Source organism: Mycobacterium sp. NGS56 (genome assembly GCF_059812425.1).
This window is the reverse complement of the sequence record NZ_JCALCQ010000001.1, coordinates 741113-796186: the sequence shown is the minus strand read 5'-3', so window position 1 is coordinate 796186 and position 55074 is coordinate 741113. Positions and strand designations below refer to the sequence as shown.

General features: G+C 66.8%; 58 protein-coding genes, 1 pseudogene and 1 riboswitch (2 of these 60 only partly in view). Of the genes and pseudogenes, 31 read left to right on the top strand and 28 right to left on the bottom strand.

All coding sequences use genetic code 11. The features are described 5' to 3' along the window. Window positions 1–464: the 3' portion of a fatty-acid--CoA ligase gene (locus AC5Y4F_RS03745; protein ID WP_067939896.1), read on the top strand. The gene continues 163 nt to the left of window position 1, outside the view; the window shows 464 of its 627 coding nt (coding positions 164–627); the start codon falls outside the window, past its left edge; its stop codon occupies window positions 462–464. A 10-nt stretch (window positions 465–474) separates the two neighbouring features. Then, window positions 475–660 carry a (2Fe-2S)-binding protein gene (locus AC5Y4F_RS03740; RefSeq protein WP_067939894.1) on the top strand — a complete coding sequence of 62 codons (186 nt, stop codon included), beginning with the start codon at window positions 475–477 and terminating at the stop codon, window positions 658–660. An 8-nt stretch (window positions 661–668) separates the two neighbouring features. On the opposite strand, the gene AC5Y4F_RS03735 is transcribed toward AC5Y4F_RS03740, so the two are convergent. Continuing rightward, entirely contained in the window at window positions 669–2354 is a 1686-nt protein-coding gene (locus AC5Y4F_RS03735; protein ID WP_067939892.1) for an alpha-keto acid decarboxylase family protein, read from the bottom strand. A gap of 65 nt (window positions 2355–2419) precedes the next feature. On the opposite strand from AC5Y4F_RS03735, the gene AC5Y4F_RS03730 reads away from it, so the two are divergent. The 4 genes from AC5Y4F_RS03730 to AC5Y4F_RS03715 all read left to right on the top strand — a co-directional run bounded on the left by AC5Y4F_RS03730 (window position 2420) and on the right by AC5Y4F_RS03715 (window position 5086). Then, window positions 2420–2863 (top strand): SRPBCC family protein, encoded by a 444-nt coding sequence (locus AC5Y4F_RS03730; protein ID WP_067940067.1) that lies wholly within the window; start codon window positions 2420–2422, stop codon window positions 2861–2863. A 5-nt stretch (window positions 2864–2868) separates the two neighbouring features. Next, window positions 2869–4062, top strand: coding sequence for a CaiB/BaiF CoA transferase family protein (locus AC5Y4F_RS03725; protein ID WP_499995192.1), 1194 nt, complete (start codon window positions 2869–2871; stop codon window positions 4060–4062). 58 nt (window positions 4063–4120) lie between these two features. Next, window positions 4121–4573: an SRPBCC family protein gene (locus AC5Y4F_RS03720; RefSeq protein ID WP_082947811.1), complete on the top strand. Its 453-nt coding sequence runs from the start codon at window positions 4121–4123 to the stop codon at window positions 4571–4573. 63 nt (window positions 4574–4636) lie between these two features. Next, a complete protein-coding gene (locus tag AC5Y4F_RS03715; protein WP_499995191.1) occupies window positions 4637–5086 on the top strand; it encodes an SRPBCC family protein in 450 nt (149 codons plus the stop codon). Here AC5Y4F_RS03715 and AC5Y4F_RS03710 read toward each other — a convergent pair. Beyond that, a complete protein-coding gene (locus AC5Y4F_RS03710; protein ID WP_499995189.1) occupies window positions 5079–6260 on the bottom strand; it encodes a pyridoxal phosphate-dependent aminotransferase in 1182 nt (393 codons plus the stop codon). The genes AC5Y4F_RS03715 and AC5Y4F_RS03710 overlap by 8 nt on opposite strands. Before the next feature lie 285 nt (window positions 6261–6545). Here AC5Y4F_RS03710 and AC5Y4F_RS03705 point away from each other — a divergent pair, with 285 nt between their 5' ends. Together AC5Y4F_RS03705 and AC5Y4F_RS03700 are read left to right on the top strand one after the other, a co-directional pair. Continuing rightward, a complete protein-coding gene (locus AC5Y4F_RS03705; protein WP_499995188.1) occupies window positions 6546–7757 on the top strand; it encodes an acetyl-CoA C-acetyltransferase in 1212 nt (403 codons plus the stop codon). A 4-nt stretch (window positions 7758–7761) separates the two neighbouring features. Continuing rightward, window positions 7762–9906: a 3-hydroxyacyl-CoA dehydrogenase NAD-binding domain-containing protein gene (locus tag AC5Y4F_RS03700; protein WP_499995187.1), complete on the top strand. Its 2145-nt coding sequence runs from the start codon at window positions 7762–7764 to the stop codon at window positions 9904–9906. A gap of 76 nt (window positions 9907–9982) precedes the next feature. Here the strand turns inward: AC5Y4F_RS03700 and AC5Y4F_RS03695 are convergent, their stop codons facing one another. The 3 genes from AC5Y4F_RS03695 to AC5Y4F_RS03685 form a co-directional block, all read right to left on the bottom strand. After that, window positions 9983–10588 (bottom strand): class I SAM-dependent methyltransferase, encoded by a 606-nt coding sequence (locus AC5Y4F_RS03695; protein ID WP_067930313.1) that lies wholly within the window; start codon window positions 10586–10588, stop codon window positions 9983–9985. A gap of 32 nt (window positions 10589–10620) precedes the next feature. Continuing rightward, window positions 10621–11481, bottom strand: coding sequence for an LLM class F420-dependent oxidoreductase (locus AC5Y4F_RS03690; protein ID WP_067930311.1), 861 nt, complete (start codon window positions 11479–11481; stop codon window positions 10621–10623). Window positions 11482–11548: 67 nt separating this feature from the next. Further along, window positions 11549–12757, bottom strand: coding sequence for an FAD-dependent monooxygenase (locus AC5Y4F_RS03685; protein WP_499995184.1), 1209 nt, complete (start codon window positions 12755–12757; stop codon window positions 11549–11551). A gap of 80 nt (window positions 12758–12837) precedes the next feature. On the opposite strand from AC5Y4F_RS03685, the gene AC5Y4F_RS03680 reads away from it, so the two are divergent. Together AC5Y4F_RS03680 and AC5Y4F_RS03675 are read left to right on the top strand one after the other, a co-directional pair. Further along, window positions 12838–13374, top strand: a complete 537-nt coding sequence (locus AC5Y4F_RS03680; protein ID WP_067930308.1) for a TetR/AcrR family transcriptional regulator — start codon at window positions 12838–12840, stop codon at window positions 13372–13374. A 23-nt stretch (window positions 13375–13397) separates the two neighbouring features. Beyond that, window positions 13398–14381: an LLM class F420-dependent oxidoreductase gene (locus AC5Y4F_RS03675; RefSeq protein WP_499995182.1), complete on the top strand. Its 984-nt coding sequence runs from the start codon at window positions 13398–13400 to the stop codon at window positions 14379–14381. Between the two features lie 7 nt (window positions 14382–14388). On the opposite strand, the gene AC5Y4F_RS03670 is transcribed toward AC5Y4F_RS03675, so the two are convergent. Then, window positions 14389–14682 (bottom strand): putative quinol monooxygenase, encoded by a 294-nt coding sequence (locus AC5Y4F_RS03670; RefSeq protein ID WP_067930302.1) that lies wholly within the window; start codon window positions 14680–14682, stop codon window positions 14389–14391. A gap of 150 nt (window positions 14683–14832) precedes the next feature. Between AC5Y4F_RS03670 and AC5Y4F_RS03665 the strand changes: the two genes are divergently transcribed. Together AC5Y4F_RS03665 and AC5Y4F_RS03660 are read left to right on the top strand one after the other, a co-directional pair. After that, the gene (locus tag AC5Y4F_RS03665) at window positions 14833–15246 is read left to right on the top strand and encodes a Zn-ribbon domain-containing OB-fold protein (protein WP_499995181.1); all 414 of its coding nucleotides are present in this window, start codon (window positions 14833–14835) and stop codon (window positions 15244–15246) included. Between the two features lie 16 nt (window positions 15247–15262). Then, window positions 15263–16408, top strand: coding sequence for a thiolase family protein (locus AC5Y4F_RS03660; RefSeq protein ID WP_499995178.1), 1146 nt, complete (start codon window positions 15263–15265; stop codon window positions 16406–16408). A 48-nt stretch (window positions 16409–16456) separates the two neighbouring features. Here the strand turns inward: AC5Y4F_RS03660 and AC5Y4F_RS03655 are convergent, their stop codons facing one another. From AC5Y4F_RS03655 to AC5Y4F_RS03645, 3 genes are all read right to left on the bottom strand, one after another. Continuing rightward, window positions 16457–17641, bottom strand: a complete 1185-nt coding sequence (locus AC5Y4F_RS03655; protein WP_067930295.1) for an FAD-binding domain — start codon at window positions 17639–17641, stop codon at window positions 16457–16459. 214 nt (window positions 17642–17855) lie between these two features. Continuing rightward, complete coding sequence (locus AC5Y4F_RS03650; protein ID WP_067930281.1) at window positions 17856–19505, bottom strand: DNA repair helicase XPB; 1650 nt, start codon at window positions 19503–19505, stop codon at window positions 17856–17858. Between the two features lie 52 nt (window positions 19506–19557). Beyond that, a complete protein-coding gene (locus tag AC5Y4F_RS03645) occupies window positions 19558–21816 on the bottom strand; it encodes a helicase-associated domain-containing protein (protein WP_499995176.1) in 2259 nt (752 codons plus the stop codon). A gap of 152 nt (window positions 21817–21968) precedes the next feature. On the opposite strand from AC5Y4F_RS03645, the gene AC5Y4F_RS03640 reads away from it, so the two are divergent. The 4 genes from AC5Y4F_RS03640 to AC5Y4F_RS03625 are packed head-to-tail and all read left to right on the top strand — an operon-like array spanning window position 21969 to window position 23609. After that, window positions 21969–22169, top strand: a complete 201-nt coding sequence (locus AC5Y4F_RS03640; RefSeq protein ID WP_197520447.1) for a hypothetical protein — start codon at window positions 21969–21971, stop codon at window positions 22167–22169. Between the two features lie 8 nt (window positions 22170–22177). Further along, window positions 22178–22708 carry a cyclic pyranopterin monophosphate synthase MoaC gene (gene moaC / locus AC5Y4F_RS03635; protein ID WP_499995174.1) on the top strand — a complete coding sequence of 177 codons (531 nt, stop codon included), beginning with the start codon at window positions 22178–22180 and terminating at the stop codon, window positions 22706–22708. Further along, window positions 22705–23187: a MogA/MoaB family molybdenum cofactor biosynthesis protein gene (locus AC5Y4F_RS03630; protein WP_067930268.1), complete on the top strand. Its 483-nt coding sequence runs from the start codon at window positions 22705–22707 to the stop codon at window positions 23185–23187. Before moaC ends, AC5Y4F_RS03630 begins: the two co-directional genes overlap by 4 nt. Next, window positions 23184–23609, top strand: coding sequence for a molybdenum cofactor biosynthesis protein MoaE (locus tag AC5Y4F_RS03625; RefSeq protein WP_499995171.1), 426 nt, complete (start codon window positions 23184–23186; stop codon window positions 23607–23609). The genes AC5Y4F_RS03630 and AC5Y4F_RS03625 overlap by 4 nt, the downstream gene beginning before the upstream one ends. Window positions 23610–23701: 92 nt before the next feature. Here the strand turns inward: AC5Y4F_RS03625 and AC5Y4F_RS03620 are convergent, their stop codons facing one another. The 4 genes from AC5Y4F_RS03620 to AC5Y4F_RS03605 all read right to left on the bottom strand — a co-directional run bounded on the left by AC5Y4F_RS03620 (window position 23702) and on the right by AC5Y4F_RS03605 (window position 26833). Next, entirely contained in the window at window positions 23702–24628 is a 927-nt protein-coding gene (locus AC5Y4F_RS03620; protein ID WP_499995169.1) for a transglycosylase family protein, read from the bottom strand. Window positions 24629–24641: 13 nt separating this feature from the next. Continuing rightward, window positions 24642–24827, bottom strand: a riboswitch (cyclic di-AMP (ydaO/yuaA leader). Window positions 24828–25063: 236 nt separating this feature from the next. After that, window positions 25064–25342, bottom strand: coding sequence for a MoaD/ThiS family protein (locus AC5Y4F_RS03615; RefSeq protein ID WP_499995761.1), 279 nt, complete (start codon window positions 25340–25342; stop codon window positions 25064–25066). A 4-nt stretch (window positions 25343–25346) separates the two neighbouring features. After that, window positions 25347–26429 (bottom strand): GTP 3',8-cyclase MoaA, encoded by a 1083-nt coding sequence (moaA, locus tag AC5Y4F_RS03610; RefSeq protein ID WP_499995168.1) that lies wholly within the window; start codon window positions 26427–26429, stop codon window positions 25347–25349. Continuing rightward, entirely contained in the window at window positions 26426–26833 is a 408-nt protein-coding gene (locus tag AC5Y4F_RS03605) for a YccF domain-containing protein (RefSeq protein ID WP_067930259.1), read from the bottom strand. Before AC5Y4F_RS03605 ends, moaA begins: the two co-directional genes overlap by 4 nt. Before the next feature lie 165 nt (window positions 26834–26998). Here AC5Y4F_RS03605 and AC5Y4F_RS03600 point away from each other — a divergent pair, with 165 nt between their 5' ends. From AC5Y4F_RS03600 to AC5Y4F_RS03590, 3 genes are all read left to right on the top strand, one after another. Beyond that, complete coding sequence (locus AC5Y4F_RS03600; protein WP_067930257.1) at window positions 26999–27406, top strand: cold-shock protein; 408 nt, start codon at window positions 26999–27001, stop codon at window positions 27404–27406. Between the two features lie 130 nt (window positions 27407–27536). Continuing rightward, window positions 27537–29489 carry an acyl-CoA dehydrogenase family protein gene (locus AC5Y4F_RS03595; protein ID WP_499995166.1) on the top strand — a complete coding sequence of 651 codons (1953 nt, stop codon included), beginning with the start codon at window positions 27537–27539 and terminating at the stop codon, window positions 29487–29489. A gap of 17 nt (window positions 29490–29506) precedes the next feature. After that, window positions 29507–30511, top strand: coding sequence for a glutathione S-transferase family protein (locus tag AC5Y4F_RS03590; RefSeq protein ID WP_067930253.1), 1005 nt, complete (start codon window positions 29507–29509; stop codon window positions 30509–30511). Between the two features lie 74 nt (window positions 30512–30585). On the opposite strand, the gene AC5Y4F_RS03585 is transcribed toward AC5Y4F_RS03590, so the two are convergent. The 3 genes from AC5Y4F_RS03585 to AC5Y4F_RS03575 all read right to left on the bottom strand — a co-directional run bounded on the left by AC5Y4F_RS03585 (window position 30586) and on the right by AC5Y4F_RS03575 (window position 33699). Next, window positions 30586–31452 (bottom strand): PDDEXK-like endonuclease domain-containing protein, encoded by an 867-nt coding sequence (locus tag AC5Y4F_RS03585; protein ID WP_499995164.1) that lies wholly within the window; start codon window positions 31450–31452, stop codon window positions 30586–30588. A gap of 103 nt (window positions 31453–31555) precedes the next feature. Beyond that, entirely contained in the window at window positions 31556–32056 is a 501-nt protein-coding gene (locus AC5Y4F_RS03580) for a DUF2771 domain-containing protein (protein WP_499995163.1), read from the bottom strand. Further along, entirely contained in the window at window positions 32053–33699 is a 1647-nt protein-coding gene (locus tag AC5Y4F_RS03575; protein ID WP_067930242.1) for an MFS transporter, read from the bottom strand. Before AC5Y4F_RS03575 ends, AC5Y4F_RS03580 begins: the two co-directional genes overlap by 4 nt. Window positions 33700–33810: 111 nt before the next feature. On the opposite strand from AC5Y4F_RS03575, the pseudogene AC5Y4F_RS03570 reads away from it, so the two are divergent. Then, window positions 33811–34623 (top strand): annotated as a pseudogene (locus tag AC5Y4F_RS03570) (DUF3027 domain-containing protein); the annotation flags it as partial. 179 nt (window positions 34624–34802) lie between these two features. Here AC5Y4F_RS03570 and AC5Y4F_RS03565 read toward each other — a convergent pair. Together AC5Y4F_RS03565 and AC5Y4F_RS03560 are read right to left on the bottom strand one after the other, a co-directional pair. Then, window positions 34803–35258: an SRPBCC family protein gene (locus AC5Y4F_RS03565; RefSeq protein ID WP_499995161.1), complete on the bottom strand. Its 456-nt coding sequence runs from the start codon at window positions 35256–35258 to the stop codon at window positions 34803–34805. Between the two features lie 20 nt (window positions 35259–35278). Next, on the bottom strand, window positions 35279–35554 hold the full coding sequence (locus AC5Y4F_RS03560; protein ID WP_067930239.1) for a DUF2530 domain-containing protein: 276 nt from the start codon (window positions 35552–35554) through the stop codon (window positions 35279–35281). A 195-nt stretch (window positions 35555–35749) separates the two neighbouring features. Here AC5Y4F_RS03560 and AC5Y4F_RS03555 point away from each other — a divergent pair, with 195 nt between their 5' ends. Genes AC5Y4F_RS03555 through AC5Y4F_RS03545 form a run of 3 tightly spaced genes read left to right on the top strand, consistent with a single transcriptional unit; the run spans window position 35750 to window position 37320 of the window. Beyond that, window positions 35750–36181 (top strand): Rv0880 family HTH-type transcriptional regulator, encoded by a 432-nt coding sequence (locus tag AC5Y4F_RS03555; protein ID WP_067930238.1) that lies wholly within the window; start codon window positions 35750–35752, stop codon window positions 36179–36181. 22 nt (window positions 36182–36203) lie between these two features. Beyond that, window positions 36204–37034: a TrmH family RNA methyltransferase gene (locus tag AC5Y4F_RS03550; RefSeq protein ID WP_067930236.1), complete on the top strand. Its 831-nt coding sequence runs from the start codon at window positions 36204–36206 to the stop codon at window positions 37032–37034. Window positions 37035–37044: 10 nt separating this feature from the next. Further along, the gene (locus AC5Y4F_RS03545; protein ID WP_067930234.1) at window positions 37045–37320 is read left to right on the top strand and encodes a DUF2537 domain-containing protein; all 276 of its coding nucleotides are present in this window, start codon (window positions 37045–37047) and stop codon (window positions 37318–37320) included. On the opposite strand, the gene sepH is transcribed toward AC5Y4F_RS03545, so the two are convergent. Together sepH and serC are read right to left on the bottom strand one after the other, a co-directional pair. Continuing rightward, window positions 37317–38096, bottom strand: a complete 780-nt coding sequence (gene sepH / locus AC5Y4F_RS03540; RefSeq protein ID WP_067930233.1) for a septation protein SepH — start codon at window positions 38094–38096, stop codon at window positions 37317–37319. The genes AC5Y4F_RS03545 and sepH overlap by 4 nt on opposite strands. 122 nt (window positions 38097–38218) lie before the next feature. Then, window positions 38219–39337, bottom strand: coding sequence for a phosphoserine transaminase (gene serC, locus AC5Y4F_RS03535; RefSeq protein ID WP_499995158.1), 1119 nt, complete (start codon window positions 39335–39337; stop codon window positions 38219–38221). Window positions 39338–39583: 246 nt separating this feature from the next. Between serC and AC5Y4F_RS03530 the strand changes: the two genes are divergently transcribed. Both AC5Y4F_RS03530 and AC5Y4F_RS03525 read left to right on the top strand, forming a co-directional pair. Then, on the top strand, window positions 39584–40609 hold the full coding sequence (locus tag AC5Y4F_RS03530; protein ID WP_067930227.1) for an AurF N-oxygenase family protein: 1026 nt from the start codon (window positions 39584–39586) through the stop codon (window positions 40607–40609). Between the two features lie 17 nt (window positions 40610–40626). Next, entirely contained in the window at window positions 40627–42315 is a 1689-nt protein-coding gene (locus AC5Y4F_RS03525; protein ID WP_499995157.1) for a 4Fe-4S binding protein, read from the top strand. On the opposite strand, the gene AC5Y4F_RS03520 is transcribed toward AC5Y4F_RS03525, so the two are convergent. Together AC5Y4F_RS03520 and AC5Y4F_RS03515 are read right to left on the bottom strand one after the other, a co-directional pair. After that, complete coding sequence (locus AC5Y4F_RS03520) at window positions 42316–42774, bottom strand: VOC family protein (protein ID WP_067930217.1); 459 nt, start codon at window positions 42772–42774, stop codon at window positions 42316–42318. A gap of 128 nt (window positions 42775–42902) precedes the next feature. Beyond that, window positions 42903–44024, bottom strand: a complete 1122-nt coding sequence (locus tag AC5Y4F_RS03515; RefSeq protein ID WP_499995156.1) for a citrate synthase 2 — start codon at window positions 44022–44024, stop codon at window positions 42903–42905. Window positions 44025–44096: 72 nt separating this feature from the next. On the opposite strand from AC5Y4F_RS03515, the gene pdxH reads away from it, so the two are divergent. Both pdxH and AC5Y4F_RS03505 read left to right on the top strand, forming a co-directional pair. Next, on the top strand, window positions 44097–44771 hold the full coding sequence (gene pdxH / locus AC5Y4F_RS03510) for a pyridoxamine 5'-phosphate oxidase (RefSeq protein ID WP_499995154.1): 675 nt from the start codon (window positions 44097–44099) through the stop codon (window positions 44769–44771). A gap of 155 nt (window positions 44772–44926) precedes the next feature. Further along, a complete protein-coding gene (locus AC5Y4F_RS03505; protein ID WP_067930202.1) occupies window positions 44927–46222 on the top strand; it encodes a citrate synthase in 1296 nt (431 codons plus the stop codon). A 37-nt stretch (window positions 46223–46259) separates the two neighbouring features. Here AC5Y4F_RS03505 and AC5Y4F_RS03500 read toward each other — a convergent pair whose 3' ends face one another. Beyond that, on the bottom strand, window positions 46260–47834 hold the full coding sequence (locus AC5Y4F_RS03500) for a phytoene desaturase family protein (protein WP_067930353.1): 1575 nt from the start codon (window positions 47832–47834) through the stop codon (window positions 46260–46262). Beyond that, complete coding sequence (locus tag AC5Y4F_RS03495) at window positions 47831–48094, bottom strand: DUF2630 family protein (RefSeq protein ID WP_067930351.1); 264 nt, start codon at window positions 48092–48094, stop codon at window positions 47831–47833. The genes AC5Y4F_RS03500 and AC5Y4F_RS03495 overlap by 4 nt, the downstream gene beginning before the upstream one ends. Here AC5Y4F_RS03495 and AC5Y4F_RS03490 point away from each other — a divergent pair. Next, window positions 48052–48222 carry a sunset domain-containing protein gene (locus AC5Y4F_RS03490; RefSeq protein ID WP_499995759.1) on the top strand — a complete coding sequence of 57 codons (171 nt, stop codon included), beginning with the start codon at window positions 48052–48054 and terminating at the stop codon, window positions 48220–48222. The two genes, AC5Y4F_RS03495 and AC5Y4F_RS03490, sit on opposite strands and share 43 nt — an antisense overlap. A 4-nt stretch (window positions 48223–48226) precedes the next feature. On the opposite strand, the gene AC5Y4F_RS03485 is transcribed toward AC5Y4F_RS03490, so the two are convergent. From AC5Y4F_RS03485 to AC5Y4F_RS03470, 4 genes are all read right to left on the bottom strand, one after another. Further along, window positions 48227–49564, bottom strand: coding sequence for a sensor histidine kinase (locus AC5Y4F_RS03485; protein ID WP_067930201.1), 1338 nt, complete (start codon window positions 49562–49564; stop codon window positions 48227–48229). 15 nt (window positions 49565–49579) lie between these two features. After that, the gene (prrA, locus tag AC5Y4F_RS03480; RefSeq protein ID WP_112632790.1) at window positions 49580–50290 is read right to left on the bottom strand and encodes a two-component system response regulator PrrA; all 711 of its coding nucleotides are present in this window, start codon (window positions 50288–50290) and stop codon (window positions 49580–49582) included. Window positions 50291–50438: 148 nt separating this feature from the next. After that, window positions 50439–51287: an endonuclease domain-containing protein gene (locus AC5Y4F_RS03475; protein WP_499995151.1), complete on the bottom strand. Its 849-nt coding sequence runs from the start codon at window positions 51285–51287 to the stop codon at window positions 50439–50441. Window positions 51288–51369: 82 nt separating this feature from the next. Continuing rightward, complete coding sequence (locus tag AC5Y4F_RS03470) at window positions 51370–52860, bottom strand: carboxyl transferase domain-containing protein (RefSeq protein WP_499995148.1); 1491 nt, start codon at window positions 52858–52860, stop codon at window positions 51370–51372. Between the two features lie 27 nt (window positions 52861–52887). Here AC5Y4F_RS03470 and AC5Y4F_RS03465 point away from each other — a divergent pair, with 27 nt between their 5' ends. The 3 genes in view from AC5Y4F_RS03465 to AC5Y4F_RS03455 are tightly spaced (at most 40 nt apart) and all read left to right on the top strand, a layout consistent with a single transcriptional unit that may run on beyond the window. Continuing rightward, window positions 52888–53619: an enoyl-CoA hydratase gene (locus tag AC5Y4F_RS03465; protein ID WP_067930196.1), complete on the top strand. Its 732-nt coding sequence runs from the start codon at window positions 52888–52890 to the stop codon at window positions 53617–53619. 5 nt (window positions 53620–53624) lie between these two features. Then, complete coding sequence (locus AC5Y4F_RS03460; RefSeq protein ID WP_067930349.1) at window positions 53625–54734, top strand: MBL fold metallo-hydrolase; 1110 nt, start codon at window positions 53625–53627, stop codon at window positions 54732–54734. 40 nt (window positions 54735–54774) lie between these two features. Beyond that, window positions 54775–55074 carry the 5' portion of a serine hydrolase gene (locus AC5Y4F_RS03455; RefSeq protein ID WP_499995147.1) on the top strand. Its footprint extends 1284 nt past the window's final position, so the window shows 300 of its 1584 coding nt (coding positions 1–300); it begins with the start codon at window positions 54775–54777; its stop codon lies off the right edge, out of view.

Below are 55074 nucleotides of genomic sequence, written 5' to 3'. Positions count from 1 at the left end.
TGGTGATGATCGGCGTGCACAGCCGTGAGCCGATCGTGGAGCTGCTGCGCTCCCGGGTCTTCTTCGATTGGTTCGACGAGGCCGGCGTCGACGACATTCCCGCGGTCTTCGCCGGCGAGATCGTCGACAGGTTCATCGCGCAGCCACCGAAAGCCCCTGCGGCACCGGGCGTCGTGGTGGCCGCCATCGCGTCCGTCAACGACGTATCCCTACTGACTTCCGAAGTCAGCACGGCGATCGACAGATTCACCACCGCCGGCATCCGAAAGACGTGGGTGTTCAAGGCTTTCGACGACGATCACGAAGTCCTGATCCTGCAGGAGTTCCCCGACGAAGAAAGCGCGCGGCATTGGATCGACCACCCCGATGCCGCGGCGCAATGGATGTCGGGGGCCGGTATCGGTGCCTACCCACCATTGTTCGTCGGCCGCTTCTTCGACATGATGCGCATCGAGGCGGACTGAGGGTTCGCCGGTGTTCGTGTGCCTGTGCAACGGAGTAACCACCCAAACCGTGACCGAGGCCGTTGCAGGAGGGGCGTCGACCACGAAGGAAGTCGCCCAGGCGTGCGGTGCGGGCGCCGACTGCGGGCGTTGCCGACGCACGGTGCAGGCCATCCTGCGGTCTTCGCATCCGGATCGAACCGCCAACTCGCGCTAGAGCGTGCTTCAGCGGCGCGGACTGCCATCCGGTGATGTCGGCTGGACGAGGTCGACCAGCAGGTTGGGGATTTCGAGCCGGGGCAACATCACCTCGACGAAAACCATGCAGTCTTTGCGCTCGGCGGCGGCGGTCAGGGCGTCGTCGAGTTCGCCGTAGGTCCGGACCTGGAACGCCAGGTGTTCGGTAACCCCCAGCGCGCGGGGGACGTCCGTCCACTTCCAATTGACGATGTCGTTGTACGGTGCGGTCACGCCGTGGATCGCCCGTTCGATGGTGTAGCCATCGTTGTTGACCACCACGATGACGGGGGACAGCCCCTCACGCGAAAAGGCCCCGAGCTCTTGGACGGTCAATTGCGCGGCACCATCCCCGATGAGCAACACCGTTCTGCGGTCCGGCTGTGCGACCGCCGCCCCGAGCGCGGCGGGCAACGTGTAACCGATTGAACCCCAAAGGGGTTGCCCGATGAAGGTCACGCCCTGCGGCAGCCGATGGTCGGCCATGCCGTAGAAAGAGGTGCCCTGGTCGGCGAGCACGACGTTGCCGGGCGTGAGGGCCACACAAAGGCGGTCCCACAACATCCTTTGGGTGAGCGGTTGGTCGCGCGGTGGTGGCGGCGGCAGCGGCTCGGCCGGCGGCGACACCACGGGTGGCGACGAGATTCCGCGCCGGACCAGGATCGTGGCCAGCGCCTCGAGCGCGGCACCCATTTCCAACGGCGCGAAGACCTCTCCGGCCACACTGCTTTGATACTGGCCCACGTCGATCGTCCGGGCGGGGTCGATGCGCTGGCTGAAGAAGCCGCTGACCATGTCGGTGAACACGACTCCGGCGGTGACCAGCACGGGTGCCTCTTCGATCGCGGTACGCACCGCCGGTGCGCTGGCGGACCCCGCGTAGATGCCCAGGAAGTTGGGCGAACTCTCGTCGAGCAGACTTTTTCCCCACATCAACGTGGCGTGCGGCACCACGTCGGCCGCCAGCAACTCCTCGAGTTCTTTGATCGCCTGCAGCCGGTGTACCAGCAGGTCGGCAAGCACGGTGATCTGGTGGTCGCCGATGAGTTCGGCGGCCGCCTCGGCGAACATCGCCAGGGCGCGGGGACTGGTGCCACCGGTATAGCGGGGTAACGGTGCCTCCGGCGGCTCGGTGGGAAAGCGGGCCACGTCGGTGGACAGCAGGATGTATCCGGGGCGCTTCTGCTCGCGCACTTCGGACAGCACGCGGTCGATCTCGCGGCGTGCCGTCGCGGGCATGAGATTGGCTTGGGCGCAGGTGATTTCGCGGCTCACCCGAAAGAAGCGCTCGAAGTCCCCGTCACCGAGTGAATGGTGCAGCGCCCGCCGGGTGCCCTGGGCATCCTTGGATGGGCCGCCGACGATGTGTACAACGGGCACCTGCTCGGCATAACTGCCCGCGACCGCGTTGGCCGCGGAGAGCTCGCCGACCCCGAAAGTCGTTACCAACGCCGACATTCCGCGTAGCCGGCCGTACCCGTCGGCGGCGTAGCCGGCGTTGAGCTCGTTGGCGTTGCCGACCCAGCGAATGCGGGGGTGGGCGATGATGTGGTCGAGGAATTCCAGGTTGTAATCGCCGGGAACGCCGAAGATCTCCGAGACGCCGAGCTCGGCGAGGCGGTCCAAGAGGTAGTCACCGACGGTGTATGCGGGGTCGGCCGCGGCATCACTCACAGGCACGACGGTACGCTCGGTCGAATCTGTTCCGGGTGAGACGCCAGGCCAGTATCGTGCGGGCCATGGCACTCAAAGAATCCCGCGAGATCGTCATCGAAGCCAGTCCGGATGAGATTCTGGACGTGATCGCCGACTTCGAGGCGATGCCCGAATGGTCGGAACCGCACCAGAGTGCGAAGATTCTCGACACCGGCGACGACGGGCGCCCCCGCCAAGTGAAGATGAAGGTCAAGGTCGCCGGGATCACCGACGAACAGGTGGTCGCCTACACGTGGGGTGACAACGTGGTGAGCTGGAAGCTGGTCAACTCGTCGCAGCAAAAGGCGCAGGACGGCAAGTACACCCTGGTGCCACAGGGCGATGCGACTCTGGTCAAGTTCGAGCTTCTCGCGGACCCAAATGTGCCCCTGCCCGGCTTCGTGCTCAAGCGCGCCGTGAAGGGGACGATCGATTCGGCGACGAAGGCCCTGCGGGAGCGGGTGCTTGCGGTGAAGAAGGGTAAGTAGCCGCCGTGACGCGGGGCGGCCCGCTGGCCGGGGTGAGAGTAATCGAGCTCGGCGGCATCGGACCGGGACCGCACGCGGGAATGCTGCTCGCCGATCTGGGGGCCGACGTGGTGCGGGTGCGCCGCCCCGGCGGCGTGGCGATCGCAAGCGCGGCGAAGCCGGGCGAAGCGGGTCGCCACCAAACAGGCGGCGTGGCGATCGCAAGCGCGGCGAAGCCGGGCGAAGCGGGTCGCCACCAAACAGGCGGGCTCACGATGCCGGCCGAGGAGCGCGATCTGCTGCACCGCGGCAAGCGAATTGTCGACCTGGACGTCAAGACTCAGTCGCAAACGCTGCTGGAGCTGGCCGCCAAGGCTGACGTGCTGCTGGACTGCTTTCGGCCCGGGACCTGCGAGCGACTCGGCATCGGGCCGGACGAGTGCGCGGCGGCCAATCCGCGGCTGATCTACGCGCGCATGACCGGCTGGGGACAGGAAGGACCGCTGGCGCCGACCGCCGGCCACGACATCAACTACCTGTCGCAGACCGGCGCGCTGTCGGCGCTGGGCTACGCCGACAGGCCCCCGATGCCGCCGCTGAACCTGGTCGCCGACTTCGGCGGCGGCTCGATGCTGGCGGTGATCGGCATTGCGGCCGCCCTATACGAACGGGAGCGTTCGGGCATGGGTCAGGTGATCGACGCGGCGATGGTCGACGGGGTCAGCCTGCTGGCCCAGATGATGTGGACTATGAAGTCCACTGGCGCACTGCGGGACCGACGCGAATCTTTTTTGCTCGACGGCGGTGCGCCGTTCTACGGCTGCTACGAGACCGCCGACGCAAAATACGTGGCCGTCGGCGCCATCGAGCCGCAATTTTTCTCGGCGCTGCTCGATGGGCTCGGCCTGTCACCCGACGACGTGCCCGCCCAGCACGACAAGGCTTCCTACCCACGCATGCGCGAGATCTTCACCCAACGATTCGCCAGCCGCGGTCGCGACGAATGGGCGCGGATTTTCGCCGGCACCGATGCGTGCGTCACCCCGGTACTGACGTGGGGCGAGGCCGCTGCCGATGAGCACTTGCGCAGCAGGTCTACCGTGATCACCGCGCACGGCGTCGACCAGGCCGCACCCGCCCCACGCTTTTCGCGGACGCCCGCCGGACCGGTCGGACGGCCCCCGGCGGCGACCACGCCGCTCAACGAAATCGATTGGTAGAAAGTCGTTTACGGCGAACCGGTCCGCGTCGCGATCGGCGTTGCTAAGTTGATCCTCAGTGGCCGTAAAAGCATCACGGGATTTTGTCGTCAACGCGCCGCCAGAAGTGGTCATGGAAGCGCTGACAGATGTCGGTGTTCTGTCATCGTGGTCGCCCCTGCACAAACACATCGAAGTGATCGACCGGTATCCGGACGGCCGGCCGCACCACGTCAAGGCCACCATCAAGATTCTCGGGCTGGTCGACAAAGAGATCCTGGAGTACCACTGGGGGCCCGATTGGGTTGTCTACGACGCCAAGGGCACCTCACAGCAGCATGGTCAGCACGTCGAGTACACCCTCAAACCAGAAGGTGTCGATCAGACCCGGGTGCGCTTCGACGTCACCGTCGAACCCGGACGTCCCATGCCCGCGTTCATCGTGCGGCGGGCGGCCGAGAGCGTGCTGGACGCGGCGGTGAGGGGATTGTGCGAATTGGTGAACAGCGGCAATCATCCGGCCGAGTCCTGATAATCGGCAACGTCGACATTTTTAGTCCGCACCGCCGGCGGTGCTGTTGTTAACTTGTAGGCGATGGCTGTGCAAGCATCGTCGGAAATCGTCATTGACGCGCCTTTAGAACTCATCATGGAGGCGCTCGCCGATATGGACGCGGTGCCGTCATGGTCGTCGGTGCACAAGCGGGTCGAGGTCGTCGACAAGCACTCCGATGGGCGACCGCACCATGTGAAGGTCACGATCTCGGTGACCGGTATCCACGACACCGAATTGCTGGAGTACCACTGGGGTCCGGACTGGATGGTGTGGGACGCCGACAGGACCGCGCAGCAACACGGTCAGCACGGTGAGTACAACCTGAGCCGGGTGGGCGACGACAAGACCAGGGTGCGATTCACCATCACCGTCGAACCGTGGGCGCCGCTGCCGGAGTTCTGGGTCGCCCGGGCCCGCAAGAAAATCCTTCATGCCGCGCTGGAGGGCCTGCGCACTCGGGTGATGGAGGGTTTCGGTCCGGCTAACTAGCGGCGCGCAGGGTGCCCAGTCGCTTGATCGCCTCATCGAGGGTGTCGTCGCGTTTGCAGAAGGTGAAGCGCACCAAGTGATTCCACACGTCGGCCGTACCGTGGGTGGTGGACGGGTCACAAAAGGCTGACATCGGGATCGCGGCCACTCCGACCTTTGCCGGAAGTTCCGCGCAGAATGCGCTGCTGTCGTCGTAGCCCAGCGGACGCGGATCGGCGCACAGGAAGTAGGTACCGGCGCTGTCGTGCACCTCGAACCCGACGTCGATCAGCCCGCAGGCCAGTCGATCGCGTCTGGCCTGCAAAGTCGCGCGTAGGCCCGCCACCCACGCATCCTCGGTCTCCAGCGCCAGCGCCACCGCCGGCTGGAACGGTGCGCCGCCGACATAGCTCAGATACTGTTTGGCGGCGCGCATCCCGGCGATGAGATGTGCTGGGCCGCAAGCCCAGCCGATCTTCCAGCCGGTGCAGTTGAACATCTTGGCGGCACTGGAGATGGTGATCGTTCGCTGCGCCATGCCGTCGAAGCCGGCCAGCGGCACATGCTGACGCCCGTCGAACACCAGGTGCTCGTAGACCTCGTCGGTGATCACCAACAGATCGGCCGCGACCGCGATCTCGGCGATGGCCGCCGACTCATCGGCGCTCAGAACGGTACCGGTCGGGTTGTGCGGGGAGTTGACGATCACCGCGCGGGTCCGTGGCGTCACCGCTCGGCGCAGAGCATCGGCGTCCAGGGCGAAGCCGCGGCCATGGGGGACCAGCGGCACGGCCACCCGGTGCGCGGACGCCATCGCCACCACCGGCGAGTAGGAGTCGTAGAACGGCTCGATGAGTAGGACCTCGGAACCGGGTTCGACCAGGCCGATCACCGCCGAGGCGATGGCCTCGGTCGCCCCGACCGTCACCAGCACCTCGGTGTCCGGGTCGTAGTCGATGCCGTAGCGGCGCTGCCGCTGGGCGGCGATGGCGTGGCGCAGCGGTGCGATGCCGATGCCCGGCGGATATTGATTGACGCCGTCGGCGATCGCCTCCTGGGCGGCCTTCAGCATGGCCGGGGGCCCGTCCTCGTCGGGGAACCCCTGGCCAAGATTCACCGCTCCGATCCGCGCGGCCAGCGCCGACATCTCGGCGAACACCGTGGTCGCGTAGGGGCGCAGTCGCGACACCGTCATGGTGGTCGAGCTTAAGCGGGGCATGGTTTCCGCGAATGTCATGCCAGCGTTGGCGTTGGGCCCCAACGTGAAGTTAGGTGCGCACACGACGCCGAGCGTGTACGCAGTTTCACGTTCGGCGGCTCGGCGGCCGTGCCCCAGGCGCCGCGTGGTCCGCGTCGCAAGGCACCCCTGAGCTGCGCGGTCTTGGCCAACCAACAGGTTGGCCGGGCACCCTGTTAGGGTGGGTCGGGATCTAGTCTTGGAGACGGATTCGAACCCTATTCGCCAGATCAGGAAGTCGTCATGTCCGAAGAAGCTTTTATCTATGAGGCCATCCGCACCCCACGGGGGAAGCAGCGCAACGGTTCGCTGAACGAGGTTAAGCCGCTCAACCTGGTCGTGGGCCTGGTTGACGAGCTCCGTCGGCGTTTTCCCGACCTCGACGAGAACCTGATCAGCGACATGATCCTGGGCGTGGTGTCCCCGGTCGGCGACCAGGGCGGCGACATCGCCCGAACCGCGGTGCTGGCCGCCGGGCTGCCCGAGACCACCGGCGGCGTGCAGCTCAACCGGTTCTGCGCCTCCGGCCTGGAGGCCGTCAACACCGCCGCCCAGAAGGTCCGCTCCGGCTGGGACGACCTGGTGCTGGCCGGCGGCGTCGAGTCGATGAGCCGGGTCCCGATGGGCTCCGACGGCGGCGCCTGGGCCACCGACCCCGAGACCAACTACCGGATCGGCTTCGTGCCCCAGGGCATCGGCGCCGACTTGATCGCCACCATCGAGGGCTTCTCCCGCGACGACGTGGACGCCTACGCGCTGCGCAGCCAGCAGAAGGCCGCCGAGGCGTGGTCGGGCGGCTACTTCGCCAAGTCGATCGTGCCGGTGCGCGACCAGAACGGCCTGGTCATCCTCGACCATGACGAGCACATGCGGCCCGACACCACCCTGGAGGGCCTGGGCAAGCTGAAGACCGCCTTCGACGGCATCGGCGAAATGGGCGGCTTCGACGACGTGGCGCTGACGAAGTACCACTACGTGGAGAAGATCAACCACGTCCACACCGGCGGCAACAGCTCCGGCATCGTCGACGGCGCCGCGCTGGTGCTGGTCGGCTCGGAAGCAGCCGGCAAGTCGCAGGGGCTGACGCCGCGGGCGCGCATCGTGGCCACCGCCACGAGCGGCTCCGACCCGGTCATCATGCTCACCGGCCCGACTCCGGCCACGCAAAAGGTGCTCGATCGCGCCGGGATGACGATCGACGACATCGACCTGTTCGAGCTCAACGAGGCGTTCGCGTCGGTGGTGCTGAAGTTCCAGAAGGACCTCAACATCCCGGACGAGAAGCTCAACGTCAACGGTGGCGCCATCGCGATGGGTCACCCGCTTGGCGCCACCGGCGCCATGATCACCGGCACCATGGTCGATGAGCTCGAGCGCCGCAACGCGCGGCGCGCCCTGATCACGCTGTGCATCGGCGGCGGCATGGGTGTCGCCACCATCATCGAGAGGGTTTAAGACCATGGCAGAGAACACCATTCAGTGGGACAAGGACGACGACGGCATCGTCACCCTGACCCTGGACGATCCCACCGGGTCGGCCAACGTGATGAACGAGCACTACAGCGAGTCCATGCACAACGCTGTGGAACGTCTTGTTGCCGAGAAGGATTCGATCACCGGCGTGGTCATCACCAGCGCGAAGAAGACGTTCTTCGCCGGCGGTGACCTGAAAGGCATGATCAACCTCGGTCCGGAGAACGCCGGTGAGGCTTTCGACACCGTCGAGTCGGTCAAGCGTGACCTGCGTGCGCTGGAGACGCTGGGCAAGCCGGTGGTCGCGGCTATCAACGGCGCCGCGCTGGGAGGCGGCCTGGAGATCGCGCTGGCCTGTCATCACCGCATCGCCGCGGACGTCAAGGGTCTCGTGGTGGGCTTCCCCGAGGTCACGCTGGGGCTGCTGCCCGGCGGCGGCGGTGTGACCCGCACGGTGCGGATGTTCGGAATTCAGAACGCGTTCATGAACATCCTTTCGCAGGGCACTCGCTTCAAGGCGGAGAAGGCCAAGGAGGTCGGGCTGGTCGACGAGCTCGTCGGCTCGGTCGAGGAGTTGGTGCCCGCCGCCAAGGCGTGGATCAAGGCCAACCCTGATTCGCATGAACAGCCCTGGGACAAAAAGGGTTACAAGATGCCCGGCGGCACCCCGTCCAGCCCTGCGCTGGCCGGCATCCTGCCGTCGTTCCCGGCGCTGCTGAAGAAGCAGCTCAAGGGCGCACCGATGCCGGCGCCGCGGGCCATTTTGGACGCGGCCGTCGAGGGCGCGCAGGTGGACTTCGATACCGCCAGCCGCATCGAGAGCCGTTACTTCACCCAGCTGGTCACCGGCCAGGTCGCAAAGAACATGATCCAGGCGTTCTTCTTCGACCTGCAGCACATCAACGGTGGCGGCTCCCGACCGGATGGCATCGAGCCGGTCAAGATCAACAAGATCGGTGTGCTGGGCGCGGGCATGATGGGCGCCGGCATCGCCTACGTCTCGGCCAAGGCCGGATATGACGTGGTGCTCAAGGACGTCAGCGTCGAAGCCGCCCAAAAGGGCAAGGGATACTCGGAAAAGCTTGAGGCCAAGGCACTTTCGCGTGGCAAGACCACCGAGGAGAAGAGCAAGGCGCTGCTGGACCGCATCACGCCGACCGCCGACCCGGCCGACCTCAAGGGCGTCGACTTCGTGATCGAGGCGGTATTCGAGAACCAGGAACTCAAGCACAAGGTGTTCCAGGAGATCGAGGACATCGTCGAGCCCAACGCGCTGCTGGGATCGAACACCTCGACGCTGCCGATCACCGGTCTGGCGACCGGCGTCAAGCGGCAGGAGGACTTCATCGGGATCCACTTCTTCTCCCCGGTCGACAAGATGCCGCTGGTGGAAATCATCAAGGGCGAGAAGACATCCGACGAGGCGCTGGCGCGGGTCTTCGACTACACGCTGGCCATCGGCAAGACCCCGATCGTGGTCAACGACAGCCGCGGATTCTTCACCAGCCGCGTCATCGGGACGTTCGTCAACGAGGCGCTCGCGATGCTGGGTGAGGGCGTGGAGCCGGCCAGCATCGAGCACGCCGGTTCGCAGGCCGGCTACCCGGCGCCGCCGCTGCAGCTGTCCGACGAGCTCAACCTGGAGCTGATGCACAAGATCGCCGCGGCCACCCGCAAGGGTGTCGAGGACGCGGGCGGCACTTACGAGCCGCACCCGGCCGAAGCCGTCGTCGAGAAGATGATCGAGCTGGGCAGGCCCTCGCGATTGAAGGGCGCCGGCTTCTACGAGTACGTGGATGGCAAGCGGACCCGCCTGTGGCCGGGCCTACGCGAGACGTTCAAGTCCGGCAGCTCGCAACCGCCGCTGCAGGACATGATCGACCGGATGCTGTTCGCCGAGGCGCTGGAAACCCAGAAGTGCCTCGACGAGGGCGTGCTGACGTCGACCGCCGACGCCAACATCGGCTCGATCATGGGCATCGGCTTCCCGCCGTACACCGGTGGTAGCGCCCAGTTCATCGTCGGTTACGAGGGTGCGCATGGTGTCGGCAAGGAAACCTTCGTGGCCCGGGCCAAGGAACTGGCCGCCAAGTACGGCGACCGCTTCCTGCCGCCGGCGTCGCTCAGCTAGTCCTGCGTTACGCAGGCGCGAAAGCCCCCGAGCCAACCAGGTTTCGGGGGCTTCTGCGTGCGGTGGTCGCGAAAGACTAACGGCGCCTTTGGAACAGGTAGTACCACGCCGGTGTCTTCTCGGCGCGGTCCAGCTCGCGTTCGGCGCCGGCCGACAACAGAGCCCAGTTCTGGGCGAATCGTCGTTCCATCTCGGCGCGGTCCACTCCGCGCACCCCGACCCGCCCGCCCGGGACGAACGCCACGATCAGCAGCCGTGCCTCCGGAACCGCCAGCGCGCTGATTTCGCGGACGTACGCGTCGCGATCGGCGTCGCTCATGTTGTGCAGACAGCCATTGTCGACGATCAACTCGAAGTTCGCGCCGATGCCGGTGCGGCTCAGCTGCGTGACGTCGGCTTGGCGGAACTCGACGTCGGCGCCGGCCGCGCTTGCTTTGGCACGTGCGCGTTCGAGTGGCCTGGCCACGAAGTCGACCGCGGTGACCTTCCAGCCGTGCTGGGCGAGATAGATGGAGCAGTCACCGGTACCGCAACCGACCTCTAGAGCCGACCCGGCGGGGAGCGCTGCGGCGTCGCGCGTTCCCTCGACCAGATCCCGCACGCTCTGCGCGAGCGGATGACCGTCCCATGGGGTGAACCCGATGCGGTAGAAGATCCGAAACAGCGTTTGCTTGGAAGCCATGGCTCAGCCTAAGCCCCTGGGGCAGGTCGCCCCTATCGGAAGGCGGCGGCGATGCGGCGCCATTCCTCTCGCGGGAATACCCGCGGATCGGGCAGCAGCACCTGGACGCAGACCTGGTCGGCGCCCGCGGCACGATGCTCGGCGACGCGGCGCGTCACGACCTCTTCATCACCCCAGGCGATGATGCCGTCGAACAGGCGATCGCTCACCTGCGACAGATCGTCTTCGGTGAAGCCGGTGCGCAACAGGTTGTTTGCATAGTTGGGCAAGGCCAAATACGACCGCAGCCAATCGGTTCCGATTCGGCGGGCCTCGTCGACGCTGTTCGTCAAGATAACCGTCTGTTCTGGCAGCAGCAACGGGCTCGGGCCCAAAGTCGAACGGGCAGAAGCGGTGTGCTCAGGGGTGACGAGGTAGGGATGGGCGCCACCGGCCCGGGTCGCTGACAGCGTCAGCATCTTCGGGCCCAACGCGGCAAGCACCCGGCGCTTGATAGGAACCGGATGCGGCGCGGCATCCAAGCCGTCCAGGAAGGATGCGGTTGCCGCCAGCGGCCTGCGGTACCGTCCGGGTTGACCGGCATCGATCAACGGGGCGTGGCTGACGCCGATCCCGAGTAGAAAACGGTCACCGTGCTCGGCGGTCAGGGTCGCGTAGGAGTCGGCGACGTCGGCGGGCGAATGCATCCACAGATTCAAGATGCCTGTGGCGATTACGGTCCGCCGGGTCGCGGCAAGCAGGTGCCCCACCGCGTCGAACACCGGCCCACCGACGTCGGGTATCCACAATGCCGAAAACCCCATTTCGTCGAGTTCGGTTGCCGCCTCGGCGGATTCAACCGGGTCGCCGTAGCGAAGTTGACTGCTCCAGATCCCGACACCGGTCAGTTCCATGTGAGGCCTTCCCTTCGTGGCGCGCATGCCGCGGCGGCCCGGCACCGCGGCTCTACCGGACATGCTGTCAGGCGTCGCTTCCGGTGTATTCGGGCACCGGCATCGAATCGTGCATCCGGATGCCCTTGGTGTTGAGCTTCGCCACTGAGCGGGACAGCGACCCGGGCATCGCCGAGATCAGCTGGGCTCCACGGGTCAACGCCCACACTCCGATTCGGGAACCGGGGATGATGCCTTTGGCCGCGGCGCGGGCGAACGCTCGGCTGCGCTGCACGGGTTCGCGCATCCGCAGCTCATAGGCGGCGAAGGCGCGCAGATGGTCGCCGTCGGCCTCGGCGAGCTCCCCGGCCAGCACGTAGGCGCCGAGGATGGCGAGGCTGGTGCTGCCGCCCACCGCGGGTCCCGGGCAGTATCCCGCGTCGCCGACCAGGGTGACGCGGCGCCGCGACCACCGGTCGGTCCGCAGTTGGGTGATCGAGTCGAAGTAGAAGGTGCGCGTGCGGTCCAGTTCTGCCAGCCAGCTATCCACCTGCTCGTGCATCCCGGCGAACGCGTTCTTCAGTAATTCCTTCTGCCGCAACGCATCACGGTGCCCATAGTCCAATTCCTCTTTGCTGCGAAACATGAACACCGCACGGGCGTCATCCAGGTGATCCGCCGTGTAGATTCCGGCGAAGCGGCCGACGCCGACGTGAGCGACCATCTCACCGGACTCGACCAGCGCCTTCGGTGCCGACAGCACTGACAGGTACCCGCCGAGGAAGCGCGTCAGCTTGGCGTCCTCGCCGAAAGTCAGGCGCCGAACATTAGAGTGCAACCCGTCGGCGCCCACGATGACGTCGAACGAACGCGCCGGCGACCGCTCAAATGTCACGGTTCCGTCGTGCTCGATCGCGGTGATCGAGTCACCGAACAGGTACTCGACATCGTCGCGGGCGGCGTCGTAGTAGATCTCGCTCAGGTCGTCGCGCATGATCTCTACGTGCGAGTCGGAGGTGGCGGCGTAGATCTTGGCGAGGTCGACGTCGATGGCCTTTGTCCGGGCTTCACGGTACATCGTCAGCCGTTCGGTTCCGGTGGCGCGCGCCTCGATGTGCGGGAGGACGCCCATCTTCGTCGAGATTTCCATTGCGGGACGGAACAAGTCGACGGCGTGGCCGCCGGTTTTTCGCAGCGTCGCTGCGCGCTCCACCACGGTGACGTCGAAACCGTATCGGGTCAGCCAGTACGCCAGGACCGGGCCAGCGATGCTGGCGCCGGAGACGAGTATCCGCATGACCACCTCCCACGCTTACTTAACGTTCGGTAAGCTTAGCATCCCACTTACCTATCGGAAAGTCAGATAAACTCGCGAGGGTGAGCAGGCCCCGGTCGGACACCCGTGAGCGCATCCAAGAGGTCGCCCGCGAGCTCTTCTTGCAGCGCGGCGTGCAGCGCACCAGCCTGCAGGACATCGCCAACCAGCTAGGGATCACCAAACCCGCGTTGTACTACCATTTTCCATCACGCGAAGAACTCGTGCGCAGCATCCTGGTGCCGCTGATCGACGAGGGCGAACGCTTCGTCGCCGAGGCCGAGGGGCGCCGCCGCAACGATGCGCGCGAGCTGTTAGAGGGTTACTTCGATTTCCACTACCGGCACCGCCGGGACCTGGTGCTGCTGTTGACCGAGCTCTCGACGCTGATCGACCTCGACCTCATCGATACCGTGCTGGCGTGGCGTGAGCGGCTGGCCAGGCTGGTCTTCGGCAAGAAGCCGACGCTCGCGCAGTCCACTCGGGCGGTGGTCGCCTTCGGCGGCTTGCAGGATTGCTGCGTGCAGTTTCCCGACGCGCCCCGCGAAGAGCTACGCGAGAAGTCGGTGGCGGCCGCGCTTGACGCGCTGGGTGGTTGAGTCGCAGGCTAAGGTCCCTAGTTATGCGCTTTGGACTCTTCATTCCGCAGGGCTGGCGGATGGATCTGGTCGACATCGAACCCGAAAAACACTGGGCGCTGATGCGCGACCTGGCCACCTACGCCGATAACAGCGCGTGGGACTCGCTGTGGGTCTACGACCACTTCCACACCGTGCCGATGCCGACCGGCGAGGCGACGCACGAAGCGTGGTCGCTGATGGCGGCCTACGCGGCGAGCACTTCGCGGATCAAACTCGGCCAGATGTGCACCGCGATGAGTTACCGCAACCCCGTCTATCTCGCCAAGGTGGCCGCGACTGCCGACGTCATCTCCGGTGGCCGCATTCAGATGGGCATCGGCGGTGGCTGGTACGAACATGAATGGCGCGCTTACGGTTACGGGTTCCCCTCGGCGGGTGTGCGATTGGGCCGTCTGGACGAAGGCGTGCAGATCATGCGCGATGCGTGGCGCGACGGCAAAGTCAGCTTGGACGGCAAGCACTATCAGGTCGACGGCGCGATCGTCGAGCCGAAGCCGTTGCAGGACGGGGGAATTCCCTTCTGGATCGCCGGTGGCGGCGAGAAGGTGACGTTGCGGATCGCCGCGCAGTACGCGCAATACACCAACTTCACGCCGGAGCTCGAGGCCTTCAAGCACAAATCGGATGTGCTGGCCGAGCACTGCCGTGAGGTGGGTACCGATTTTGACGCCATCGTTCGCTCGGCCAACTTCAGCGCAATCATCGGCGCCTCCGACTCCGACGTCGAAGACCGGCGGCAGCGGATACGCGACCGGATATCGCGTTACGTACCCGAGGCCGCCGCGGATGCGATGCTCTCCGGAGGCTCGGAGGGGGCAACAGGCACAACGGAACAAGTCATCGAGCGGATCGCCAAGGTTCGCGACCTTGGTTGCGAGTACGCGATCTGCTACTTCCCCGAGGCCGCCTACGACCGGTCGGGCATCGAACTGTTCGAGCGTGAGGTCATTCCTGCGCTGAGCTGATAGCGCGTTAGACGTCGCTGGTGATGTACCTGGTCTTGGCCGGAGGCGCGGCCAGCAGCGGAGGAAGCTGGGTCAGCTTGCCTTCGCCGGCGCGAAACGCGCGGTAGGCCTCGTCGTTTTCGACCGTCTCCCAGATTTCGTAGATGAGCCAGTGCGCTTCGTCGTCCTCGTCGACAAGTACGTCGGTGCGCACATTGCCGTCGAACGCGCGAGTGTCCTGTAGCGCCCGGCCCATCAGCTCGCGCCCCGCAGCGACCTCGTCGGGCTTGAATCTGAGCTCGAGTATCACCGTGACCGTCATGGGCCCAACATATCTTCGTGCCCGGTCCGTCGTCGGCCCGCCCGGTCCTCCAGCTATGAGAATGCGGTTTCCACTTTTCGGAAAGCTGTTATACCGTTCAGTCAGAATTGTTCTTTTGGCGCACCGCGGACGTTCCTGGAGGATCCCTCAATGCAGAAGGCACTCGCTCCCGAGATCTCGACCTGGCCGGACGAGAACCCGCAGCTGATCGGCAGTCGGTGCGGCGATTGCAGCGCCACGACCTTCCCGGTGCAGCAGCGGTGCCCGCGGTGCAGCGGCGGCGCGATGAGCGACATGCTGTTGCCGCGGACCGGCACCGTCGTCGCTTGGACCACTCAGGGCTTCCCGCCCGGGGCCCCGTACGCCGGCCCGACCGGCAAGGACTTCGTGCCGTTCGGCGTGGGTCTGGTCCAGCTCGGTGACGTCATCCGTGTCGAGGGGCGGCTGACCGAGAACGACCCGGCCAAGCTGAAGTTCGGCCAGGAGGTCGAGCTCACCATGGTGCCTTTCACCACCGACGCGGACGGCAACGAGATCATCACGTTCGCTTTCCAGCCGGTTTAGACAGAAGGAGACTGAGATGACCAACGATGTAGCGATCATCGGTGTGGGTCTGCATCCCTTCGGCCGGTTCGAGAAGACCGCGATGCAGATGGGCGCTGAAGCCATCCAAAGCGCGCTCACCGACGCCGGTGTTCAGTGGAAAGACATTCAGTTCGGCTTCGGTGGCAGTCACGAAGTGTCCAACCCGGACGCGGTCACCCGCCTGGTTGGACTGACCGGCATCACCTTTACCAACGTCTTCAACGCCTGCGCCACCGCGGCCAGTGCCATTCAGCAGACGGCGGACACCATCCGCTTGGGCAAGTACGACATCGGCATCGCCATCGGCTTGGACAAACATCCGCGCGGAGCTTTCACCGACGACCCCGCCAAGCTGGCGCTGCCGCAGTGGTACGCGCAGAACGGTCAGTTCGTCACCACCAAGTTCTTCGGGATGAAGGCCAACAAGTATCTGCACGATCACCACATCTCGCAGGAGACGCTGGCGCGGGTGGCCAACAAGAACTTCCGCAACGGTACGCTGAACCCGAATGCCTTCCGGCGCAAGGAGATCTCCGTCGAGGAGATCCTCAACTCGCCTACGCTCAACTACCCGCTGACGCAGTACATGTTCTGCGCGCCCGACGAGGGCGCCGCCGCGGTCATCATGTGTCGCGCGGACATCGCGCACAAGTTCACCGACAAGCCGGTGTACGTGCGCGCTTGTGAGATCCGCACTCGCACGTTCGGGGCGTATGAAGTGCATGCCACCTTCGCACCGCTCGACGAGGACGTCTCGCCGACGGTGTACGCGTCCAAGGCGGCCTACGAAGCCGCGGGCATCGGTCCCGAGGACGTCGATGTCGCCCAGCTGCAGGACACCGACGCCGGCAACGAGGTCATCCACATGGCCGAGACCGGCCTGTGCGCCGACGGTGAGCAGGAGAAGCTGCTGGCCGACGGCGCCACCGAGATTCACGGCTCGATGCCGGTCAACACCGATGGTGGGCTGATCGCCAATGGCGAGCCGATCGGCGCATCGGGGCTGCGGCAGATGCACGAGTTGGTGCGTCAGCTGCGCGGCGAGGCGGGGGAGCGTCAGGTTCCCGGCAACCCGCGCGTCGGGCTGGCCCAGGTGTATGGCGCGCCGGGCACCGCGTCGGCGACCATCCTGTCGCTCTAATCGCCCGAGGCACAACCCTTCCGGGTCCTCAAACCGCGATTGGCCCGGCTACGCGGCATATTCGGGCAATGCGATGTCGTCACGAAATTCGCTGCGGATGGCCCAGTCGGCCAGCCGCGGAATATTCAGCAGTTTCGACGCCTGGTTGCGGGTCCATACGCCCAGCGCCGTCTTTGGCGCGAACATCGTGGCGAATGCCCGCGCCGACCGCTGCCTGGCCTCAACGATCGGACGCAATCGCCGCTCATAGCGACGAAACGCATCCTGGTGATCGCCTCCTGCGCGACTGAGTTCGCCTGCCAGTACGTAGGCCTGCACCATCGCGAGACCCGTTCCCTCACCCGCCAGCAGCGAGACGGCAGCCGCAGCGTCGCCGATGAGCGCTACACGCCCGTCCGACCAGTGGTCCATGACGATTTGGCTGACGCGATCGAAGTACACATCGGTGGTCTTGTCGAGTTTGCGCAAGATCTCTGGGCATTCCCAGCCCGCGTCGCCGAAAACCTCATGCAGTGTGTTCTTGGCCTGTGACGCATCCTGCGGATCGGGGCCGCTCATGTGATCGGGCGTGAAAACGAAAAGAAACATCGTCTTCTCGCCGCGCATCGTGAATCGTCCGATCATGCGCCCGGGCATGGTGTGTGCGACGTAGACGAGTTCATCACGCGGTTGGTAGCCGTCGGCCTCGAACGCCGCGACTCGGTAACCGAGATCGGCCTCCCATCGGGCTTGCGTGCCGAAGACCAATTCCCGTACAGGCGAATGAATACCACCTGCACCGACGAGCAGGTCGAATTGTCGTGACCCGCCGCGCTCGAGGCTGACCTGTACGCAAGAGTCGTGTTGCTCGATGGCCGAAACGCTTTCACCGAACAGAGTCTCGACATGATTGTCGATGGAGCGATAGATCATGGCCGCCAAATCGCCGCGGGGCACAGTCACGAACCGGCCATCGACGTTCCGCCGGAACACCTCAGCCGAAAAGCCGCCTACCTTGCGCGAATTCCGGTCCACGATCCGCACCTCTTTGACCGCGTATCCGGCTGCGTGCAATTCGGCGGTCAGTTCCATACGTTCGGCAACGGCATACCCGGCGCCCCAAAAATCCACTGCGTAGCCGCCGGTGCGAAGACGCGCCGCCTTCTCGATCAGGGTGGGCTGGTGACCATAGCGCCAAAGCCAGTACGCAAGTGTTGGACCGGCGATGCCCGCACCGACGATGGCGATCTTCATGTGCGTACCTCCTGTGCGAGTGGAGCCTGAATATCATAGCACTATGCAATAGTTGCGCTAGGATACTGATTAGTTACGGCCCGTAGCCCGCGCGTCGATCCGCCCGCCGACACCGAAAAGGGACGGCGGCTGTCAAGCAGCACAATCGAATTCGTCGATCCCGGGACGTCGAACAACATGGCGGCCGCTGCGCTAACTGGCGACGCCGTACAACCTAAATCGCCGGTCCCAAGAGGTCGTCCGCATCGCGAATGATGTAACCGTAGCCCTGCTCGGCCAAGAAGCGCTGCCGGTGCGCGGCATACTCGGCATCCAGGCTGTCGCGCGCCACCACGGAATAGAAGATGGCGCCCCCACCGTCTGACTTGGGCCGAAGCAGCCGGCCCAGCCGTTGCGCCTCCTCTTGGCGCGAGCCGAACGTTCCCGAGACCTGCACCGCCACAGAGGCTTCCGGCAAGTCGATGGAGAAGTTCGCGACTTTGGACACCACCAGGGTGGACAACTCGCCTCGACGGAAGGCATCGAACAGTTCTTCCCGTTCCTTGGTCCGGGTGGACCCCTGGATGACCGGGGCGTTCAGCTCGGCACCGAGCTCGTCGAGCTGATCGAGGTAGGCGCCGATCACCAGGGTCTGCTCGCCGGGATGTTTCGCCAGAAGCGATTTGACCACGGCGATTTTGGTGTGCACCGTCGAGCACAGCTTGTACCGCTCTTCGGGTTCGGCGGTGGCGTAGATCATCCGCTCGTTGTCGGTCATGGTGACCCGCACTTCGACGCACTCGGCCGGCGCGATCCACCCCTGCGCCTCGATGTCCTTCCACGGCGCGTCATAGCGCTTGGGGCCAATCAGCGAGAACACGTCGCCCTCGCGGCCGTCCTCGCGGACGAGCGTCGCGGTCAGACCCAGGCGCCGCTTGGACTGCAGATCCGCAGTCATCCGGAACACCGGTGCCGGCAACAGATGGACCTCGTCGTAGATGATCAGCCCCCAGTCCCGGCTATCGAAGAGCTCCAGGTGCCGATACTCGCCCTTGGTGCGGCGAGTGATCATCTGATACGTGGAGATGGTGACCGGCCGGATCTCTTTGCGTTCGCCGGAGTATTCGCCGATTTCGTCCTCGGTGAGCGACGTACGCGCGATCAGCTCGCGCTTCCATTGCCGCGCCGCGACGATATTGGTGACCAGAATCAGCGTCGTCGCACCAGCTTTCGCCATGGCCGCCGCGCCCACCAATGTCTTACCGGCGCCGCACGGAAGCACCACCACACCGGATCCGCCGGACCAAAACGAGTCGGCGGCCATCTGCTGATAGTCGCGTAGGTGCCAGCCGTCCTGGGCCAGGCTGATCGGATGCGCTTCACCGTCGACGTAGCCGGCGAGATCTTCTGCGGGCCAACCGATCTTGAGCAGCATCTGCTTGACGCGACCGCGCTCGCTGGGATGGACGACGACCGTGTCGTCGTCGATTCGGGCGCCGAGCATCGGTGCAATCTTCTTGTTGCGCAACACCTCTTCGAGCACCGCGCGATCCAGGCTCACCAGTGTCAGGCCGTGTGCGGGGTTTCTCACCAGCTGCAAACGTCCGTAGCGGGCCATGGTATCGACGATGTCGACCAGCAGCGGCTGGGGCACCGCGTAACGCGAGAAGCTGACCAGCGCGTCGACCACCTGTTCGGCGTCATGACCGGCGGCGCGGGCGTTCCACAGCGCCAGGGGGGTGATGCGATAGGTGTGCACGTGTTCGGGCGCGCGTTCCAGCTCGGCGAACGGCGCGATGGCGGCGCGCGCCGCGCCGGCGAGATCGTGGTCGACCTCGAGCAGCACAGTCTTATCGGACTGCACGATCAACGGTCCGTCAGACATACTCAGCGCCACTCCTCCTGATCTGTGGTCACGCCGGCAGGCATGGCACCCATTATCGGCCGGTGGCCGACACAACCGACGTGATGCGGTGGATGGCGAAGTCACGCAGCTTTCCGGACGCGGAGTCAAACGCCACCAGTTGACCGCCTTTGATGGTGATGGGTGACACCACTCGCTGGGTCGCCACACCGGCCGCATCCAGATAACCGATCACCAGGGTGTCTTGTTCCTTGGCCGCGCGCTGCAACTGCGTCATGGTGACCGCGGGATCGACACGGATGTTGCCGAATGGTGCGGCGGTCACCTTGCGCAGCACCGCCACCACCGCGTTGAGGCTTTCGCTGTTGGGACGCCGGATCGGGCGATAGGGCCGGCGCTGCTGGGGCGTGGCCACCCGGGCACCGCGCGGACGAACGTCGACGATGGCGCCGGAGGAATCCTCGGCCGCCGGCGCGAAGCCGGCGGCCCGCAGGGCGACGAGCACCTCGCCGATGGGGGCCGGCGACACCGCGACCGTCGGCGCAAGGGCCCGCAACTGCACCTCTTCGGTCGCCGGGGCTGCCACCGCCTGGGCCAGCAGGGCGGGGTCCTCGCAGCGCACGAACGACGCCGCCATGCCGATCCGCAGCTGCCCATGCCGGCGTGCAACATCGTCGATGAGGTAGCTCAAGCCTTGGGGAACCGGAGTTTTCGAATGCTTGGCGAATAAGGAATGCATCCAGTCGCGGGTCTTGCCGACATCGAGTGCGTGGCGGATCGACTGCTCGCTGATTCGGTACACCATCGCGGTGCCGGCCGATTCGACGGTGGCGACGACGGCGAGTTGCTCGGCCAGGTCGCGTTCCAATGGGCCGGGCACGACCACGGTGAGATCCGCCTGCAGCAGGAAATGGTCGACCGGTTTGGGCAGCGCCCGGTTCATCGCCTCGATCGCGAGCTGCGGATCGCCGTCGTCGTCCAGCAGCGCGCGACCAGGTGTGCTGATCGCCCCGCGGCCCACCAGCCCCAGGGCGTTGCTCTCGGCGAGCAGGTCCCCGACGGGTCCGGGCTGCAACCGTTTGGCCCAGCGCGGGCGCCGCCAGATCAGCGCCGCCGAAGCGTGCGCCGCGTTGACGCCGGCGCCGGGGGGCAGTTCGGACAGCATGGAGAGCAACAGCCGGCGATCCAGCGGTGCGGCCGTGGAGTACAGGCCGTCGGTGAGGGCCCCATAGGGCTTGGCGTCGGGGCCGCGGCTGCCGATCAGCGCCGGCCGACCGGGAAGGTCGAGCCAGCTGCTGGCCAAAAGCTGCCAGCGTTCGGCGGCAGACATCGCGGCGTACCGGTCGGTTGCGACCGTCGGCGCCCAGTACGGTGCCTCCCCGGTGACCGGCTCGGGGTCTGGCATGCCGCTGGCGATCAACCCAGCCGCGGCCGCGACTTCGAGGATCAATCCCAGGCGCGACTCTTCGATGCCGGTCACCTTGCCCAGCCGCTTGACGTCGCGAATCCCCAGACCGCCGCTTCGCAGCTCGGAAACCGGTGCGGCGGAAAGCGTTTCAAGCAGGACATCGACCTCGCGTAGCAAGTCGATGACAGCCCCGGCAGCGGTTGCGTCGACGTCGTCGGCCGTGGTGGTGGAGACCACCGGGTCGGGTGCGGTCAGCTGCATGGGACCGGGCTGCTCGCCCCGCAGCACCTGCCCGACGTGGCGGGGCAGGATCACCGTCTCGGCATCGATGCGCCGCAACAGGCCCATGGCCAGCAGCTGGGGTACCGGCCGGTCCGCGGGCGCGCCGGGCGCGGCGTCGCGGGTGCGGCCCAACGGGGAACCTTCTAGAAGCTTCTCCAACACGTCGAGCTGCGCCTGGTCGAGGCCATCGATCAGGCCGGCGATCTGCTCGGCGCTGCGCGAAGCGTCCTCGAGACTGACCTGGCCCGGATGCCACGGCATTCCTGCCGCGGCGTCGGCGGCCACGCGCAGCGCGGCGTCGCCCCAAGCCAAGGCGCGTTGCCGGAGGTCGTCCATCGCGTCGAGGACGTCGGTTTCGGGGGCGCGGTCACCGATCAGCGCTAGCAGCTTCGCGGTGGGCACAGGCTCCACGTCGGCCTGGAGCACTAACAGCGCGTCGAGTACGGCCAGCCGCAGAAAGTCCAGGTCATCGGTGGCGGCCTTGATCGACTGGCGGGCCTGGGCGCGCGCGGCCAGCGCGGCGATGCTGCCGGGTGGGGGCTGGGCGAGGTCAGGCCGCAATTCCAACAGTCGGATCAGCCGCTCATCGGACAACTCGGCCAGCCACGACCCCAGCGGGATATCCGGGGTGTTGTCGGTCATTGCTGACCAGCGTAAAGCAGGTGGCTGATACCCAGCAGGCCTCGACAGCCCATCGCGTCGCTAGCGCGGTGACCGGCGGCGGCGACGGCAACGCGTCTTCAAACGCCGGTCTTGCGCCGCGTGCCGTCCGGCCACCTGTCAGAATGGACCTCGTGGCTGACACTGCTGAGGGCAAAGCACGTAAAACCAAGTATGTGGACAACGGCTGGCCGACGACGGACCCCGACGACCACGCGGTCAGTGAACTCGTGACCGATCGCACGGGCGCGCTGTCGCCCTTCGGTGAGCTGGTGTTCCCGCTGCCCCCCACCGACTTGCCCTACGTGCACCCGGTCACCGTCGTCAATCGGTAGGCCGCCAGATGGCCAGGGCCTCTGAGGGCTCCGAAGCCTCGGCGAACTCGGCTTCCGAAGACGCCGGCTCGGGCCCCCTGTCACATTTGGACGACCAGGGGGCGGCGCACATGGTCGACGTCAGCGAAAAGCTGGCCACCAAGCGGACCGCGGTGGCCGCGGGCGTCCTGCGCTCGTCGCCGCAAGTGCTGGCGCTGATCTCGGCCGGCGGACTGCCCAAGGGCGATGCGCTCGCCACGGCCCGGATAGCCGGCATTCAGGCCGCGAAGCGCACCAGCGAACTCATCCCGCTTTGTCATCAACTCGCTCTCACAGGGGTCGACATCGACTTCACCGTGGGGGAGTCTGAGATCCAGATCACCGCAACAGTGCGAAGCACCGACCGCACGGGGGTGGAGATGGAAGCGCTGACGGCCGTCAGCGTCGCGGGCCTGACGCTCTACGACATGATCAAGGCGGTGGACCCGGCCGCACGGATCGACGACATCCGAGTGCTGCGCAAGGAAGGCGGCAAAACCGGAAGGTGGTCGCGCCAATGAGCACCCGTTCCGCCCGCATCATCATCGCCTCGACCCGCGCGGCGTCGGGAGTCTACGACGACCGCTGCGGCCCGATCATCGCCGAATGGCTCGCAGAACGCGGCTTTTCGGCACCGCAGCCGGAGGTGGTTGCCGACGGGCCGCCGGTCGGTGCCGCGCTGCGCACCGCGATCGGCGCCGAGGTCGATGTCATCATCACCTCCGGCGGCACCGGCATCTCGCCCAGCGACAGCACGCCGGACCACACCGTGGCCGTAGTCGACTACATGATTCCGGGGCTAGCGGAAGCGATCCGCCAGTCGGGCCTGCCGAAGGTGCCGACGTCGGTGCTGTCGCGCGGGGTGTGCGGCGTGGCCGGCCAGACCTTGATCGTCAACCTGCCTGGTTCGCCGGGAGGAGTTCGCGACGGCCTCGGTGTGCTCGCCGATGTGCTCGACCACGCACTCGACCAGCTTGCCGGTAAAGATCACCTGCGATGACGCTCGTCGTGCGCGCAGCCATGACCGAGCACCCGATTTCACTGGCCGAGCATGAAGAGTTAGTGGGCCATCAGTCGGCCGGGGCCATCGTCGGGTTCGTCGGCATGATCCGCGACCACGACGGCGGACGGCGGGTGGTGCGACTCGAGTACTCCGCGCACCCGTCGGCCGACCAGGTCATCGCCGATGTGGTGGCCGAGGTGGCCGAGCAGTCCAGCGGCCTACGGGCAGTCGCCGCAAGCCACCGCATCGGCGCGCTACGCATCGGAGAGGCGGCTCTGGTGGCCGCCGTCGCCGCCGACCATAGGCAGGCAGCATTCGCCACCTGCGCGCTCTTGGTGGACACCATCAAGGCGCGGCTACCGGTGTGGAAGCACCAATTCTTCGCCGACGGAACCGAAGAGTGGGTGGGCTCGGCCTGACGCGCCAGGCACGTCGGCCACCGGAATGCTGCACCATGCCCGACACGCCCCGAAAAGGAGGGGTTTCGGGGCGTGCGGGGGGTGAGGCGGCGTCAGGCGTTGGGTGACGGCTGAGCGAGAGCGTCCAGCGCGTCGTTTCCGTGAACGTCCTGCGCCTTGATCGCCTCCCACAGCTGCACGAGGTAATTGGCGTCGGAGGCCTGCTGCGGCGTGCCTTCCGGCACGAAACCGTGAAAGTCCGTGTCCACGACGGGCGGTGCGTCCGCCGGAGGTGCGGGTGGCATCGCGTCGGCCGGCGGCGGGGCGTCGGCGGGGGGCGCCGGCGGCAGGTCCACGGGAGGTGCGGGTGGCATCGCGTCGGCCGGCGGCGGGGCGTCGGCCGGGGGAACCGGCGGCAGGTCCACGGGAGGTGCGGGTGGCATCGCGTCGGCCGGCGGCGGGGCGTCGGCCGGGGGAACCGGCGGCAGGTCCGCAGGGGGCGGCGCAGGAGCGTCCGGCGGTGCCGGCCGGTCAAACGAGGCCAGCTGCACCGGAGCGGGCGGGGGCGGCGCAGGAGCGTCCGCCGGGGGCGCATCCACGGACGGGGCGAGCGGCGCCGGGGCGCCATTGATGCCGGGGGCGTCCAGGCCGGCGGGCGCCGGCACGTCGCGATGGGTCGGTCCCGACAAGGGGCCGCCGCACACGGGCCAGGCTCCGCGGCCCTGAGTGGCGAGCACCCGTTCGGCGACGGCGATCTGCTGTTCCCTGGTGGCGAGTTCGGCCGACGGGGCGTATTGGCCGCCGCCGTGTGAGGCCCAGGTGCTTGCGCTGAACTGCACGCCACCGTGGTAGCCGTTGCCGGTATTGATGCCCCAGTTACCGCCGGATTCGCAACGGGCTACCTGATCCCATTCTCCGTCGGTGGCCGCGGCCGCTTGGCCGGCCAGGGCGATGCTGCCGCCACCAAGAACCGCGCCGGTGAAGGCGATCTTGGCGACGCTGATGTTCGAACTGCTGGGCTTACGATGACGTCCGCTCATACGCGCCGATCTATTCCTCTCTCGTCACGCGCCTGCGAGGTCAGCTGTCGGGTTCGGGTTGGAGAGGCCACCCGGCCGGCGTCGTCGTCAAATGAGACGACGCCGACTTCACCCCTAGGAGCCGCGTGCGGCCCCATTCCGATCACGGTGGACCGGTGGGTCCCCCGTCTCCATCCATGTAGTTCGGAGGCCCCCCGCCTATTGGATGGAGCTCGGCGCGATAGGGAGGGGAGGTCCGCCAATCGGGATGGCTGGCGAGCCTTCGGAGACGGTAACCGTTTCTGTTGGTCTCGTCACGTTGAGCGGAACCCGGCGTTTCCCTCTCGGCCCTCCGTGAAAACCGCAGGAACACATAGTGTTTGCGCAGCTCATAGGGGTCGATATCGGAGCGTGACCGCGCCGTTATCGTTCCGTTACGTGAGATATGTCACAGTTTCAACCGCCAGAAAAGGGCGGCAGGACATCGATCGTGTCACCGGATTGCAACGCCGTGGTGTCGTCGCGGACGGCGATCCCGTCGCGCAGGTACGAGCACCGGTTCAGCACGGTGGCCAAGCCAGACCCTCGAACGGCGAGCCGCTCGACCAGCTCGCCGACCGTGGTGCCGGGACGCAGCACCACCGACTCTGAGTCGACGCCCGCGGCCGCGCGCGCGGCGGCGAAGTAGCGCACCGTCACCTGAATTCCGTTGGCTTGGACAGGGATCTGCCCCATGGGACTAGCCACCGATCGCGCTCATCGGGCGGTCGGGCTGGATGAAGTTCGGATCGTTGATGCCATGACCGGCGGGTTTGCCCCACATCGCAGTGCGCCACGCCGCCTCGATCGCGTCGTCGGGCGCACCGCTGCGCAATAGCCCGCGCAGGTCGGTCTCTTGTTTGGCGAACAGGCAGCTGCGGATCTGGCCGTCGGCCGTCAAGCGCGTGCGGTCGCACGCCGCGCAGAACGCGTGCGAGACCGATGCGATGACCCCGAACTTGCCGCTCGGCGTGCCCGGGCCGGTATCGACCAGCCACAGCTCAGCGGGGGCCGAGCCCCGCGGCGCGGGATCGGGCCGCAGCCGAAAATGTGGGCGCAGCGCGGCGAGCACGTCGTCGGCCTTCAGCGCCGCGTCCCGTCGCCATTGGTGCCCGGCATCCAGGGGCATCTGCTCGATGACGCGCAACTGATAGCCGTGCTCGAGGCAGAACCGCAACAGGTCCACCACGTCCTCGCGGCCGGTGCCGGGGTCCAGCACGGCGTTCACCTTCACCGGCGTCAGGCCGGCTTCGTTGGCGGCGGCCAAGCCGTCCAGCACGTCGGCGAGGCGATCGCGGCGGGTGATGGCCGCGAAATTCTGCCGATCCACGCTGTCGAGTGAGACGTTGACGCGATTCAGCCCGGCCGCCGCGAGCCCGGCGGCGCGACGCGCCAGCCCGATACCGTTAGTGGTCAGCGAGATCTCGGGGCGGGGCTGCAGAGCGGCCGCATCGGCGACCACTACTTCGAGGTGGCGCGCCAGCAGGGGTTCGCCGCCGGTGAACCGCACGCTGGTCACCCCCAGCCGGGTAACCGCAATGCGCATCAGTCTGGCGAGTTCGTAAGCATCCAGCAGTTGCTCGCCCGGTAGCCAGTTCAGGCCCTCCGCGGGCATGCAATAAGTGCACCGCAGGTTGCAGCGGTCGGTCAGCGAGATCCGCAGATCGGTGGCGACCCGCCCATAGGTGTCAACCAGCGGGCCGGTGGCGGGGGCACCGGCAGGAACGGCCGCGCCGCCGTCGCGGCTCGGCACTGACGGGACGCCCAGCGTCGTCAAAGTCATGCGGCCGCCGGGGGCGCGTAGTCGGTCGGTGAGCTGACCGGGACAATCTGCTTGCCCAGCGGCATCAATGACACCGGAATCAGTTTCAGGTTGGCCAACGCCAAGGGGATGCCGACGATCGTGACCGCCATCGCCGCCGCGCTGGCCAGATGACCGATCGCCAGCCACACACCGAACAGCAACACCCAGATCACGTTTCCGACCAGGGCGCCAGACCCCGCCGTCGGCTTGTCCACAATCGTGCGGCCGAACGGCCACAGCGCATAGGAGGCGATGCGCAACGACGCGAAGCCGAACGGGATCGTGACGATGAGCAGGAAGCTGATGATCGCCGCAGCCAGGTATCCGACGGCCAGCCAGAGGCCGCCGAAGACTAACCAGATGACGTTCAGGATCAGGCGCATATCTCCTCCGCGGTTATTACCAAGCGTACCGAGTGCCCGATAACGGGGGTGCTTGTCGCCCGGGCCCCCGAGTAGGATCAGACTCCTAATACGGCGTCCTGCGCAGGCGGGACGCTTATTGTGTTTCCTACCTCTATTGATTCGTTAGACAAGCAGGTGAGACCAGTGCCGACGGGCAAGGTTAAGTGGTACGACGCTGACAAGGGCTTCGGGTTCCTGTCGCAAGAGGACGGCGAAGACGTATACGTTCGCTCGTCGGCGTTGCCCGCCGGGGTTGAGGGCCTCAAGGCTGGCCAGCGTGTCGAGTTCGGCATCGCCTCCGGACGGCGCGGACCGCAAGCGTTGAGCCTCAAACTGATTGAGCCGCCGCCCAGCCTGACCAAGGCGCGTCGCGAGGTGCCCGCCGAGCACAAGCACAGTCCCGACGAGCTGCACGGCATGGTCGAGGACATGATCACGCTGCTGGAAAGTGCGGTGCAGCCTGAGTTGCGCAAGGGTCGCTATCCGGACCGCAAGACTGCCCGCCGGGTTTCCGAGGTGGTCAAGGCAGTGGCCCGGGAGCTCGACGCCTGACGCCGGCGGTGGCCCACAACGTACTGCGCCGCGAAGCTACTCGGTGGTAACTTCGAGATCTGTAGGCGTGGTATTCGGGCCAGTAGCGGGGTACTCCCGCGTCGTGTGAGTCGTTAGCGAGGAGGCTGCGATGGCACAGCAAGCGCAGGTCACCGAGGAGCAGGCGAGAGCACTCGCCGAGGAATCCCGCGAAAGTGGTTGGGATAAACCGTCGTTCGCCAAAGGCTTATTCCTTGGTCGTTTTCCGCTGGAGCTCATACATCCATTTCCCACGCCGTCTGACGCCGACGAGGCGCGCATCCGTGCGTTTCTCGAAAAGCTGCGACAACTTCTGGACACCATCGACGGCAGTGTCGTCGAGCGTGACGCGCAGATTCCCGATGAATACGTCAAGGGCCTTGCCGAATTGGGCTGCTTCGGCATGAAAATACCCACGGAATTCGGTGGCCTGGGCATGTCGCAAGTCGCCTACAACCGCGCGCTGATGATGGTTTCGAGCGTTCATCCCAGTCTCGGTGCACTGCTGTCGGCCCATCAGTCGATCGGGGTACCCGAACCGCTCAAACTCGCCGGGACCCCCGAACAGAAGCGGAAATTCTTGCCGCGCTGTGCTGCTGGGGCCATATCGGCGTTTCTGCTCACCGAACCAGACGTGGGCTCAGACCCGGCACGCCTGGCCTCGACGGCGACGCCGGTCGACGGCGGGACGGCTTACGAACTCGAGGGCGTGAAGTTGTGGACCACCAACGGTGTGGTCGCCGAACTGCTGGTGGTTATGGCCCGGGTGCCCAAGAGCGACGGACACCGGGGTGGAATCAGCGCCTTCGTGGTCGAGGCCGATTCACCCGGGATCACCGTAGAGCGCCGTAACAAGTTCATGGGGCTGCGCGGTATCGAGAACGGCGTGACCAGGCTGCACCGCGTTCGGGTGCCCAGCGAGAATCTGATCGGCCGCGAGGGCGACGGGCTCAAGATCGCGTTGACCACGCTCAACGCCGGACGGCTGTCGCTGCCTGCGACCGCAACGGGGGCGGCCAAGTGGGCGCTGAAGATCGCGCGCGAATGGTCGGGCGAACGCGTCCAGTGGGGCAAGCCGCTGGCCAAACATGAAGCGGTGGCTAGCAAGATCTCGTTCATGGCCGCCACCACCTACGCGCTTGATGCGGTGCTCGAGTTGTCTTCGCAGATGGCCGACGAGGGACGCAACGACATCCGGATCGAGGCGGCGTTGGCCAAACTGTGGGCCAGCGAGATGGGCTGTTTGATTGGCGACGAGCTCTTGCAGATCCGGGGTGGGCGGGGCTATGAGACCGCGGAGTCATTAGCCGCGCGCGGCGAGCGCGCGGTGCCGGTCGAGCAGGTGGTGCGGGACCTGCGGATAAACCGCATCTTCGAAGGGTCCAGCGAGATCATGAGGCTCCTTATCGCCCGCGAGGCGGTCGATGCCCACTTGAGTGCGGCCGGTGACCTCGCCAAGGCCGACGCGGGTCTGAAGCAGAAGGCCGCCGCGGCGGTCGGCGCGAGCGGTTTCTACGGGAAGTGGTTGCCACAGTTAGTCTTCGGCGAAGGGCAGCGACCGAAGGCGTACAGCGAATTCGGCCCGTTGGCCACACACCTCCGGTTTGTCGAACGCTCCACCCGCAAGCTGGCGCGCAACACCTTCTACGGGATGGCGAGGTGGCAGGCCAAGCTGGAACAGCGGCAGGGATTCCTCGGGCGCATCGTCGATATCGGTGCCGAGCTGTTCGCGATGTCAGCGGTGTGCGTGCGCGCCGAGGGCGAGCGGGTCGCCGACGCGACTGTCGGTCAACAGGCTTACGAGCTGGCCGAAACGTTCTGTCAGCAAGCGACGCTCCGCGTGGAGGCCCTTTTCCACGCGCTGTGGACCAACACCGACACCAGCGACGTTCAGCTGACCCACAATGTCCTGGAAGGCCGTTACACATGGCTCGAAGACGGGATCATCGACCAGTCAGAGGGTACCGGGCCGTGGATCGCGCAATGGGAACAAGGAGCGTCCACTGAGACCAACCTGGCTCGGCGGTTTCTGACGGTGGCTGCGCCGACGGAGGCGCATCTCTAGCGAGGAGTTTTGTCATCATGGCCACCTACGTTGCCGGGGCGGGTGAATTCACCCGTGACACCAACTACATCACCACCCGCATCACCGCCGACGGGCGCGACGGCTATCCGGTCGAGCCCGGGCGGTACCGGCTTATCGTCGCCCGGGCGTGCCCGTGGGCGAACCGCGCGATCATCGTGCGGCGTCTGCTGGGCCTGGAAAGTGTTCTCTCCATTGGTTTCTGCGGCCCCACCCACGACGAGCGCAGTTGGACATTCGATCTCGATCCGGGCGGAGTGGACCCGGTTTTGAAGATTCCGCGGTTGCAGGACGCCTACTTCAAGCGGTTCCCCGACTACCCCAAAGGCATCACGGTCCCGGCGATCGTCGACGTCGGAACCGGGGCGGTGGTCACCAACGACTTCGCGCAGATGACCCTGGATCTCTCGACGGAATGGTCGGCCTACCACCGTGCCGGAGCGCCCGAACTGTATCCCCAGCACCTTCGTGCCGAGATCGACGAGGTGAACAAGAAGGTCTACACCGAGATCAACAATGGCGTCTACCGGTGCGGGTTCGCCGGCTCACAGGAGGCCTACGACGCGGCCTACGACCGATTGTTCACCGCGCTGGACTGGGTGAGCGAACGGCTGAGCGACCAGCGATATCTGGTCGGCGACACCATCACCGAAGCCGATGTGCGGTTGTTCACCACCCTGGCCCGCTTCGACCCCGTGTATCACGGGCATTTCAAATGCAATCGGAGCAAATTGAGCGAAATGCCGGTGCTGTGGGCCTACGCGCGCGACCTGTTCCAGACACCCGGATTCGGTGACACCGTCGATTTCGTCCAGATCAAGCAGCACTACTACATCGTGCACGCCGACATCAACCCCACCCGGATCGTGCCCAAGGGTCCGGACCTGGCCGGCTGGCTAGTCCCGCACGGACGAGAAAGCCTCGGCGGCAAGCCGTTTGGGGCGGGAACGCCGCCCGGACCGCCGGTCGAAGGTGAACGCGTGCCCGCCGGCCATGGGGCCTAGCCATTGCGTATCGCGGCGAACGTGGACGTGTTGCGCGAAATTTGGCGAATTTCCCATCAACTCCACGCTCGACGTTAGAGCGGACAGCCCGCGGCGAGCAGGGCGTTGCGAACGCGCGCCACAACGACGTGGGGCCGACGGCTGAGCAGGTCGGCGCTGACCCGGACTATCGTCCAACCCCTCGCCTCAAGCTCTGCCAGTCGATCGATGTCTCGGGTCCGCTGCGCAGGATCGGTCCAGTGCTGCGCGCCATCGAATTCCACTTTGACCTTCCAGTCCTCCCACCCCATATCAATGCGCGCTAGCACCCTGCCGCATTCGTTGACCACTTTTATCTGGGTCTGTGGTCGTGGCAATCCGCTGCCCACGGAGAGCAAGCGAGTCTTGGTCTCGTACGGTGATTCCGCGCCCCCGTCGGTGAGCGGCAGGACCTGACGCAACTGCACGATTCCGCGCGCTCCGCGGTGGCGGTCGGCCAATAGTTCGACGTCAGCGAGCTTCAAGCCCGATGCATGCATCAGCGCGTCGAGCCGAATCACCGCTGTTGTCAAGCCCTTTCGCCTGGCCAGGTCGAACGCCGTGCGTGCAGGCGTGGTCAGGCGCATTCCGTGGCACACTGTCGTCTCATCATCGTCGAGGGTGTCGCTGTGCGAGATGATGCCGCGCGCTTTGTCTCGGCCGGCTCGGTTGAGCTCGGCGGGCAGCCAGTCGTCGATCCACGCCGTCCGGTGCAGTGCGGCCGCGGACAGGCCCGCCAGCGTCGCGGTCCGCCCAGACCACAGCCAGGCCGCGATCGCCCGGGTCACGGCGGTCAATGTCGTCGCGCGAGGGATGTACACGTTGCGATGGACCATTTCGAAATCGGTCCGCAATTGATGCGGTGTTAGCAGTCCGGCTGCCAGCGCTTCGGTTCCTCTGAATGGCCAGTCCAGCGATCGCATGCCGATACATTGCCCGGCCGTAGCGACATCCTCGGCCGAGCGTGGACTCATTGCGCCCAAAGACTCACATTCACACAACAAGTCGACATCGGGGCCAGAGAAATCAGTACACCAGCCGCACCGACCATTCCGCGTGTGGCACGTCGCGCAATTCCCCCGCGGGATCGACCGCCAGCGTCAGCAGTTGCACGACGATTCCGGCCAGACGCCCGCGATGCGGGTCGACGGGCGGGATCGTTACGGCGAACCGGGTGCCCGGGCGAAAGATGGTGCTGGTGGTGTTGGTGGGGTCGTCGTACACCTGCAGCAACCGCCAAGGCGCGCGGTAGATGGCATCGGGCACCGAGAGCTGAATCGGGTACCGCTCGCTGACCTTCAGCTCGCCCTGGCTCTGCGGCGTCTCGCAGTCTTCGAGGTTGAGCACGTTGCAAAAAAGGTACGGCCCCACCCGGGTGAGGTGACCATGTGAATACGCGCTGATCTCGGGGTGACGCGGGCCAGAGCGGCCCACCAGAAACCAGGTCCCGACGCCGGCGCCAATGCAGAGCACAGCTATCAGGCAGGCGAGCAGTACAGCCACACCCCGCTTGCCTCCGGGCTTCACTCGGCAACCACCGCCGGAGCGCCGACACCGCGGCGCTTGCCCTCCTGCTCGACCATGATTGGCCTATTTCCTCCCAGGCCGGGAATCAGTGAATTGCCGCGGAAGCTGACCAAGGTCTGCGCCAGACCCAGGATGAGTAGGGCAGTGACCGCGGTGAAACCGACCCACAATTCGGTGTACACCAAGACCCCCAGCGCCCCGCCGAGGACCCACGCCAACTGCAGCGTCGACTCCGAGCGCCCGAAACCCGATGCGCGGGATTCTTCGGGCAGGTCGTTCTGCAGCGACGCGTCCAGGGACGCCTTTGCGATGGCGCTGGCGCCCGACGTGACGAGGGTGGCGATCACGACAAGCACCAGGTTGCCGGCCACCGAGGCCGCCAGCGCGACCGCGCTCACCGCCACCGTGCAGCGCACCACCAGCACGGCGGGCCGGCCCAGCTTCAGGCGCGCACTGGTGAAGTTGCCGACGAAATTGCCGATCCCGGCCGCGGCGCCGATCACCCCGAGCATCGCGACCTGGGCCCAGCCATTGGCCTGATGGGCCTTGGCGACGAATGCGGGATAGAGGAATAGGAAGCCCACCATGACCTTGATGGTGCAGTTACCCCACAGCGAGGTGATGATGTTGCGGCCCAACGGCTGTCGCAGTGCCCCGCTGACTTCTTTATGCCAGCTGCGCCGCAACGGTTCACTGTTCTGGCGATAGCTCAGCGTGGCGGGGACTTCACCGGCGGTCACCTCGACCCAACGCGGTATCCGCATGGACAGCAGGGCGCCGGCGACGGTCACGGCGATCACCACGAACAACGCCCCGGGCAGCTTGAACAGGTGCGTGCAGACAAACTCGACGCCGCTCGCTATCGCACCGCCGACGATGGTGCCGCCCAGCAGACCGAACATGGTGAGCCGGGCGTTCACCCGCACCAGGTCGATGGTCGGGGGCATGACCCGCGGTGTCACCGCGCTGCGCAGCACACTGAACGACTTCGAGAACACCATCATCGCGAGCGCGCACGGATAGAGCACCCACGACGGGAAACTGCCGCTCGCGCCGTCGTAGTTCATGACCAGCAGCACGGCCAACGCGGTGCGAAGGGCGAACGATGCGGCCAGGGCGACGCGACGGCCATGCTGCAGCCGGTCCAGCGCCGGTCCGATCAGCGGTGCGATCACGGCGAACGGCGCGATGGTGATCAACAGGTACAGCGCGACCCGGCCCTTGCTCTCGCCGGTTGCCGCGGCGAAGAACAACGTGTTGGCCAGTGCGACGGCCATCGCGGCGTCCACCGCGAAGTTGGCCACCACGGGCCACGTCAGCGCCGTTAGGCCTGACTTGTCGGCGCCGTCGGCGGTCGCGGCGCGCTGCACCATCCAATACATCCGCGAACCCATCTCGCGGCTGCGCAGTGCCGCGGCGCGGGTGACGGTGATGCGCTCGCCGGCCGCCGGACCGCGAGATGCCCCGTCACTGTTGGGCTCCGGCTTCGGCTGGTGGTCCAAGGGGGGGAGATAACGGTTGGCGCTCGGCATTGGCGACGGGCGGCGGGAGCGCCGATCAGCGCCGCCGGCGGGATAATTCACCGCACCCGGATGCTGGGAGGCGGACCCGTTGCGGGCCCGGCGGCCCGGCTGAGGGGCCACACGGCTTGGATTGTTTTGCCGCCTTCCAGACACGTACCGATTCTCCCCTATGCCGACTCCATGCGTCTGCAGGTACGGGGTGTGGCTCGTCAACCTAGTATTGGAAACGCGATGCAGAAAGAAGACAGCGTGACCCGATCCTTCGAGGAGCCCACCGCGGGCTCCGCCGTGGCGACCGTGGGCGACTGGCCCGAGGGGTTGGCGGCGGTGCTCACGGGTGCGGCGGACCAGGCCAGGGCCGCCGTCGTGGAGTTCAGCGGGCCGGAGATGGTCGGCGACTATCTGGGCGCCGGCTACGAAGACGCGAACAGCGCCACCCACCGGTTCCTGGCGCATCTACCCGGCTATCAGGGATGGCAATGGGCGGTCGTGGTGGCCGCCTATCCCGGCGCCGAGCGCGCCACCATCAGCGAGGTGGTGCTGGTGCCGGGGCCGACGGCATTGCTGGCGCCCGAATGGGTGCCGTGGGAGCAACGGGTGCGGCCCGGGGACCTGAGCCCCGGTGACCTGTTGGCACCCGCCGCCGACGACCCTCGGCTGGTTCCCGGCTACACCGCCAGCGGGGATCCCCAGGTCGACGAGACCGCCGCGGAAATCGGGCTGGGCCGTCGTTGGGTGATGAGCGCCGAGGGCCGATCGGAGGCGGCCGAACGCTGGCGCACCGGTGATTACGGTCCCGACTCGCCGATGGCGCGATCCACCAAGCGGGTGTGCCGCGACTGCGGTTTCTTCCTGCCGCTGTCGGGTTCCCTCGGTGCACTGTTCGGTGTGTGCGGCAACGAATTGTCGGCCGACGGGCACGTCGTCGACAAGCTGTACGGCTGCGGTGCCCACTCGGACACTCCGGCCCCGGCGGGCACCGGGTCGCCGGCCTATGAACCGTACGACGACGGCCTATTGGACATCACCCAGGCACCGGTCGAGCCGTCGCCGCCGCTTCCGGAGTCATCGCAGGCGGCCGAAGCGCAGCCGGAGGAGCCCCGGCCCCAGCCAGAGACGCCGGGAGAATCGGCGGAACCCGAGCCGCAGCCCCAAACATCAGAAACCGAGCCTGCGTCTGAGGCGGTGGCGTCCGAGCAGCGGTCGCAGACCGAGCCTCCCGACTAGCCGGCTTCGGCGGCGGCCTTGATACGCGCGAGCGACGCGTTCATGCCGTCGAGCAGTTCGCGTTCGAAGTTGGTGGTTCCGCCAAAGAGCGCATTGACCGACAGATTCGAAAAGGCGGTGACGCCGTTTTCGGCGTGACGGCTCTCGATCAGCCGGGTGCCCGCGCCGCTGGGTTCGAGCTCATAGGTCCAGATGGTGTTGTTGGTGTCCACGCGGAACGCAAGCCTGCGGTCGGGGACGACCTCGACGACCGTGCAGGTGGTCGGCCAGAACAACCGCTTGCGGCGGTTGAGGTTCAGGGTCCGGGTGCCCTGACGCACCGGGCCGAAAGGCTTCATCCACCGGCACTGCGGACTCCACTGCGGCATGCGCCGCAGATCGGAAATCAATTCCCACACCTTGTTCGTCGGTGCATCGATATCGATCTGCGCTTGCAACAGCGGGGCTACCATCACTCCTCCAGGTTCGCCGGTTACTTGTGGTCGAGGAAATTTTCCAGCCCGGCCTGGGCGCCGCGCGCACCGCGTCGGGCCGCGGCGAGCTGCAGCAAGAAGATGCTCGTACCGAGTACCCCCACGCCCAGCCCGGCCAGGGTCACGGGACGCCAGCCCTGCAGGGAGGGCACCAAGAACGCGGCGGCCAACGCGATCAACCAACCCAACGCGCCGAGCGCGATGAATAGCCACGCGCGCAGCAGCACAGCGGGCAGCGGCGGTGCGGTGCGGTCGCGATCGGGTTGGGTGGACATCGCGATTAACATAAACCTCCCGTCGGCGTCGGGCGGCGGCGCACCCAGTTGCCGAGAGAGATGATCGAAACCCGCTGACTAAGCGGGATACCTGGGCGGATAAGCGTTTCGATGAAAAACTCCACCGCTCAGCCGAACACCCTTCGTTCACGGGTTCGTGTCCCGGTTTCTCAGGCAGCCGTGTAACCTCGCGCCATGCCTGACAGCGATGCGCGGCTGGCCAGCGACCTGTCACTGGCAGTTATGCGGCTGGCCCGCCAACTGCGGTTTCGCAATCCGTCGTCGCCGGTGTCGTTGTCCCAGCTGTCGGCGCTGGCGATGCTGACCAACGAAGGCCCGATGACCCCCGGCGCCCTTGCGATTCGCGAGCGGGTGCGGCCGCCGTCGATGACCCGGGTGATCGCGTCGCTGGCCGAGATGGGGCTGGTGGATCGCACGCCACATCCGGTCGACGGCCGGCAGGTCCTCGTCTCGGTCTCCGAGTCTGGGGCCGAGCTGGTCAAGGCGAACCGCCGTGCCCGCCAGGAGTGGCTGGCCAAGCGGCTGGCGACGCTGGACAGCAACCAACGCGACACCCTGCGCAACGCGGCCGATCTGATGCTGGCCCTGGTCGACGAAGGCCCGTGAGCCGCACCCCCGAGGCCGGCGAATGATCACCGACGTTGACGACCCCGACGATCCGAGGCTCGACGATTTCCGCGACCTGAACAGCGTCGACCGTCGTCCAGATCTGCCGTCCGGCAAGGGTCTGGTGATCGCCGAGGGTGTGCTGGTGGTGCAGCGCATGCTCGCATCACGCTTCCGCCCGCATGCTTTGCTGGGCACCGACCGTCGGTTCGCCGAGCTCGAAGATGACCTGGCCGGCAGCTCTGTGCCGTTCTACCGGACCTCCGCCGACGTCATGGCCCAAGTGGTCGGCTTCCACCTCAACCGCGGCGTGCTCGCGGCCGCCCGACGAGTGGCCGAACCCAGCGTTGCCGAGGTGATCGCCGGGGCCCGCACCGTGGCGGTGCTCGAAGGGGTCAACGATCACGAAAACCTGGGCTCGATCTTCCGCAACGCGGCGGGCCTCGGTGTCGACGCGGTGGTCTTCGGCAGCGGCTGTGCCGACCCGCTGTATCGCCGCGCGGTCCGGGTGTCGATGGGCCACGCGCTGCTGGTGCCGTACGCGCGCGCGTCCTGTTGGCCCGCCGACCTTAAAAAGCTGCAGCACAATGGTTTTCGGCTTATGGCGATGACCCCTCAGGGCGCTGCGTGCGCCTTGCCGGAGGCGATGACGGCCGCTCGTGGCGAACGCGTGGCGGTGTTGGTGGGTGCCGAGGGGCCGGGACTGACGCCGGCCGTCCTGCGGTCCAGCGACGTGCGGGTGCGCATCCCGATGTCACGGGGTACCGACTCGCTCAATGTCGCGACGGCGGCGGCGTTGGCGTTCTACGAGCGGGCCCGCTCGACGAGAGGCGGCGATGGACAGTCAGACTAGGCTCCGGCTGATGAGAGACGAGTCCGTCCCCTGGGCAACGGGTTTGACGGTCACCGCATTCGTTGCGGCGGTCACCGCCGCCGCGATCGTCGTGCTCAGTCTGGGGCTGGTTCGGGTGCACGCGCTGCTGGCCGTCGGGCTCAACGTCGTGGCCGCCGGAGGACTGGCACCGACTTTGTGGGGGTGGCGGCGCACCCCGGTGCTGCGCTGGTTCGTGTTGGGTGCCGCGGTGGGCGTCGCGGGAGCCTGGCTGGTGCTGCTGGCCTTGGCGGCCGCGGGTCGCTAGCGCTGGCCGCCCGACCGCACGCCGAGCAGCACGTCCTCCCAAGCCGGAATGACCGGCTTGCCCCGGCGCGTGTGCACGGGCTTTTCCTCGGGCTCTGCGGCCACCGGTACTTCGGCTTCCACGACGGGCGGCTTCGCGGGCTCCTCGAAGTCGACGTGGGCGACCCTGGCCACCGGGCGCAGCGGACGTTCGAAGCTGGGGTCGATCAGCGCGCTGGCCTCGTCGTCGATGGCGGTGACCGTTCCCCCGTGGGCGCCCGGGGAGAAGCAGAAATGCGCGAGGTTGTCGGAGCGACCGACCTTCCACGCAAGCTGCACCGTCCAGCGGTTGTCTTCATTGCGCCAGGCGTCCCAGCTCAGTTTGTCGTGGCTGAGACCCCTGGTCACCAGCGCGGCGCTGACCGTTTCCAGCAGCGTCAGCACGGAGGGGCCGTCGTCCAGCATCGGGTGGGCTGCGGTTGCCAGTTCCGCGGCGCGGAACCGTTCCAACAGCACCGGGTGGGCGAAGCGGCGGACCCGCGACACCTCCGAGCCGGATGCCGCGGCAACCTGCTCGACGGAGGCGCCGGCACGGATCTTTGCCTGAATTTCTTTGGGGCTCAGCATGTTGGTGACTTCAATCTCGAGCTGCGGTTGCTCAGAGGACAGGGCCGCGTCGCGCAGCAGAGTTCGCAGGCGATCGTCGGCCGCCAGCTTGAACTGCTCCGCGGGATCGTCACCTTCGCAGATGACATATTTGCTGTCGGCATCCAGCCCAACCACTTTGAGTTCCCGCATGGTTATCTCCTCGCAGGCTCCGTGCAGGTCAGCGACGGACCCGTCACGTGCGCACTGTAGTCCAGCAACCGCCCATCGGCTGTGCTGACACGCGGTGCGATTGCGCGCTGGTTGCCGGCCGGTTACAGGCGCTCGACCACCCAATCGATGCATTGGGTGAGCGCGCTGACGTCGTCAGGGTCCACCGCCGGGAACATCCCCACCCGCAGTTGGTTGCGGCCGAGTTTGCGGTACGGCTCGGTGTCGACGATGCCGTTCGCCCGCAAAATCTTCGCCACGGCCGCGGCGTCGACCTCGTCGGCGAAGTCGACAGTGCCCACCACCTGTGAGCGCAGCTTCGGGTCGGCGACGAATGGCGTCGTGTAGGACTTCTCTTCGGCCCAGGAGTACAGGCGACCCGACGAGTCCCCGGTGCGTTTGACGGCCCAGTCCAGCCCGCCGTTGCCCAGCATCCAATCGACCTGCTCGGCCATCAGCGCCAGGGTGCCGACCGCCGGGGTGTTGTACGTCTGGTCCTTGAGACTGTTCTCCACCGCGATGGGCAACGACAGGAAGTCGGGAACCCAGCGGCCGGCGGCGGCGACGGACTCGACGCGGGCCAGCGCTGCCGGGCTCATGATGGCCAACCACAGGCCACCGTCGCTGGCGAAATTCTTTTGCGGAGAAAAGTAGTAGGCGTCGGTTTCGGGAATGTCGACCGGCAGCCCGCCGGCGCCCGAGGTCGCGTCGACGACGATCAGCGCATCACCGGAATCTGCGGGCCGGCGGACGGGCACCGCGACGCCGGTGGACGTCTCGTTGTGCGCCCAGGCGATGACGTCCACCGAGGGATCGCTCTGCGGCTCGGGGGCACCGCCGGCGTCCGCCTTGATGACGATGGGATCGCCGATGAACGGATTTTTGGCGACCGCAGAGGCGAACTTGGAGCTGAACTCGCCGAAGGACAAGTGCAGCGAGCGCTTGTCGATCAGGCCGAACGCCGCGGCATCCCAGAACGCGGTCGCGCCGCCGTTGCCCAGGATCACCTCGTAGCCCTCGGGGACGGAAAACAGATCGGCAAGCCCGGACCGCAACCGGCCGACCAGATTCTTGACCGGCGCCTGCCGATGCGAGGTGCCGAACAACGGGGCGACCGTCGTGGTCAGCGCCTGCAGTTGTTCGGGCCGGACCTTCGACGGGCCACAGCCGAAGCGGCCGTCGCGGGGTTTGATGTCAGCGGGGATCTCGAGCTGGTCAGCCATGCTCATCAGGGTAGTGACGCGACCTGACGGGTCGGTGCGGCGGCCCGTCCGCGAGCCCCCGCCGGCGGGTGAAAAGGCCTGCTCGCGGGTTGTCGGACGGTTGGCCGGGTGTGATCTGGGACATAAAAAATTGATGACCACCGGTCAGGTCACAGCATCCGTACAAGGTCTAGAGAATATCCGGTACCTGCGGTACTGTCTGGACACAGCACGTCCAAATGTAAACCTCGTTGGGGAGGCCTGGATATGGCTAGGACGCGACTAGTCCGGCGTTGGCGAAACAACATGGAAGTGCGCGACGACGCCGAATACGTCAACATGCTTGCCACACTGTCCGAGGGGTCGGTGCGGCGCAACTTCAATCCGTACACCGACATCGACTGGGATTCACCGGAATTCGCCGTCGCGGAAAACGATCCGCGGTGGATTCTGCCGGCGACCGACCCGCTGGGCCGTCACCCCTGGTATCTCGCGCAGTCGGACGAGCGCAAGATCAAGATCGGGATGTGGCGCCAGGCCAACGTGGCGAAGGTGGGGCTGCACTTCGAATCCATCCTGATCCGCGGCCTGATGAACTACACGTTCTGGGTGCCCAACGGGTCACCGGAATACCGGTACTGCCTGCACGAATCGGTTGAAGAGTGCAACCACACCATGATGTTCCAGGAGATGGTCAACCGCATCGGCGCCGACGTGCCGGGCATGCCGCGGGTTCTCAAGTGGCTTTCGCCGTTGGTTCCGCTGGTCGCCGGCCCGCTGCCGGTGGCGTTCTTCATCGGCGTGCTCGCCGGCGAGGAGCCGATCGACCACACGCAGAAAAACGTTCTGCGCGAAGGCAAGTCGCTGCATCCCATCATGGAGCGGGTGATGGCCATTCACGTGGCCGAGGAGGCTCGCCACATCTCGTTCGCCCACGAGTTCCTGCGCAAGCGGGTGCCGGAATTGACCAAGAGGCAGCGATTTTGGACCGCGCTGTACCTGCCGCTGACCATGAAAGTGCTGTGCCGCGCAATCGTGGTGCCGCCCAAGGCGTTCTGGCGCGAGTTCGACATCCCGCGTGACGTGAAGAAGGAATTGTTCTTCCGCTCCCCGGAATCGCGTAAGTGGCTCAGCGACATGTTCGGTGACGTGCGAATGCTGGCTTATGACACCGGCCTGATGGAGACCCGCTCGGCGCGGTTGATGTGGCGGTTGTGCAAGATCAGCGGAAGGCCGTCGCGTTACCGCAGCGAGCCGCAGCGCCAGCACCTGGCCCCCGTCCCGGCCGCCTGATAACTGCGAGATCCTCTATGCCGCACGTTATTACCCAGTCGTGCTGTAACGACGGGTCCTGTGTTTTCGCCTGCCCGGTGAATTGCATTCACCCGACACCGGACGAGCCCGGCTTCGCCACCTCGGAGATGCTCTACATCGATCCGGTGGCGTGCGTTGACTGCGGTGCCTGCGTGAGCGCGTGCCCAGTGGGCGCGATCGCACCCGACACCCGGCTGGACTCCAAACAGCTGCCTTTCATCGAGATCAACGCGTCCTTTTATCCGGACCGGCCGATGGAGGAGAAGCTGCCGCCGACCTCGAAGCTGGCCCCGGTGATCCCGGCCGCCGAGGTCCGCGCCCACCGGATGCCGCTGACCGTGGCCATCGTCGGTTCGGGGCCCGCGGCGATGTATGCCGCCGACGAGCTGCTGACCCAGCGGGGCGTCTGCGTCAACGTTTTCGAAAAGCTGCCCACCCCGTACGGTTTGGTGCGGGCCGGGGTAGCGCCCGATCACCAGAACACCAAGAGGGTCACCCGGCTGTTCGACAAGGTCGCCGGTGATCGCCGGTTCCGGTTCTATCTCAATGTCGAGGTCGGCAAGCAGCTGAGCCACGCGGACGTACTCGCTCATCACCACGCCGTGCTGTACGCCGTCGGCGCACCCGACGACCGCCGGCTGGACATCGCGGGCATGGGCCTGCCGGGGACCGGTACCGCAACCGAAATGGTCGCGTGGATCAATGGGCATCCCGAGTTTGCAGATCTACCAGTCGATCTCAGCCACGAGCGGGTGGTGATCGTCGGCAACGGCAATGTCGCCCTCGACGTTGCCCGGTTGCTGACCTCGGATCCCGACGACCTGGCCCGCACCGACATCGCCGACCACGCGCTGGCGGCGTTTCGGGGCTCGAAGGTGCGCGAGGTGGTGATCGCCGCCCGACGCGGCCCCGCCCACTCGGCGTTCACGTTGCCCGAGCTGATCGGGCTCACCGCCAGCTCCGAGGTGGTGCTCAGCGCCGCCGATCATCAGCTGGTAGCCGCCGATCTCGCGACCGCTTCGGATGCGTTGACGAAACGCAAGCTGGAAATCCTGTGCACGTGCGGCGATGATTTGGCGCCGTCGTCGCGTCCGAGGATCAGGCTGGCTTATCGGCTCACCCCGAACCGCGTGCTGGGCGAGCAACGCGCCACCGGCATGGAGTTCTCGGTCACCGGAACCGACGAGACGCGCATTTTGGAAACGGGTCTGGTGCTGACGTCGATTGGCTACCGGGGCAAGCCGATTCGCGATCTTCCTTATGACGAATCGTCTGCCGTCGTGCCGAACGACGCGGGCCGCGTCGTCGAACCCGCCTCCGGCGTTCCGGTGCCCGGCGCATACGTCGCCGGCTGGATCAAGCGGGGACCCAGCGGGTTCATCGGCACCAACAAGTCCTGCTCGTTGCAGACCGTGCAGTCCCTGGTCGCCGATTTCAACGCCGGCAATCTGACCGATCCGGTCGGCAAGCCCGAGGCGCTGGCCAGCCTGGTGCACGCTCGTCAGCCCGAGGCCATCGACGCGGCGGGATGGCGCGCCATCGACGCCGCCGAGATCGCGCGGGGCAGCGATGAGGGCCGGCCCCGCAGCAAGTTCACCGACGTGTCCGCCATGCTCGCCGCAGTAGCGGCCGCAGCGCCGGCACCGCCACCGCGACGCCGGCTGCTGGATCGGCTGCTCGGTTAGTCAGCCGGCTCCCTGCCCGGCCATCGCCGCCGCGATCTCGTCCATGCTGACCTCGCGGACCGGCTGTCCCAATGACCAGTGATGGCCGAACGGGTCGGCCACCATGCCGTAGCGGTCACCCCAGAACTGGTCGTCCAGCGGGGTGACCACTGTGGCACCCGCATCCAGTGCACGCTGGAAGCTGGCGTCGACATCGGGGACCGTCAGGTGGATCGTGACGGGCGTGCCGCCGAGCGACGTCGGTGTCATCGATTTGCCCCCACATACTTCGGGGAAGTCGTCGTTGAGCATCACCGTGAAGCCGTTGATGCGGACCGCGGCGTGCACCAGTTTGCCATCGGGGCGCGGCACGCGCCCTATTTCCTGTGCCCCAAAAGCCTTGACGTAGAAGTCGATTGCCGCGGCTGCATCGTCGACCACCAGGTGCGGGGACAGGGCCGGCTCGATGTTGATCGCCATGCTGATTCTCCTTATCGGTTCCCTCTCCTGCCCGGGGCGGGCAGGTTCACGATTTATGACTGCGTCGGCGACGAAAACTCATCGCGACGGCAACCATTAGATCGTCGGGTACCGACAAACCAGGCGGCTCAGGCGTTGGTGAGACTGCGGTCCCAGCCTTCGACGGATTCCGGGCTGCGCGGTCCCGGGCCCACGTAGATGGCCGACGGCCGGACCAGCTTGCCCAGCCGCTTCTGCTCGAGGATGTGGGCGCACCACCCCGCGGTACGGCCGCAGGTGAACATCGCCGGCATCATGTTGGCCGGCACTCGGGCGAAGTCCAGCATCACCGCGGCCCAGAACTCGACGTTCGTCTCGATCGCCCGGTCCGGACGCCGCTCGCGCAGCTCCGTCAGCGCCGCCTGCTCCAGCGCGACGGCCACCTCGTGGCGCGGCGCGCCCAGCCGTTCGGCGGTAGCCCGCAGCACCCGGGCCCGCGGGTCCTCCGCGCGGTAAACCCGGTGCCCGAACCCCATCAGCTTGTCGCCGCTGTCCAAAATCTTCTTCACCAGGCCACGCGCGTCGCCGGTGCGCTCGACCTCTTCGATCATCGGCAGCACCCGCGCCGGCGCCCCGCCGTGCAGCGGCCCGCTCATCGCCCCGATCGCGCCGGACAACGCCGCCGCCACGTCGGCGCCGGTCGAGGCGATCACCCGCGCGGTGAACGTCGAGGCGTTCATGCCGTGCTCGGCGGCCGAGACCCAGTAGGCGTCAATCGCTTCGACGTGCCGTGGGTCCGGCTCACCTTGCCACCGCGTCATGAAACGCGCGGTGACCGTATCGCATTCGTCGATGATTCGCTGCGGGACGGCAGGCTGGTAGATGCCGCGCGCGGACTGTGCGACGTAGGACAGCGCCATCACCGACGCGCGGGCCAGCTGGTCGCGGGCGACGGACTCCTCGGTGTCCAGCAGCGGCTTGTACCCCCAGATCGGGGCCAGCATCGCCAAGCCCGCCTGCACGTCGACGCGGACGTCGCCGGTGTGGATGGGCAGGGGGAACGGCTCGGCGGGCGGCAGCCCGCGGCCGAACTTGCCGTCGACCAGCAGCGCCCACACGTCGCCGAAGGTGACCTGCTGGCTCACCAAGTCTTCGATGTCGACACCGCGATAGCGCAGCGCACCGCCGTCTTTATCCGGTTCGGCGATTTCGGTGGTGAAGGCGACCACGCCTTCGAGGCCGGGGACGAAGTCTTCGGGGACCACAGTCATACCGAAAATTCTCGCACCCCCTGTTCGGCCCGACGCTACCGGCCGGTAGCAAGCGCCGGTAGCGTTGACGCGATGGCAGGACCGAACCCCGAACAAGGAAAAGAGCACCTGCAAAAAATGCGTGTGGAGTACGGGTCGGTGGAAAAAGACGGCAGTCCAGATCTCGACGCGGATTGGCTCAGAGGCGGCTGGGTTTCGTTGTTGCGCAGATGGATCGACGATGCCGAGCGGTCGGGCGTCGCCGAGCCCAACGCGTTTGTGCTGGCTACCGTCACTGCCGACGGCAGACCGGCGAGCCGATCGGTGCTGTGTAAGAGCGTGGACGAGACCGGGATCACTTTTTTCACCAACTATGACTCGGCCAAGGCCGACGACCTCGCGACGACGCCCTACGCCTCGGCGACGTTTCCCTGGTACCAGCTCGGTCGTCAGGTGCACATCCGCGGGCCGGTGAGCAAGGTCAGCGCGCAGGTCACCGAGGACTACTGGTCCAAGCGGCCGCGCGGGTCGCAGCTGGGCGCGTGGGCGTCGCACCAATCGCAACCGATCGCGTCGCGAGCCGCCCTTCTCGACCAGCTGAGCGAGGTCACCGCCCGGTTCGCCGACCGCGAGCAGGTCCCGGTCCCGCCGGGCTGGGGTGGCTATCTGATCGCTCCGGAACTGGTTGAGTTTTGGCAAGGTCGGGAGGACCGGTTGCATAACCGCATCCGGGTGACCGGCGATCGGGTCGAACGGCTTCAGCCCTAGCGCTGACGATGCACGTCGCGCGCCGGCGTGAGGGATCGGTCGCTGGCGTGACCAGCAGACCCGACCCCGGACGGGCGCCCCATGCTCATAACGACTACCTTTTGCAGTAAGCACCAAGTCAGCAGCCATACCAGCCAGAGCGCAAAGGGGTTCTCGTGGCAGACAACGACGACACCGCCACATTGAAGTACCCGGGCGGCGAGATTGACCTCCAGATCGTCAACGCCACCGAGGGTGCTGACGGCATCGCGCTGGGCTCGCTGCTGTCCAAGACCGGCTACACCACGTTCGACAACGGTTTCGTCAACACCGCCGCGTGCAAAAGCGCCATCACCTACATCGACGGCGACGCCGGGATCCTGCGCTACCGCGGCTACCCGATCGAGCAGCTCGCCGAGAAGTCGACCTTCATCGAAGTGAGCTACCTGCTGATGTACGGCGAGCTGCCGACCAAGGACCAGCTGGCCGAATTCACCAAGCGCATCCAGTTGCACACCATGCTGCACGAGGACCTGAAGCGCTTCTTCGACGGCTTCCCGCCCAACGCGCACCCGATGCCGGTGTTGTCCAGCGTGGTGAACGCGTTGAGCGCCTACTACCCGGACTCGCTGGACCCGATGGACAACGAGCAGGTCGAGCTGTCGACCACCCGCCTGCTCGCGAAACTGCCCACCATCGCCGCCTACGCCTACAAGAAGTCGATCGGCCAGCCGTTCCTCTACCCGGACAACAAGCTGTCGTTGGTGGAGAACTTCCTCTGGATGACGTTCGGGTTGCCGGCCGAGCCCTACCACGCCGACCCGGAGATAGTGCGGGCGCTGGACATGCTCTTCATCCTGCACGCCGACCACGAACAGAACTGTTCGACGTCGACGGTCCGGTTGGTCGGCTCGTCGCGGGCGAACCTGTTCACCTCCATCTCCGGAGGCATCAACGCGCTGTGGGGGCCGCTGCACGGCGGCGCCAACCAGGCGGTGCTCGAGATGCTCGAGCAGATCCGCGAAAGCGACGACGATGTCAGCGAATTCGTGCGTAAGGTGAAGAACCGCGAGGCCGGCGTGAAGTTGATGGGTTTCGGTCACCGCGTGTACAAGAACTACGATCCGCGCGCCCGCATCGTCAAGGAGCAGGCCGACAAGATCCTGGCCAAGCTCGGCGGCGATGACGACCTGCTGGACATCGCCAAGCAACTCGAAGAGGCGGCGCTCACCGACGACTACTTCGTCGAGCGCAAGCTCTACCCCAACGTCGACTTCTACACCGGCCTGATCTATCGGGCGCTGGGCTTCCCCACCCGGATGTTCACCGTCCTGTTCGCACTGGGGCGGCTGCCCGGGTGGATCGCGCACTGGCGCGAAATGCACGACGAGGGCGACAGCAAGATCGGCCGTCCGCGCCAGATCTACACCGGTTACACCGAGCGCGACTACACCACCATCGACGCGCGCTAACACGGGGACTGGATCCGCAAGCGCGGCAATACATCCGCTATCTGAGCGAGGCCAGCACGGCCATCGCGGCGTTGTGTCCGCCGATGCCCGAGACCGCCCCGCCACGGCGTGCGCCGCAGCCGCACAACATGATCCGTTCGTGCGCGGTGGCCACCCCCCATCGCCGTGCCGGGGTGTCCAACGGGTCGTCGTCTTCGGCGAACGGCCACGACAGGCCACCGTGGAAGATGTTGCCCGCGGTCATGTTCAGCCCGCGGTGCAAGTCCAGCGTCGTCGTCGTCTCGATGCAGGGCCGGCCATGCGCGTCGGTCATCAAGACCTCTTGAATCGGTTCGCCGACAACGGAATTCAGCGACGCCAGTACGGCGTCGGTCAGTCGGTCGCGCAGGGCGCCGGAGTAGCTGCCGTCGAACAGTGAGTGCGGGGTGTGCAAGCCGAACACCGTCATCGTGTGGGCGCCCGAGTCGCGCAGGTCGGCCGAGAGGATGCTCGGGTCGGCCAGCGAGTGGCAGTAGGCCTCGCAGGGCAGCGGGTTCGGGATCTGCCCAGTTACCGCGTGCGAATACGCCGCGTCCAGCTGAGTCCAAGTTTCGTTGACGTGGAAGGTGCCGGCGAATGCATCCTCGGGTCTAACCTTCCGGTCGCGCAGCCCGGGCAGCCTCCGCAGCATCATGTTGACCTTGACCTGAGCGCCCTGGGCCGGGACCGCCGGCCGTTCACCGAGGAGGCCGGCAAGGACCGTCGGTGTGACGCCGGCCAGGACGAACCGGGCCCGAATCAGGTGTTCTTCCTCGCCCCTGCGATAGCACACCTCCCCGTCGGGATCGACCGCGTAAACCTCTGCACCGGTGGTGATTTCGGCCCCATGGCGGACCGCCGCCGCGGCCAGGGCCGTGGTCACCGCGCCCATCCCGCCGATCGGGACGTCCCAGTCTCCGGTGCCGCCGCCGAGGACGTGATACAGGAAGCAGACATTCTGGGTCAGCGAAGGGTCATCGAGGCGGGCGAACGTGCCGATCAGTGCGTCGGTCGCGATCACCCCGCGCACCACGTCGCTGCGCACCGCCTCGGCGATGGCGTGTCCGATCGGGTGCTCGATCATCGCGTGCCACGCGGCCGCCGCGCGGCTGCCGCCACCTTCCAGCACCTGCCGGCGGGCGTCCCCGCGGGTGCGCAGCGGCTCGAGCAACGTCGGCCACAGCCGCTCGGTGACCAGCCGGCACCGTTGGTAGAAGTCAGCGAACCCCTGCGCGTCGCCGGCGGCCCCGATACCGGCGAAGGTGTCGCCGGGCGACCCGATCAACAGCCCGCTGTGGCCGCCGGTCGCCGGGTCGGGTGTGTACGACGAAAACGGCCGCCGGGCCAACCGCACGTCGGCGCCCAGATCTTCGACGATTCGTGCCGGTAACAGACTGACCAGGTAGGAGTAGCGCGATACCCGAACGCCGACGCCGTCGAAGGCGTGCGCCGAGACCGCCGCGCCGCCGGTGTGGTCGAGCCGTTCCAGCAGGCGCACCCGCAGACCCGCGCGGGCCAGGTAGGCGGCCGCCACGAGGCCGTTGTGTCCGCCTCCGATGACTAAGGCGTCGACTCGGCTTGCGTGGTCGCTCAGCTCAGGTAGCCCTCGACCTCGTCGGGCGGACGCACCTCTGCCGCTCGCGGGTCGCCTCCGGTCTCGCGTAGCGCCCGGCGCTGCCGCAACAGGTCCCAGCATTGGTCCAGTTGGACCTCGACCTGCCGGAGGCGGTCGTGTTCTTCCGAAGTGTCGATGTCCCCGCGCTGCAGCTGGGCCCGCAGCGCTTTCTCCTCGGCGACCAAGTCACGAATGACTGCCAGCGTGTCGTTGTCGGTCGGTTTACTGCCGTTGGCCATCGCTCCAGTGTGCCCGACTCGAAAGACACTCCACCACCGCCCAGGCCTGGTTCACCGACGAGAAGTCCGCCGAACAAGCCGGTTTCACGCCCTGGGGCGACAGCTCGGAGAATCTGCGGCGGCGATAGAGCGCTAGCTGGGGCCCGGGAGCCGCAGTACCAGCCGCGCCCCACCCAGGGGGCTGTTCTCCAGCGCCGCCGTCCCGCGGTGCAGCTGGGCCTGCTGGGCAACCAGGGCCAAACCCAGACCCGACCCGGAATGAGAGGCCGTCGATCCGCGGGAGAACCGATCGAACACCACCTGGCGCTCATCCTCGGGCACGCCGCTGCCGTTGTCGTCGATGGCGATCTCCACCCCGGCGCGCGAGCTGACCGCCGACAGCTGGACCTGGGTGGCGCCACCATGCTTGACGGCGTTGGCGATCGCGTTGTCGACGGTGAGGCGCAATCCGGCCGGTAACCCGACGATGATGCAGGTGGGTGACGGCACCAGCGAAACATCGACCCCGGGGTAGATCCGGGTGGCGTCATGGGCCGCGCGGTCGAGCAGCTCGGTGATGTCGACGGGCACGTGGTCGTCCGCCGTCGACAATTCGCCCTGGGCCAACCGTTCTAGGGCGGTCAGCGTTGCCTCGATTCGCGACTGGGTGCGGATGACGTCGCTTAGCACCTCTTTGCGCTGTTCATCCGTCATGTCCAGGGTGGACAGCACTTCGAGGTTGGTGCGCATCGCGGTCAACGGGGTGCGCAGTTCGTGCGAGGACACGGCGGCGAAGTCGCGTGCCGACGCGAGCGCGTCCTTGGTTCGGTCCTGTTCGGTCCAGATGCGCTGCAACATGCCCCGCATTGCTTCGGCGATCTCGACGGCCTCACTGGCGCCACGCACGGCCACCTGCGGGCGCTCGTCGGCGTCGATCGAACGGGCTTGCTGGGCAAGGCGTTTGAATGGTCGCACCGCGAAAGCCGCCAGGAGCCAAGCGAATACCCCTGCCGCGCCGATCGACAGCGCGCAGATCAGGATCACCCGGCGATGCAGGTTGTTGGTCTGGGCGATCGTGTCGTCATAGGTCGCACCCACCGCCACCGTCGCCGGCTGCGGAGTGCGCACCTCCAAGGTCCGCACTCGATAGCGCACCCCGTTGATGTACGTGTCGGCGTAGCCGACGTCCAGCGGCGGCAGCGTGATGTCCGAATTGGACATGACCTGGCCCTCGCGCCGGACCGTGATGACGGTGTCCTGGTCGTTGGGGGTGCGCGGGATGTCGCCGAGTCCACGCGGCAGGAAGGGGATGGCGAAGCCCGCCGCCTCGTCGAGGCGGCGATCCAGCCGTTCCTTCCAGGCGCTGGTGATGCCGAACCACACGACCGCGCCCGCGATGACCACCACGATGGCGGTGCCGATGGCCGTCGCAACCGCGACCCTCGCCCGTAACGATGGCGTACGGGTCGCAATCCGGGACAGGAAGTTCATTGCCGGTAGACCTGCTTACTGCATGCGCAGTACGAATCCCACTCCGCGGACGGTGTGCAGCAGCCGGGGGCCACCGTTCGCCTCCAGCTTGCGGCGCAGATATCCGATGAACACGTCGACGACGTTGGTGTCGGCGGCGAAGTCGTAACCCCACACCAGCTCGAGCAGCTGTGCGCGGGACAACACCGCCGTCTTGTGTTCGGCCAGCACCGCCAGCAGGTCGAATTCCCGCTTGGTCAGGTCGACGTCGACGCCGTTGACCCGGGCCCGCCGTCCCGGGATATCGACTTCCAGCGGCCCGACCGTGATGGTTTCCGAGGAGGACGTGGCGGTGGCGCCGCGGCGGCGCAGCAGCGCCTTGACCCGCGCGACCAGCTCGGCCAGCACGAAGGGTTTGACCAGGTAGTCGTCGGCTCCGGCCTCCAGGCCGGCCACCCGATCGTCGACCGAGCTGCGGGCGGACAGGACGCAGACCGGGACGTCGTTGTCCATGGCGCGCAGCGCCGTGACGACGCTGACGCCGTCCAGCACCGGCATGTTGATGTCGAGCACGATCGCGTCCGGGCGCGTCTCGGTGGCGCTGCGCAAGGCCTCGGCGCCGTCGACCGCCGTCGACACCTCGAATCCGGACAGCCGCAGACCGCGTTCGAGCGACGCGAGCACATCTGAATCGTCGTCGACGACCAAGACCCGCGGTGAGCTAGCTCCAGTGTCCATGCGGCCCATTTTGCCTGATTGTCGACTATCGCTGTGGGAGGCTGCACCGCTGTATCGCTCGGCACTGCTCGGCCGCGTCATGTCCGCGTCATCTCCGCGTGATGTCCGCGCGAGTCATAAACCACACACATGTACGTCGGCGCGTCGTGTGCGTGGCTTATGTGTCGCGATATCCGCGACGGCGCAGGGCCTCTCGGATTCCGCCGATAACGGCCTCGGGCCGGTCTTCAGCGACCACCCGCACGACGACCCATCCGCAATCCGCGAGCGCGTCGAGTCGGCGAATATCTCGCACGTACTGGCGCCGGCTCGTGCGGTGCTGGTCCCCGTCGTACTCGACCGCCACCTTGAAGCGATCCCAGCCCATGTCGAGGAGCGCCACTGTCCGGTAATGCATGACCACCGGTATCTGGGTTTCGGGTTTGGGCAATCCTGCACCGACGATCAGCAATCGCAGCCAGGTCTCTTTTGGGGATGCCGCACCCGCGTCGACGAGCGGCAGCACCGTTCGCAGTTGGTGCAGGCCCCGCGCGCCGCGGTGTCGCTTGGCCAGGAGCAGCACGTCTTCGGCGGAGAACGGCGCGGCACGCATCAAGGCGTCGAGTCGCGCCACGGCCTCTGCGGAGGGGAGTTGTCGCGCCAGGTCGAAAGCCGTGCGCACGAGGCTGGTCACGGGCAGGCCGGTGACGTGCGAAATTTCGTCGTCCGCTAGGCGCTGATTGCGGGTCAAAATGCCGTCGGGGGCATGTTGATTGCGCCAAATCAACTCGACCGGCTCATCGTCGTCGATCCAGTCCGCGCCGTGCAGTGCCGCAGCGGCCAGCCCAGCCAGCACGCCCCGTCGCCGCGACCATAACCACGCCGCCTCAGACCGTATCCGGAGCGAGGGTGATGTGTGACGGGCCAGATAGATGTCGGGGTAAATCGCGCGGAAATCGGTGAGCAGCTGATACCGGGTCAGTTTTCGCTGGCGCAAAGCTTCGCTGCCCACGAAGGCGTCATGCATACGCCTAAGACGCGATGTGCGGGTGAACGGTTTGGCGAGACATAAACCACGCACACGTACGTCGGCGTGTCGTCTGCGTGGCTTACGTGTCGCGACGGAATTCGGGCAGACCGATGTTGTGGTAGCGCCGCAGCCGGGCGGCCAGCCGCTCGGCGGAGGGGAGCTCGCGCAGCGCGTGCACCTCGGCGGCGATGGCCCGCGACAATCGCTGCGCGAACTCGACCGGCTCGTCGGCCGCGTCGGGATACTCCGGGACGACGGCGTCGACGATTCCCGACTTCAACAGGTCGGCAGATCGGATTCCTTGTGCCGCAGCGAGTTCGGCGGCGTGCTCGGTGTCGCGGAAGACGATCGCGCTCGCGCCCTCCGGTGGTAGCGGAGCCAGCCACCCGTGCAATGCGGCGAGCACCCGATCGGCGGGCACCATCGCCAAAGCCGGGCCACCGCTGCCCTGGCCCAACAGCACCGACACCGTCGGGGTATCCAGCGTCACCAACTCGGCCAGGCATTGCGCGATCTGCCCGGCGAGCCCGCCCTGTTCGGCTTCGGCCGACAGCGCCGGCCCCGCGGTGTCGATCGCCAGCACCAACGGCAGACGCAACTCGGCGGCCAGCGCCATGCCACGCCGGGCTTCGCGCAGTGACGCCGGGCCCACCAAGCCGCCCGTCAGCCGCTGCTGGCCAAGCACCACCACGGGCTGGCCGGCGAACCGAGCCAACGCCAACAACGTGGTCGCCGCCTCTCCCTGACCGGTCCCCGACAGCATCACCCGATGCGTGGCGCCGTGCCGCAGCAACAGCCCAACCCCCGGCCGGTCGGGCCGCCGCGACGCCACCACCGAGTCCCACGCCGCGACGTCGGGCGTCGGTTCGGGTGGCGCCGGCGCGGGCAGCTGCTCAGGAGCGTCGGCCATGACGGTCATGGCACGGTCCAGCATGCGGCGCAGCTCATCGAGCGGAACGACGCCATCGATCACGCCGTGCCGCTGAAGGTTTTCCGCGGTCTGCACGCCCTCGGGGAAGGGTTCGCCGTAGAGGAGCTGGTACACGCGCGGGCCCAGGAAGCCGATCAGCGCGCCCGGCTCGGCGACCGTCACATGGCCCAGCGAGCCCCAGGACGCGAACACCCCGCCGGTGGTCGGATTGCGCAGATAGACCAGATAGGGCAGGTGCGCTTGTCTGTGCAGCCGCACGGCCGCGGCGATCTTCACCATCTGCAGAAACGCGACCGTTCCCTCTTGCATGCGGGTGCCGCCGGAACTCGGCGACGCCAGCAGCGGCAGCCCCTCGGACGTCGCCCGCTGCACCGCGGCGGTGATCCGCTCGGCCGCGGCAACCCCGATCGACCCGCCCAGGAAGCCGAACTCGCAGACCACCACCGCGACTCGGCGCCCGAAGACGCGCCCCTCGCCGGTGAGCACCGATTCGTCCAGGCCCGTCGCGGCCCGGGTGTCGGCGAGCTCTCGGGCGTAGGACGCGCTGACCGGCACCTTGAGCGGTTCGCCGTCCCAGCGGATGAAGGAATTTTCGTCCAGCACCGCATCGCGGAGTTGAGCAGCCGTAATACGACTCACGTGACGAGGCTATATAGGGTGGCTGCCATGATCGGTGTTACCCGGGCCGAGGCCGTTATGACCATCGAGCTGCAGCGCCCCGAGCGCCGCAACGCGTTGAACTCTGAGCTGGTCGAGGAGCTGCGCGAGGCCGTGCTGAAGGCCGGAGACGGCTCCACCCGCGCGATCGTGCTGACGGGGCAGGGGACGGCGTTCTGTGCCGGCGCAGATCTCAGCGGTGACGCCTTCGCGGCCGACTACCCCGACCGGCTCGTCGAGCTGCACAGGGTGCTCGATGCCACATTGATCCCGGTGATCGGGGCCATCAACGGCCCGGCCATCGGCGCGGGCCTGCAGTTGGCCATGCAATGCGATCTGCGGGTCGTCGCACCCGACGCGTTCTTCCAATTCCCGACCTCGAAATATGGCCTGGCGCTGGATAACTGGAGCATCCGGCGGCTGTCGTCCCTCGTCGGTCACGGCCGGGCTCGGGCGATGCTGCTCACGGCGGAGAGGCTGACCGCCGACGTGGCGCTGCAGACCGGGATGGCCAATCGCATCGGGACACTGGCCGACGCGCAGGCCTGGGCCGCCGAGATCGCCGGGCTGGCGCCGCTGGCGATCCAGCACGCCAAGCGGGTGCTCAACGACGACGGCGCCATCGAAGAGGCCGATCCGGTGCACAAGGAACTCTTCGACAAAGCCTGGAGCAGCCAAGACGTCGTCGAAGCCCAGGTCGCCCGCATCGAGAAGCGGCCACCGAAGTTCCAGGGGGCGTGACAAACATGCGGGGGACGCTACGGCTGGTCGCCGGCACGGCGTCGCTGGCGGCGGGCGGTTGGCTGATGCGAGCGCTGCACGGCGCGCCGGACGCGCTCGGCGCCCATCCAGCCTCGATCGCCGCGGTGACAGCCGGGTCGCCGCACTACCGCAACGGCGTCTTCGTCAACCTCGAGCCCGCCTCCGAGACCAAGATGGACCGCGAGCAACTGCGGCTCATCGCGTGGGAGCTGATCGGCAACCGGGGCGCGAGCAAGCCGAAGGGGCCGATCCCGCTGGCGTCGCCGGGGATGCTCGACGCCGACCCGAGCCGGCTGGCTGTGAGCTGGTTCGGTCATTCCACGGCGCTGCTGGAGATCGACGGTTACCGGGTACTCACCGATCCCGTATGGAGCGACCGGTGTTCGCCGTCGGACGTCGTCGGCCCGCAGCGGCTGCATCCGCCGCCGATCCAACTCGAGGCGCTGCCCGCCGTCGACGCGGTGGTGATCAGCCACGATCATTACGACCACCTCGACATCGACACGGTCAGGGCGCTGGCCCGCACTCAGCGGGCACCGTTCTTCGTGCCGCTTGGCATCGGGGCCCACCTGCGGCGGTGGGGGATACCCGATCAGCGCATCGTCGAGCTCGACTGGCATCAGAGCGCCAAAGTCGACGAGCTGGCCGTGGTGTGCGTGCCGGCGCGGCACTTCTCGGGACGCTTTCTGGACCGCAATACGACGCTGTGGGCGTCCTGGGCGTTCGTCGGCCCGGCGCATCGGGCGTACTTCGGCGGCGACACCGGCTACTCGAAGAGCTTCGAGCAGATCGGCGCCGATCACGGGCCGTTCGACCTGACGCTGCTGCCGATCGGGGCCTACAACACGGCGTGGCCCGATGTCCACATGAACCCCGAGGAGGCGGTGCGCGCGCACCTCGACGTCACCGATGGCGGACTGCTGGTGCCGATCCATTGGGGCACCTTCCGATTGGCCCCGCACCCGTGGGCTGAACCGGTTGAGCGGCTGCTCGCCGCCGCCGCGCCGGAGCGGGTGCAGGTGGCGGTGCCGGCGCCGGGTCAACGCATCGATCCCGCGGCACCGGAGAAATCCGATGCCTGGTGGCGGCTGTAGATCCACGCGGCGCCCATCGTCACCGCGTTAGGGTTCGCGGATGACCAATCGCGCGGCCGCGGCCGTCCTCACCGCGGCGTTGCTCGGGTTGACGGGGTGCGACTCCGTACAGCCGACGGCGGGGCAGCCCTCCACACTGTCCGACACCCCGCCCAACGAGGTCGCCGGCGTGACGATCCCCGCCGGCCGCATTGACGAGGCCGTCGCCAAGCTGGACGGGTTGATCAACGACCTGATGAAAGGCACCGGCATTCCCGGGATGGCGGTAGCCGTCGTGCACAGCGGGAAGGTGTTGTACGCCAAAGGCTTCGGCGTCAAAGACGAGAGCAAGGGGCAGGGC

Bases quoted from the DNA above. Each gene is read 5' to 3' on its own strand.
- AC5Y4F_RS03730 (WP_067940067.1), top strand. From the start codon at position 2,420: ATGGCACTCAAAGAATCCCGCGAGATCGTCATCGAAGCCAGTCCGGAT.
- AC5Y4F_RS03715 (WP_499995191.1), top strand. From the start codon at position 4,637: ATGGCTGTGCAAGCATCGTCGGAAATCGTCATTGACGCGCCTTTAGAA.
- AC5Y4F_RS03710 (WP_499995189.1), bottom strand. From the start codon at position 6,260: ATGACGGTGTCGCGACTGCGCCCCTACGCGACCACGGTGTTCGCCGAG.
- AC5Y4F_RS03705 (WP_499995188.1), top strand. From the start codon at position 6,546: ATGTCCGAAGAAGCTTTTATCTATGAGGCCATCCGCACCCCACGGGGG.
- AC5Y4F_RS03700 (WP_499995187.1), top strand. From the start codon at position 7,762: ATGGCAGAGAACACCATTCAGTGGGACAAGGACGACGACGGCATCGTC.
- AC5Y4F_RS03695 (WP_067930313.1), bottom strand. From the start codon at position 10,588: ATGGCTTCCAAGCAAACGCTGTTTCGGATCTTCTACCGCATCGGGTTC.
- AC5Y4F_RS03690 (WP_067930311.1), bottom strand. From the start codon at position 11,481: ATGGAACTGACCGGTGTCGGGATCTGGAGCAGTCAACTTCGCTACGGC.
- AC5Y4F_RS03685 (WP_499995184.1), bottom strand. From the start codon at position 12,757: ATGCGGATACTCGTCTCCGGCGCCAGCATCGCTGGCCCGGTCCTGGCG.
- AC5Y4F_RS03675 (WP_499995182.1), top strand. From the start codon at position 13,398: ATGCGCTTTGGACTCTTCATTCCGCAGGGCTGGCGGATGGATCTGGTC.
- AC5Y4F_RS03670 (WP_067930302.1), bottom strand. From the start codon at position 14,682: ATGACGGTCACGGTGATACTCGAGCTCAGATTCAAGCCCGACGAGGTC.
- AC5Y4F_RS03665 (WP_499995181.1), top strand. From the start codon at position 14,833: ATGCAGAAGGCACTCGCTCCCGAGATCTCGACCTGGCCGGACGAGAAC.
- AC5Y4F_RS03660 (WP_499995178.1), top strand. From the start codon at position 15,263: ATGACCAACGATGTAGCGATCATCGGTGTGGGTCTGCATCCCTTCGGC.
- AC5Y4F_RS03655 (WP_067930295.1), bottom strand. From the start codon at position 17,641: ATGAAGATCGCCATCGTCGGTGCGGGCATCGCCGGTCCAACACTTGCG.
- AC5Y4F_RS03650 (WP_067930281.1), bottom strand. From the start codon at position 19,505: ATGTCTGACGGACCGTTGATCGTGCAGTCCGATAAGACTGTGCTGCTC.
- AC5Y4F_RS03645 (WP_499995176.1), bottom strand. From the start codon at position 21,816: ATGACCGACAACACCCCGGATATCCCGCTGGGGTCGTGGCTGGCCGAG.
- moaC (WP_499995174.1), top strand. From the start codon at position 22,178: ATGGCCAGGGCCTCTGAGGGCTCCGAAGCCTCGGCGAACTCGGCTTCC.
- AC5Y4F_RS03630 (WP_067930268.1), top strand. From the start codon at position 22,705: ATGAGCACCCGTTCCGCCCGCATCATCATCGCCTCGACCCGCGCGGCG.
- AC5Y4F_RS03625 (WP_499995171.1), top strand. From the start codon at position 23,184: ATGACGCTCGTCGTGCGCGCAGCCATGACCGAGCACCCGATTTCACTG.
- AC5Y4F_RS03620 (WP_499995169.1), bottom strand. From the start codon at position 24,628: ATGAGCGGACGTCATCGTAAGCCCAGCAGTTCGAACATCAGCGTCGCC.
- AC5Y4F_RS03615 (WP_499995761.1), bottom strand. From the start codon at position 25,342: ATGGGGCAGATCCCTGTCCAAGCCAACGGAATTCAGGTGACGGTGCGC.
- moaA (WP_499995168.1), bottom strand. From the start codon at position 26,429: ATGACTTTGACGACGCTGGGCGTCCCGTCAGTGCCGAGCCGCGACGGC.
- AC5Y4F_RS03605 (WP_067930259.1), bottom strand. From the start codon at position 26,833: ATGCGCCTGATCCTGAACGTCATCTGGTTAGTCTTCGGCGGCCTCTGG.
- AC5Y4F_RS03595 (WP_499995166.1), top strand. From the start codon at position 27,537: ATGGCACAGCAAGCGCAGGTCACCGAGGAGCAGGCGAGAGCACTCGCC.
- AC5Y4F_RS03590 (WP_067930253.1), top strand. From the start codon at position 29,507: ATGGCCACCTACGTTGCCGGGGCGGGTGAATTCACCCGTGACACCAAC.
- AC5Y4F_RS03585 (WP_499995164.1), bottom strand. From the start codon at position 31,452: ATGCGATCGCTGGACTGGCCATTCAGAGGAACCGAAGCGCTGGCAGCC.
- AC5Y4F_RS03565 (WP_499995161.1), bottom strand. From the start codon at position 35,258: ATGGTAGCCCCGCTGTTGCAAGCGCAGATCGATATCGATGCACCGACG.
- AC5Y4F_RS03560 (WP_067930239.1), bottom strand. From the start codon at position 35,554: ATGTCCACCCAACCCGATCGCGACCGCACCGCACCGCCGCTGCCCGCT.
- AC5Y4F_RS03555 (WP_067930238.1), top strand. From the start codon at position 35,750: ATGCCTGACAGCGATGCGCGGCTGGCCAGCGACCTGTCACTGGCAGTT.
- AC5Y4F_RS03550 (WP_067930236.1), top strand. From the start codon at position 36,204: ATGATCACCGACGTTGACGACCCCGACGATCCGAGGCTCGACGATTTC.
- AC5Y4F_RS03545 (WP_067930234.1), top strand. From the start codon at position 37,045: ATGAGAGACGAGTCCGTCCCCTGGGCAACGGGTTTGACGGTCACCGCA.
- sepH (WP_067930233.1), bottom strand. From the start codon at position 38,096: ATGCGGGAACTCAAAGTGGTTGGGCTGGATGCCGACAGCAAATATGTC.
- serC (WP_499995158.1), bottom strand. From the start codon at position 39,337: ATGGCTGACCAGCTCGAGATCCCCGCTGACATCAAACCCCGCGACGGC.
- AC5Y4F_RS03530 (WP_067930227.1), top strand. From the start codon at position 39,584: ATGGCTAGGACGCGACTAGTCCGGCGTTGGCGAAACAACATGGAAGTG.
- AC5Y4F_RS03525 (WP_499995157.1), top strand. From the start codon at position 40,627: ATGCCGCACGTTATTACCCAGTCGTGCTGTAACGACGGGTCCTGTGTT.
- AC5Y4F_RS03520 (WP_067930217.1), bottom strand. From the start codon at position 42,774: ATGGCGATCAACATCGAGCCGGCCCTGTCCCCGCACCTGGTGGTCGAC.
- AC5Y4F_RS03515 (WP_499995156.1), bottom strand. From the start codon at position 44,024: ATGACTGTGGTCCCCGAAGACTTCGTCCCCGGCCTCGAAGGCGTGGTC.
- pdxH (WP_499995154.1), top strand. From the start codon at position 44,097: ATGGCAGGACCGAACCCCGAACAAGGAAAAGAGCACCTGCAAAAAATG.
- AC5Y4F_RS03495 (WP_067930351.1), bottom strand. From the start codon at position 48,094: ATGGCCAACGGCAGTAAACCGACCGACAACGACACGCTGGCAGTCATT.
- AC5Y4F_RS03485 (WP_067930201.1), bottom strand. From the start codon at position 49,564: ATGAACTTCCTGTCCCGGATTGCGACCCGTACGCCATCGTTACGGGCG.
- prrA (WP_112632790.1), bottom strand. From the start codon at position 50,290: ATGGGCCGCATGGACACTGGAGCTAGCTCACCGCGGGTCTTGGTCGTC.
- AC5Y4F_RS03475 (WP_499995151.1), bottom strand. From the start codon at position 51,287: ATGCATGACGCCTTCGTGGGCAGCGAAGCTTTGCGCCAGCGAAAACTG.
- AC5Y4F_RS03465 (WP_067930196.1), top strand. From the start codon at position 52,888: ATGATCGGTGTTACCCGGGCCGAGGCCGTTATGACCATCGAGCTGCAG.
- AC5Y4F_RS03460 (WP_067930349.1), top strand. From the start codon at position 53,625: ATGCGGGGGACGCTACGGCTGGTCGCCGGCACGGCGTCGCTGGCGGCG.